Raw genomic sequence first — 57,671 nt, forward strand, 5'->3', positions numbered from 1 at the left:
CAATGACGCGCACTATAAACATCCCGTTTGGCGATGTAAAGCATCGATCAATTCATTCGCCTGAAAAACAGTCAAATTGTGATTTTTCGATGTCAAAATCGCCACTCTGCTCAAACAATTAGCGGAATGACGCGTAAAGAAGGGTAAAACGGCTTTTCCCTCATTATTGCCCTGCGTATTCTCAGCGCATATCTGGTGTTCTGCTAAAAGGAGCGCAACATGGAAAGAATTGTCACTTCATCGCAGTCGTCACTGCTGACGACACACAAAGTTCTGCGTAATACCTATTTTCTGCTCGGCCTGACGCTCGCCTTCTCGGCGGTGACCGCTACCGCCAGCACGCTGCTGGCTTTGCCTGCGCCGGGACTGATCCTGATGCTGGTCGGCTTCTACGGTCTGATGTTCCTGACCTACCGACTGGCCAATAGCCCAATGGGTATTCTGGCCGCTTTCGCCTTTACCGGCTTCCTGGGCTATTGCCTTGGGCCGATCCTCAGTTCGTTCCTGACTGCTGGCATGGGCGATGTCATCGCGCTGGCGCTGGGCGGGACTGCACTGGTGTTCTTCTGCTGTTCGGCCTATGTGCTGACCACCCGCCGTGATATGTCGTTCCTCGGCGGGATGATGATGGCAGGCTTTGTGGTGCTGCTGGTAGCGGTCATCGCTAACCTGTTCCTGCAACTGCCTGCGCTGCATCTGGCGATCAGTGCCCTGTTTATCCTGTTCTCAGCCGGGGCGATTTTGTGGGAAACCAGCAATATCATTCACGGCGGCGAAACCAACTATATCCGGGCAACGGTCAGCCTCTATGTTTCGCTGTATAACATCTTCATCAGCCTGCTGAGCATCCTCGGCTTCTCACGCAGCAACTAACCGACTGTCACCGCTGATACCCAGACAAACCCCGCTTCGGCGGGGTTTTTGCTTTTCCTGCCGGACGAATTTGGTAAACTGCGCCGACATTGTTCAGGAGAACCCAACGTGAATTTTAACGGTAACGAAATCGCCGTCGATGCCGAAGGCTATCTGAAGCATCTCGACGACTGGAGTGAGGCGCTGGCCACCCTAATCGCTGAGCAGGAAGGTATCCACATGACTGATGCGCACTGGGAAGTGGTGCATTTCGTGCGCGCGTTTTATCTCGAATACAACACCTCACCAGCGGTGCGGATGCTGGTCAGGGCAATGGCACAAAAATATGGCGAAGAGAAAGGCAACAGCCGATATCTGTTTCGTCTGTTTCCTGAAGGCCCGGCCAAACAGGCGACTAAAATCGCCGGTCTGCCCAAACCGGCCAAATGTTTGTAGCCTGGGTTTTTCATCAGCCGGTGGTGAAACCGCGCGGCGGCTGAGCAGGATGATGCGGTTCCACCAGCACCTTATCGACCCGGGCGCTGCGCGGTCCACCCGCCTTGAGCCAGTGGATTAATGCGTCAACCTGTTCAGGTTCGCCCCAGGCGAGCACCTCAACGCTGCCATCCTCCAGATTACGCGCATACCCCTGCACGCCGAGCGTTTTTGCTTCGGCCTGGGTGCTATAGCGGAAACCGACGCCCTGTACGTGGCCATGCACCCACGCTTTGACACAGGTTGCTGTCATAACTTACTCCTGCTGCTGTTCGTTGCATTTTCCCGTTATCCACCGGACAATGGCGCCTCATTTTTTCAGGTAAGCATAGCAAACTATGACAGTCAGATTGATTCTCGCAAAGGGACGTGAAAAGTCCCTGCTCCGTCGCCATCCCTGGGTCTTTTCCGGAGCGGTTGCCCGCATGGAAGGCAAAGCACAGTTGGGCGAAACCATTGATGTTTGCGACAGTAACGGAAAATGGCTGGCCCGCGCCGCCTGGTCACCCCAGTCGCAGATCCGCGCCCGCGTCTGGAGCTGGCAAGCTGATGAATCCATCGACATCGCCTTTTTTGTCCGCCGTTTTGAACAGGCGCAGCAGTGGCGTGAATGGCTGGCGGTTCGCGATGGCCTGGACAGCTATCGATTGATTGCGGGTGAATCAGATGGTTTACCTGGCGTCACCATCGATCGTTTTGGCAACTTTCTGGTGATGCAGCTATTGTCTGCCGGCGCCGAATATCAGCGTCCGGCAATTATCTCGGCGTTACAGCACTGCTTCCCTGGCTGCGCCATTTATGACCGATCTGACGTTGCGGTGCGCAAGAAAGAGGGACTGGAGCTGGCGCAGGGCACCGTTACCGGTGAAATCCCGCCACCGCTGCTGCCGATTACGGAACATGGCATGAAGCTGCTGGTGGATATCCAGGGCGGCCATAAAACCGGCTATTACCTCGATCAGCGCGACAGCCGTCTGGCGACGCGCCGCTACGCACAAGATGCCCGCGTGCTCAACTGCTTCTCCTATACCGGCGGATTCGCGGTCTCTGCGTTGATGGGTGGCTGTAAAGAGGTGATCAGCGTCGATACCTCACAGGATGCGCTGGATGTGGCACGTCAGAACGTCGAGCTTAACCAGCTGGATGTGTCGCGCGCCCGGTTTGAACGCGATGATGTATTTAAGCTGCTGCGTCGTTATCGTGACGCCGGTGAAAAATTTGATCTGATCATCATGGATCCGCCAAAGTTCGTTGAGAACAAAAATCAGCTGATGGGCGCCTGCCGCGGTTACAAAGATATTAATATGCTGGCGATCCAGTTGCTCAATCCAGGCGGCATCCTGATGACGTTCTCCTGTTCCGGACTGATGGCGACCGACCTGTTCCAGAAGATCATTGCCGATGCAGCGCTGGATGCCGGGCACGAGGTACAGTTCATTGAGCAGTTCCGTCAGGCTGCCGATCACCCGGTGATCGCCAGCTATCCGGAAGGGCTCTATCTGAAAGGCTTTGCCTGCCGGATCATGTGACTTGAAAAATCTGCTCCCGCCCCCATATTGGATAGAGAGCATTCTTTTCGGAGGTCACAATGATTGCCAGTAAATTTGGTATTGGTCAGCAGGTTCGTCATCGTTTGTCCGGTGTGCTGGGTGTTATCGTCGATGTCGATCCCGAATACTCGTTAGATGAGCCTAAAATTGAAGAGGTTGGCGCAGAAGAGAAGTTGCGCAGCGCGCCCTGGTATCATGTGGTGATGGAAGATGAGGAAGGCGATCAGGTGCATACCTATGTTGCTGAAATTCAGCTTGCCGGTGAAACCAGCGTTGAGCATCCGGAACAGCCGTCAATGGATGAACTGGCTGCGTCAGTACGTCAGCAATTACAGTCTCCTCATCTGCGACATTAATCTGTGGCGGCACGGTTGGCCGCCACGCCTGTTTTGCTACCGCGTTAACCCCAGACGCGGGATTTCAATCTTCGGGCAGCGATCCATTATCACCGTCATGCCCGCATCCTGTGCCAGCACGGCTGCCTGCTCGTTGATAACCCCCACCTGTAACCATAGCGTCTTTGCTCCGGCGGCGATCGCTTCCTGAGCAACGCCCCATGCCGCTTCGGAGTTGCGAAACACATCCACCATATCAATTTCCCCGGGTACCTCGGCCAGGCTGGCATAGGCCTGCTGACCCAGTAGCGTTTTGCCTGCCAGTTTCGGGCTGACCGGAATCACCTCATAACCCTGATCAAGTAGAAACTTCATCACTCCATAACTCGGGCGTTCCGGGCGATCGCTTGCGCCAACTAAGGCGATGCGCCGGGTGCGTGTCAGCACCTCGCGAATTGTCTGATCGTTCATGCTTTTCTCCTTTCAGGCCAGCGTTGAGTGTAGATTGGCAGAACGGTTTACGGGTATCCAGCCAGCGAAATTAATTGAACCTGCGCACGAATAAATATGTTTAAATGTAAATTAACTGCCATAATGTAAGAATTTGCTACACACCTTCCCTTGCGCCCTATGGTTCTGGAGTTGAAATGAAGCTGTCGCTGGCTGTCACGGGGTTATTAGCACTCCTCGTCTCGGCGTCCTGTTCTGCCATCACCTTAAAGCTCGATCCGCAGATTGACCTGTTAGTGCTGGATGGCCGAAAAATTTCGGGCTCACTCCTCAAAGGTGCTGACAGCTTAGAGCTTGATCGCGGTCAGCATCAGTTCCTGTTTCAGGTCGAAAAACTCCGCAATGACCGATCGGATACGGTTCAACGCTATCAGTCAGTGCCGATGATCGTCACGTTTACCGCCGCCGCTAAAACTATCACCATCAAGCTGCCGTCGCTGGATACCAAACGTGAGCGGGTCCATTTTGATCGCAGCCTGAATTTCAAGCTGGTGGATGAGCGCGGCAAAGAGATTATCAGTATGCGCGACCATCTGCCGGCCAGCTCTACCGCGGATATGGAAAAAGCGATGCTAAATTATAATCGCACCGGGCAGATCGCTTCCGTGCCGCAGTTTGCCCGTTCGGTAAATGTTGCCCCCTCTTCCAGCCGGTTAACCGCCGATCTTGCCTGGACGACCCAGGCGGAGACGCCCTCGCTGCATCGCTGGTTTCAGCGCTTTGATGAAGCGACCCGTCAGCAATTTATGACGCTGGTCAAAATGTTACGGACGAGTTGATAGAAAGGAAAGGCCAGGGGTAAACTCATGCCACCGATTCTGGCGCATGCGCTTATCAGGAAGCCCTTATGGAACAGACCGTTCGTACCCTCGGCATAAAAAAACATATTGCACTGGTTGCTCACGACCATTGCAAAGCTGCTTTACTCGACTGGGTTAAACAAAACCAGCCAGCACTTGAACCGCACACGCTATACGCCACCGGCACCACCGGTACACTGATCAATCGCCATACCGGATTAACCGTAAATGCCATGCTGAGCGGCCCGATGGGCGGCGATCAGCAGGTCGGCGCAATGATTTCCGAAGGAAAAATTGATGCGCTGATGTTCTTCTGGGATCCGCTGAATGCGGTGCCACACGATCCGGACGTGAAAGCGCTGCTGCGTCTGGCCACCGTGTGGAACATCCCGGTCGCCACCAACCGTTCAACCGCCGACTTTATTATCCAGTCTCCGCTGTTTGCCCGTGAGATCGATATTTTGATCCCTGACTACGCGCGCTATATGGCGGAACGGCTGAAATAACTCAGGCTTTGCGCAGCATCGGAACACCAAGTTCGCGGAACTGCCCGACGAATACCGACGGCTGCGCTTTATCGAACATCAGCCATACCTGCTGACGCGCTCGCGTCAGCGCCACATAGGCAAGACGTCGCTCTTCCGCGTCGGGAAACGCTTCTGGCTGCGGTAACAGACCCTGTTCAATGATCGATTCGCGCGCTTCGGCGGGAAAACCCTCTTTACCCTGCTGTAAGCCGAGCAAGATGACATAATCCGCCTGTTGCCCTTTGCTGGCATGAATCGTCATGAAATCCAGATTGAGCTTTGGCCAGCGGGTCTTTGCTTTCTCCATCAGTTCAGGACGCAGATAGTGGTAACGCGCCAGCAGCAATATGCGCTCCTCCGGTTTCGCATAGCCGCTAAGCTTGTTGAGTAGCCCCTCAAGCTGATCCTGCGGCAGCAGCGAAATCGATTTTTATTGCCTTTGGTCAGGCTGTTAAGCGGTTTACGTAATTGCTGCGGATTCTGCTGCACAAAGCGGTTAGCAATATCACCAATGCGATCGTTAAAGCGGTAGGTAGTATCCAGTACGCAGCGATCCCCTTCGCCAAAATAGTGATGAAACGCCGTGGTCAGCGTCATCTCTGCACCGCTAAAGCGATAGATCGCCTGCCAGTCATCCCCGACCGCAAACAGTGAGGTGCGCTTATTCTGCTGGCGTAACGCAGTAAGCAGTGCTGCCCGCTGCGGCGAGATATCCTGAAATTCATCAACCAGAATATGTTTCCACGGGCTGATGAACCGGCCCTTATCCAGAATCGCAATCGCCTGGTGAATCAGGCCAGAGAAATCGACCGCCCCCTCCTCTTTCAGCGCACTCTTCCAGGCTTTCAGTAGCGGTGCCATCAGTTTGATACGCTTACTGAACAGCTCACGGTTCTCGTCAGGCACGTCACCGATCATCGCTGCCTGTGCACCGCCGTGCATCCGCATCAGACTCAGCCAGCGCTCCAGTCGGGTGACCAGTCGGTTAGCCAGTTTGTCATCCTGCCAGAAGGCACCTTCAGGTAGATCCCATTCCAGCTCCTCTCGCAGCCACTGCCGCCAGCCGTTCGCCTGGGCTTTTTTTTCGCTGCACTGCTGACGCCAGTGGTGAATCAGTAAATCGCGGCGGGCTTGCGGGTCACTCTCCAGCTTGCTGATCGCCGGCTGCTTATTACTGCCTTCACGAATAATGTGCAGGGCCAGCGAGTGAAAGGTTCGCGCCTGAATATCACTGGCGCCCAGCCGCGACTGGATGCGGTGGTTCATCTCCTCAGCCGCCTGACGGCCAAACGCCAGCAGCAGGATTTGATCGGCGCTGGCCAGTTTACGCTGCATCAGCCAGCCTGCCCGCGCCACCAGTACCGAGGTTTTACCACTTCCGGCACCTGCCAGTACCAGCAGCGAGGCTTCGCCATTCACAGCGGCTTCGCATTGCGAGGTGTTGAGTGGTGTGCTTTCTACGCGGGCAAAGAAGTCGTGATAGCGCGTCAGGATGTCGGCGGTCCAGTCACGATTGCGCTGATGCAGCACCGTTTCGCCCTGCTCCAGCCAGCGCTGACAAAATTCCCAGTCATCGCGACACTGTGCAAACTCGCCGAGTCGGGTGAGCGGCAGGGGTAAGGCATCAAACTGTTTCACAATCTGCGTTTTCAGCGTCTGCAGTTCGCTGCGGTTCAGCCAGCGATCCTGGGTGCTGAACGCCTCAATGTCGCTGCGCAGCGCCTGTAACACCTCGCCACACACGGCACTCATTTCCAGGCTCCATTGCTGCCAGGATTGCAACAGATAGTGGTGAAAACGCTGCGTTTCCTGCCATTCGGTCCCATGCAGCCGGACCACTTTTTCGTCTGCCAGTAAGAATTCCAGCTCTCCCCACACCAGCCCGCGCTTACAGGTAATAGCCAGCAATTGATTGAAGGGGATCAGATACTCATGCTTGTCGCCACTGACTTCCACGCCAGCCGCCATCAGACGGACCCGATTATAAGGATGCTGGGCAAGCCGTTTGCCCATGGAGGTTGCTTTCAGTTCCACGCCGACACCAACGCCAGAGAATAGGATTAGGGGGAGTTTACCTGTCAGACTCTTGGCGCTCCAGCCTTAAAACAGGCTAAACTTGGCGTCACATCTTGCGGAATGCAAAAGGAAAAAATGTCATGCGCACCGTATTAAACGTCCTTAATTTTGTTCTGGGTGGTTTTTTCACCACCCTGAGCTGGCTGTTTGCCACCTTAATCAGCATCGTACTGGTCTTTACCCTGCCGCTGACCCGCTCCTGCTGGGAAATTACCCGGTTATCGCTGCTCCCCTTTGGCAATGAGGCGGTACACGTTGATCTCCTGCGGCCGGAGAGTAAAAGCCACATCATGAACACCGGCGGAACCCTGTTGAATATCTTCTGGCTGATCTTCTTCGGCTGGTGGCTCTGCCTGTCACATATTTCGATCGGTATTGTGCAGTGCATCAGCATCATCGGCATTCCGGTGGGTATCGCCAACTTCAAAATTGCCGCCATTGCGCTGTGGCCAGTGGGACGCCGCGTGGTTTCCGTAGAAGAGGCGCGTGCCGCGCGCGAAGCCAATGCCCGTCGCTATTAGTATGATGTCGAAGAGCCTGCCCGGCTGGCGGCAGTATCTGTTCAATAGTACCTGGCGCTACCTGCTACGCATTCTGTTTGCGCTCGGCGGGTGTGCGGCCATTCCCTGGTGGCTGCAGCAGATTGAGTGGACCATCCCTCTGACACTGGGCGTGGTGGCTGCCGCGCTGGCTGACCTTGACGACCGGCTGACCGGACGCCTGAAGAATCTGCTGATCACCCTGCTCTGTTTCTGTATCGCCTCGGTGTCGGTGGAACTGCTCTTTCCCTATCCGCTGGCCTTTATGGCCGGGCTGGCGATATCGAGCTGGGGTTTCATCCTGCTCGGCGCACTCGGACAGCGTTACGCCACCATCGCTTTTGGCGCGCTGCTGATTGCGGTCTATACCATGCTCGGCATTGGACTGTTCAGCCAGTGGTACATGCAGCCGATGCTGTTGCTGGTAGGCGCACTCTGGTACAACCTGCTGACCCTGCTCGGTCATCTGATGTTTCCGGTCCGGCCGGTGCAGGAACAACTGGCGGGCAGTTTTTCCCAGCTGGCGCGTTATCTGGATGCCAAGGCGAATCTGTTCGATCCGGATGCGGGTGAACAGGACGATGCCACCTTTATCGATGCCGCCATGGTCAACAGCCAGTTGGTGGCGCAGCTCAACCGGACCAAGACCACGTTACAGAGCCGGCTGCGAGGCGATCGCGGTTCACGCGGCACCCGTCGCAGCCTGCACTACTACTTTGTGGCGCAGGACATCCACGAACGCGCCAGCTCCTCCCACCTGCAATATCATCTGCTGCGGGGCGACTGGCGCTACAACGAAATCCTGTTCCGGTTTCAGCGCCTGCTGAATATGCAGGCCCAGGCCTGTCGCCAGCTGGCACATTCGATCCTGATGCGGGAAAGATGGGTTCACGACAGCCGGTTTGAGCGGGCTTTTGAACGGCTGCAAAAGGCGATAGAACGGCTGGAACAACGTGAGCCGGACGCGACCCATACCCGGGCGCTTTACTGGCTACTGCGCAACCTGCGGGCCATTGACGCGCAGCTCGCCTCCGTTGAATCAGAGCAGACGCTGGCGGGTGAAGACCCTCAGCACAGCGACAATCTGCTGTCGCGCGAAGGATTGAATGGCTGGAGCGATATCAGGCTGCGTTTCAGCCGCCACCTTTCCCCCGCCTCGGCGTTGTTCCGCCATGCGGTGCGGATGTCAGTGGTGCTCTGTATCGGTTACGGTTTTATTCAGGTCACCGGCCTGGAAAGGGGTTACTGGATTCTTCTCACCAGCCTGTTTGTCTGTCAGCCCAACTATAATGCGACACAACGGCGGCTGGCGTTACGTATTGGCGGCACGCTGGCGGGGATAGCAATTGGACTGCCGGTGCTCTGGCTGGTGCCCTCTGTCGAGGGACAGCTGATTCTGATTGTCATCAGCGGCGTGCTGTTTTTCGCCTTCAGACAGGTACAGTATGCCCAGGCAACGCTGTTCATCACCCTGCTGGTGCTGCTCTGTTTCAACCTCCTTGGCGAAGGCTTTGAGGTAGCTTTACCGCGCGTGGTCGATACGCTGCTGGGCTGCGGCCTGGCCTGGCTGGCAGTCGCCTTCATCTGGCCTGACTGGCGCTTCCGCCAGTTACCGGCGGTGGCGGAACGGACCTTACAAGCCAACTGCCGTTATCTGGATGCCATCATGGAGCAGTATCATCAGGGCAAAGATAACCGCCTTGCTTATCGTATCGCCCGGCGGGATGCGCATAATGCCGATGCCGAACTGGCCTCGGTGGTGTCGAACATGAGCAGCGAAAGCCGCACAAGTCAGACGATGCGTGACTCCGCTTTCCAGTTGCTCTGCTCTAATCACTCTTTCCTGAGCTATATCTCTGCGCTGGGTGCGCATCGCGATAAAATTGATGAGCCGCAACTGCTTGCCTTACTGGATGACACCGTCTGTTATGTTGAGGATGTGCTGCAAACGGATGTCGTCAGCGATCAGCAGGCTGAAGAGATGCGTCAACACCTTACCCAGCGAATCGGCCAGCTGGCCGCCGATGCTGATACGCGCGCGCCACTGGTATTACAGCAACTCGGCTTGCTGGTCGCGCTGATGCCGGACGTTGCACGCCTGCGCCGCACGCTAAATACTCACTAACTTCTGCCGCTCTTCGGGTTCAGGGTCATCAGTACGGTGCGCTGAAACCAGGCATTCAGTTCCGCCCTGACCGACGACGGCAGGGCAGCATAATGATGGCCTGATATTGCCCCCTGTAGCGCCAGCAATGTTTGTAATCCCACATGCTGGTTGACGGCCTTCAGCCTCAGCCAGCACTGCTTAGCACCAATATCATATAAATGCTGTACGTTAAGGATGCCCGCTTCATGCAACATCACCTCCATGCGTACGCTGAGATTAGGGAGATCTTTTAACCGGATGGATGACTGCTTGTGACGCAGATCGTACTGAGCGGTCTCCAGCGATGCGGCTGATAATCTCAGCAGATGCGCCGGTTCCTGCCAGAGCGCGTCATCAACCCGATAGTAATTAAGGCTGACCAGCACGCCACGCTTACGAAATACCAGGGGCTCCAGTGGACATTGCGTAATGTATTCCCGCAGGGGTTCGCTGGCTCGCAAATAGAGAGCATCATTGTTAACTAAAGCAAAAACCACCCGTTCCACGGCCAGCGCATAGCCGCCAAACTGGGTGCGTGACTCAATGGTTCCCAGCGGGGCCAGACGTTCCCGGGAGCGTTCGACAATCGGATTTACCTTTTTCATCACACCACCTCCATGTTATAGAAATATCTGAAATCACCTTTGCTTTCAGGCAATTAGAAGATAGGAAAAAGCCTTTGCGGGTTCAATGAATAATTACCGGTTCAGCTAACCTTGTAGCGTTTTTGCGAGGCGTTTTCAGAAATTTGGGTTGATCTTTATGCGGAACGACAGTACTGTATATTCATACAGTCCACTGCTGAGTGATTAACTTATGCGAACCCAACATCCGAATAATGCACGCTATGCTCATCATTACGCGTCCTCTTCTGTCCCCGCTTCTCATCGTGGCTGGATTACCGAGTTACGCTATAGTGAGCAGCCTGGAATGATGCAGATGTTACTGTTGCCGCTGCTGCAGCAGTTGAGTCAGCAATCGCGCTGGCAGTTGTGGTTAACCCCGGCACATAAACTCAATCGTGCCTGGCTACAGCAGTCCGGTTTGCCACTGGATAAAAGCATGCACATCGCTGATTCTGATCGTCTGAATGCGGTTGAGGCGATGATTAAAGCGCTGCGTACCGGAAATTACAGTGTCGTTTTGGCATGGATTCCGTATGAACTTGATGAAGATGAGCGTCGTCAACTGGAAAATGCCGCAGCGGAAGGCGATGCGTTAGGATTGATTTTGCGGTCGAGTGGATCACCAGAAGCGCCTCTCGGACCACAAAACGCGCTAAAAATTCAGTCGGATTTGTTTCATTAAGTAAAAATCAGAAGTTTCTCAAGCTATATTTCTTATCTGTCGTCGCTAAACCACTGATTCTGTTAGTTCGAGCGTTGACAATGGTTTAGCAGGTTTTTTGGGCATTGAGCCACGGCAATAATACCAGGCTAATTGTTAGAATTTGTGTATAAATCTCTGTTTTTTTACAGAAGCGCCTCACATCATACTTGTAAGTTTCCAATCTCGTTGTAGACTTTATCTCGCCAGGGTGCTCAATAACCTCCGTTTTTTGCGGTAGAGTCATAAGCGAGCGTTTTGACCCGGCGAAGGATTAAACCAAGAGCAACCTTTTTGCTCATTGCCTATTTGGATGATAACGAGGCGCAAAATGAAAAAGACAGCTATCGCAATTGCAGTGGCACTGGCTGGCTTCGCTACCGTAGCGCAGGCCGCTCCGAAAGATGACACCTGGTACACCGGTGCTAAACTGGGCTGGTCTCAGTACCATGACACGGGTTACTACGGTAACGGTTACCAAAACAATGACGGTCCAACTCACGAAAGCCAGCTGGGTGCAGGTGCATTCGTTGGTTACCAGGCAAATCCATACCTGGGCTTCGAGCTGGGCTATGACTGGCTGGGTCGCATGCCTAACAAAGGCAACGTGACTAACGGCGCATTCAAAGCACAGGGCGTTCAGCTGGCAGCTAAACTGAGCTACCCAATCTATGACGATCTGGACGTGTACACTCGTCTGGGCGGCATGGTATGGCGTGCAGACGCAACGCAGACTAACCCAACTACTGGCCGCATCAGCGACCACGATACCGGCGTTTCTCCGCTGGCTGCCGTAGGTGTTGAGTATGCGCTGACCAAAAACTGGGCAACCCGTCTGGATTACCAGTGGGTTAACAACATCGGTGATGCACAGACCGTTGGTACCCGTCCAGACAACGGCATGCTGAGCGTAGGCGTTTCTTACCGCTTCGGTCAGGATGAAGCTGCTCCAGCACCGGCTCCGGCTCCAGCGCCAGCGCCAGTTGTTGAAACCAAGCGTTTCACTCTGAAGTCTGACGTTCTGTTCACCTTCAACAAAGCGACCCTGAAGCCAGAAGGCCAGCAGGCTCTGGATCAGCTGTACAGCCAGCTGAGCTCAATGGATCCTAAAGATGGTTCCGTTGTCGTACTGGGCTTCACCGATCGCATCGGTTCAGAGCAGTACAACCAGAAACTGTCTGAGAAACGTGCTCAGTCAGTCGTAGATTACCTGGTATCTAAAGGTATCCCTTCTAACAAGATCTCTGCACGTGGCATGGGTGAATCTAACCCAGTTACCGGCAACACCTGTGACAGCGTGAAAGGCCGTAATGCCCTGATCGACTGCCTGGCGCCGGACCGTCGTGTAGAAATCGACGTTAAAGGCATCAAAGACGTTGTAACTCAGCCACAGGCTTAAGTTTACACGTGATAAAAAAAACCCCGCTAAGGCGGGGTTTTTTTATGTCATCATCACGGTCAACAGGCACAAGTCAGATGCCCTTGCCTGCTAATATAACCATCTGATTATTAACGACTTACTCTTTTTCTGAACCCGAATTGCCAAGAATCGCCTGGAGATCTTCCCGGAGACTCGACATCTGGGTAGCGTACTTCTCTTTGCGTTCGGCATCTTCAATTAACTGGACCACCGTCTCAGATAACGTACTGTTTCGCCGCTGCGCCAGTCCAGCCAGTCGTTGCCAGACCAGATACTCCAGATCGATCGACTTTTTACGCGTGTGCTGATGTTCAGCATTAAAGTGTCGTTTGCGACGCGCACGAATGGTCTGTTTTAGCCGGTTATCCAGATCCGGATGAATGTGCTCTGCAATCCATTCGTTAACCGTCACCGGATTATTTTCCATTGCCAGCAGTTTATCGACTGCCGCCTGCGCCGCACTTAATTCAAGGTGACGCGTGATCAGTTCACCTTCCCGATGTTTTTTCACCAGGTATTTCCATTTCCATCCACATTCAAGATTTTCGAGTTGCTGGTATTTCATCGGAATCTCATCGTGATCACGTAACGAGCTAAGAATAACAGCTTTTTTCCCGGATGCAGCAACGAAAAACATGCTGTCAATGTCACATCTTCAGCAGGAAGTCTGCAGTGCTTAACAAGGGTGAATCCTGTATAATCTCGCTTTTCTTAAATCAGACAAATGCGATTATTTTGACCGACACCCAACTTACGTGGCAAACCTTACAGCCGGATAGCGCGCAATACCAATCCGTTTTTTCCCGAATTGCTGATGAAGAAACCGATGCTCTGGCAACGGTGCAGCCCCGATTGCTGAATGCACTGGCGCATTTACATCACCAGTCGCAGGGATTCCCGTTACTGCTGGTGCGTAGCCAGGAAAATCGCGACTACCTGGCACTGATTGCCCAGGCCGCGCAGCACGTCATGGAGGAGTCCGCCACGCTGTATGGTGGTGACTACCATATCATGGCCGATAACGTCACGCTGCAGCCCCCTTCAGACCCTCAACGCCCTTTCACCAGTCAGGGCGGTATTCATTTCGCCGACTGGATTGAAACCGAACAGCTGTTTGGCTGTGTGCGTCAGTATAAAGATCGTATTCAGCTTGAGCCGGGACTGATCCATCGTGCCAACGGTGGCACGCTGGTGCTTACGCTGCGCAGTTTCATGACCCAGCCAATTCTCTGGTTACGTCTGAAAAAATGTATTGAGCAGGGCTACGTCGACTGGACCTCGCAGGATGAACGACGTCCCTTGCCGGTCGCGATACCGCCACTGCCGCTCCAGTTAAAACTGGTACTGTGCGGTGATCGCGAAGCGCTGGCTGATTTTCAGGAATTCGATCCTGAAGCCCATGAAATGGCAATCTATACCGAATTTGAAGAGAACATTCAGATTCTGGATGAGGATGACATGCTTGCCTGGTGTCGCTGGACCGTCGATCTGGCCCAGCAGGCTGAGCTGCCGTTGCCGGAAACAGACTTCTGGCCTGAACTGATTAAAGAAGGCGTACGCTACAGTGGCGATCAGGAGACATTACCGCTCTGCCCGCGCTGGTTACAGCGTCAGATGCGTGAGTCCGCGCTAATGGGCGAGACACTCAATGCGGAAGCACTGCGTGATGCGCTGGAAGCCCGCCTGTGGCGTGAAAATTATCTCAACGAACGGATGCGCGATGAGATCCTGCAGAAACAGATCCTGATTGAGACGGAAGGTGAAGTGGTCGGTCAGATCAACGGCCTGTCGGTGGTGGAATATCCTGGCCATCCTCGCGCCTGGGGTGATCCATCGCGGATTACCTGTGTCGTGCATCCTGGCGACGGCGAGTTTACCGATGTTGAACGCAAAGCCGAGCTGGGCGGTAACATTCATGCAAAAGGCATGATGATTATGCAGGCCTATCTGATTGCCGAGCTCGGGTTGGATCAGCAACTCCCCTTCTCTGCTTCACTGGTATTTGAACAGTCTTATTCTGAAGTGGACGGTGACAGTGCCTCGCTGGCTGAGCTCTGTGCGCTGATCAGTGCGCTGGCTAACCAGCCGGTCAATCAGCAAATTGCCGTCACTGGCTCAGTCGATCAGTTTGGTAACGTCCAGCCGGTTGGCGGTCTGAACGAGAAAATTGAAGGCTTCTTTGATATCTGCCATCAGCGTGAACTGACCGGCCAGCAGGGCGTGATTATCCCGGCCTGCAATGTGCGACACCTGAGTCTGAATCAGGCCGTGGTCAGTGCGGTTGAGCAAGGTCGCTTTCATATCTGGGCGATTGACCGTGCGGATGAAGCCCTGCCGCTGCTGACGGGTAAGGTCTGGGATACTGAGGATGGTGAAGGCGATACCCTGCTGCGCACCATTCAGGAACGCATTAGCCAACTGAACCAGCCGGACGCGTCGCACCGTCCCTGGGGACTGCGCTGGCTTAACTGGTTTAACCACCGTTAATCCGATTTGCTCAGCATACAACTGTTCGCTAATATTCGTGATTCACTAAAAAAAGGCTTATTGTAAACATGGTAGATAAACGCGAATCCTATACCAAAGAAGACCTGATTCTGTCAGGTCGTGGTGAACTGTTTGGCGAAAATGGTCCACCGCTTCCGTCAGGCAACATGTTGATGATGGACCGCGTGGTCAAGATGACCGAAGACGGCGGCAAATATGATAAAGGCTTTGTTGAAGCTGAGCTGGATATCAATCCCGATCTCTGGTTCTTCGGCTGCCACTTCATTGGCGACCCGGTCATGCCAGGCTGCTTAGGCCTGGATGCCATGTGGCAACTGGTCGGCTTCTATCTCGGATGGCTGGGCGGCGAAGGTAAAGGTCGTGCGCTGGGCGTGGGTGAAGTGAAATTTACGGGTCAGGTACTGCCTGAAGCGAAGAAAGTCACTTACCGTATCCATTTCAAACGCGTTATCAACCGCAAACTGGTGATGGGCGTTGCCGATGGCGAGGTGCTGGTCGACGGCAACCTGATCTATACGGCCAGCGATCTGAAAGTAGGCCTGTTCAAAGACACGGCGGCTTTCTAAACGTTTCCCCGGAAACGAAAACCTCCGCGCGCAGCGGAGGTTATATTCCCTTTTCAGTGACATCCGGCTAAGCAGCGACCGACCTGTCCTCCATGGCTTGTCGCCAACCTCCCAACCAGTGAGACTTAGCGTCAATCATCTGATACGGACACATCTCTTTTGAGCGTCCAGTAATGCCTGCCTGATAACCACGTGAATGGGCGCGTTCGAGGCGGTCTCGTTTCTGTCTCTTCATACTCCGTGTCCCTCATGTAAGGTCTGTGGAATCTGGTGGAAAGAAAAAGGTGGTGAATTAATGTTCAACCACTCTAATGTTCTACCCGCTACGCACCCAAAGATCAATGCGCAATCTTCACGCCAGTGTCATAAATGTGACCTCAGTTCGACAAAATGATGCTTTTTTGTGATGCGGATGGCAACACTATCTCGCTGATTAAGCTAACAATAAAGCCCCCGTTTTTCGTCAATAGCGCTTAACGAAAAATCGGGGGCTTAGCTTATTTATTCATACTCTTCTTAATTTAACGCAACCGTACTGTTGGCAATCTGCTGCGCGGTTTGCTGCCAGCCCGCTGCCAGCGTTCTGACCAGTGCATCGTAGCCATCTTCATTCTGAGGCAGCGCCAGATTAAACGCCTGCTTGATCAGACGGCCCTGATGTTCCAGCGTCCACTCGCCACTAATGACTGCCTTGCCGTCATAGCGACCCTGGAAGCCGGTGACGGTCACGTTGAGCGTGTCATGCTGCACGCCCATCGGCGTGCCTGCGACCAGTCGCCCCGGCAGGGCCTTGCTGAGGTTGGTAATCAGCGTCTGATGCAACTGCTGATCGAGCGGGCTGGCCCACAGATTATTGGCGGCGATAACATATTTCACGTCACTGGTCTGATAAACCAGTCCGTTGCCCGCCAGATAATCTGGCACTGTCACCTGCTGCACCCACAGCATCGGTTGAGCCTCAGTCGTGCTGCTACTGCTGACCTTCATCGGCGCCGCCCCGGAGGGCAGCTGATACCAGGTATTATCGATGGTGCTGCTGCACGCGCTCAGCAGCAGCGCGGCAGAGAGTATCATTCCTTTTTTCACTGTTTCGCCCTCTTAGGCTGGGGATCCTGTCCCGGTTTCGCCTCAAACACCAGCGCGTTGCTCTTGGTATTGAGCGTTTTTAATACCGGCTGCAGTTCGCGCAGCACCTGATCGAGTCGCTGCATATCCCCGACCAGCTTGCTGTAAGCCGGCGAGCCCGGCTGCAGTCCTTTCATGCTACGGTTCAGCTCACGCAATGTCTGCTGCATATCTTCCGGCAGCGTTTTCATTGCCGGGCTGGCCGTGACTTTATTGACGTTATCGATGGTGCGTTGTAGATCACGCATCGTTTTCTGACTCTCTTTCAGCGTGCCGGTGGCTTCGTTAATCATGCCGTTAAGTGGCAGTCCATTGATCTTATCCAGCGCCGCCATCAGCTTCTGCTGAATCTGGCTCAGGCCACCGCTGACGGTCGGAATCACTTCATAACCCGATACTTTCTGCGGCCCTTTAAAAGCCGGTGCATTTTCGTAGAAGTCCAGATCAACATATAACGCGCCTGACAGCAGGTTGCCGGTTTTCAACGTGGCACGCAGCCCGCGTTTCTTACCATCCTGCAGATGCTGTTGCAGATCGAAGTTCTCACCCAGTCGGCTGATAAACCGATCCGGTTCGATTCGAATTAATACCGGCACGCGGTAATCATTGTTCAGCGCCTGATCCAGACCCGCTTTCATCAACGGCGCTTCCGACACCGTACCGAGGCGGATGCCGCGGAATTCAACCGGCGCACCGGCCTGCAGGCCACGAATCGAATCGGTAAAGAACAGCAGATAATCAATATGGTTGGTATAGAGCGAGTCCTGAATGCTGCGCTGATCATCAAACAGATGATAATCAGACTGGTTCTGCGCCGCCTGGCCCAGATCCCAGCCATCCGGTACATCAAAGCTGACGCCGCCGCTGAACAGCGTAGTCAGTGAACCCATTTCTACCCGCATACCGGAAGCAGACATATCAACGGCAATGCCGCTGTCCTTCCAGAAGCGGACATTGGTGGTCACCAGTCGATCATACGGCGCCGCGATAAATAGCTGATAGGTCATCATGCGCTTATCGGTATCGAAGGTGCTGGTCTCCACCGTACCGACGCGATAGCCACGGAACAACACCGGATCGCCCGGATTAAGCTGACCGGCTTTTTTGCTGTCGAGGATAATGCGAATACCTTTGGCATCCGGCGGCGCTAACGGTGGCGCATCCAACAGGTTAAACTGTTCTGGCGCTTCACTTTTAGTGCCCGGCTGTAATTCAATGTAGGCACCCGACAGCAGTGTTCCCAACCCGCTGATACCTTCGCGACCAATCTGCGGCTTAACCACCCAGAAAACACTGTCCTTGTGCAACAGTTTTCCCATCCCGGCATTGAGGCGGGCCTTGATTTCAACGTGATGCAAATCGTCACTCAGCACTGCGCTCTCAACCACGCCGACATCCACGCTGCGGCTTTTAATGGTGGTTTTGCCGGCTTCGATACCCTCGGCATTTTCGGTAATCAGGGTCACTTCAGGCCCCTGATGACTGAAGTGATAAAACAGAATCCATCCGCCGATTAACAGCGTGACGATGGGGACAATCCAGACCGGCGACCAGCGCTTGATCTGCTCCACCTTTGCGTGGCCGTGGTTAATTTCCGTCAAGGCGCGACTCCTTTACATTGTTTTCGCGTACACGATCCCAGGTTAATCGCGGGTCAAAGGTCATTGCAGCAATCATGGTCAGAATGACCACCAGCGCAAATAACACCGCGCCCCACGCGGGATAAACACTCATCAGTTGCCCCATACGCACCAGCGCAGAGAGCACAGCAATTACAAATACGTCGATCATCGACCAGCGGCCAACAAACTCGACCACTTCATAAATCAGGTGCATTTTGTGGCTATCATGCCGCCCACGCCCGCCGGCATCCCAGCAGAGCCAGCCAATCGCCAGCATTTTCAGCGTCGGCACCATGATACTGGCGATAAAGATCACCAGCGCCACCGGATAGGAACCGTCACCCCACAGTAAGATGACGCCCGCCATGATATTAGAGGGATACGCGCTCCCCAGCGTTTCCGTCACCATGATCGGCATCAGATTCGCGGGAATATAGAGGATGATCGAGGTCAGCAGCAGTGCCATTGTCCATTGCAGGCTGTGCTTACGCCGTGCGGAAGCGACCACCCCGCAGCGAGTACAATGACGCTGAGTGGCCGGCAGGATGGCGGTGCAGCAGGGACAGGAGCGCAAATCCTGCTGCAGACCAGTGACACCGACCCGGGGAGGATGCGGCAGCGCGGGCATCGGCGCAATGTTCTGCCATAGCTGACGCCGGTCAACGCACTGAAAGGCCCGTAACTGCAGCAGACAGAACAGACACCATGGCCAGAAGCTGGTTTCCAGCCCGATATCACCGTAGGCCATTAGCTTAACGAAACTGACCAGCACCCCCGCCATAAAAATTTCAGCCATGCCCCAGTTGCGTAGCTGAAACAGAATGCGCGCCAGCCCCCGTTTCAGCCGGGTCGGTAGCGGGACCGGATTCACCAGCAGCAGGATAGTGACCATACAGAACGCCGGGATAGCCTGTACAAACAGCAGGAACAATGTCGCCAGACTGCTGTAGTCTTCTGACACCATTACCTGCGGTATCTCTGCCAGGCTGATCTGACTACTGAGCCCGGCCACTTTCATGGTGATAAACGGAAACAGATTGGCCAGCAGCAGCATAAATAAGGCTGCCAGCGCATAACCGGTTGGCCGCCTGCGTGGCTCGTGCCAGTTTGCCGTAAGAGAAGTCTGGCAGCGCGGGCATGAGGCACGGCTGCCAACGGGAATGTCCGGCAGCTTAATCATTAAATCGCATTGTGGACAAAGCATCCACGCGTCACTTTTATCTGCTGAACACATCCGTTATCCCTTGATCTACGCGCCGTTTTTCATTGACTCAAGTTCTTCCCAGCGCGCAAAAGCGGTTTCCAGTTCCTGCTCAGCCTGCGCCAGATTGTCCAGTACCGGTTGGGTCTGGTCATGCGCCTGGCTAAAGAAATCCGGATGACTCATTTTCGCCTGCAATTCACCAATGCGCGCTTCCAGCTGTTCCAGCTTTTGCGGCAACTGTTCCAGCTCACGCGCCAGGTTATAGCTTAGTTTGTTGGCGCTACGTTTGGCAGTATCACTTTTCTCTGCCGCCGGTTTTGCGACACTGCCGCCGGTTTTCGCCGGCGCGGACGCTTTCTGCTGCTTGTAAGCCGCACGCTGTTGCTGGGCATCGTGATAGCCACCGACGAAGGTGCCAATCTCACCGTTGCCTTCAAAGATCCAGCACTCGGTTACCGTATTGTCGACAAACTGACGATCGTGACTCACCAGCAGCACGGTGCCCTGATAGCCATCAATCAACTCTTCCAGCAGCTCCAGCGTTTCCACGTCGAGGTCATTGGTCGGTTCATCAAGAATCATCAGGTTACTGGGACGCAGGAACAGACGTGCCAGCAACAGACGGTTACGCTCACCACCGGACAAGGCGCGTACCGGCGTCATGGCGCGTTTCGGATGGAACAGGAAGTCCTGCAGGTAACCCAGCACATGGCGTGGCTTGCCGTTGACCAGTACTTCCTGTTTACCTTCCGCCAGGTTATCCATGACGGTGCGATCCGGATCGAGTTCGGCGCGGTGCTGGTCGAAGTAAGCCACCTCCAGCCTGGTGCCGGAATGCACGCGGCCATGATCGGCTTGCAACTGCTGCAGCATCAGGCGCAGCAACGTGGTTTTACCGCAGCCGTTCGGGCCAATCAGGGCAATTTTATCGCCACGCATCACCTGGGAAGAGAAGTCTTTCACCAGCACTTTGCCGTCAACCGCATAGTCGACGTTTTCCAGCTCAAACACGATTTTGCCGGAACGGGAGGCTTCGCCCACCTGCATATTGGCTTTGCCCATCACTTCGCGACGTTCGGAACGTTCACGACGCAGCGCTTTCAGCGCACGCACACGGCCTTCGTTACGGGTACGACGCGCTTTGATACCCTGGCGGATCCAGACCTCTTCCTGCGCCAGCTTGCGGTCAAATTCCGCGTTCTGCATCTCTTCAACCCGCAGTGCTTCCTCTTTCCCTTCCAGATACTGATCATAATTGCCTGGCCAGGAAACCAGCTTGCCGCGGTCGAGATCGACAATTCGCGTCGCCATGTTGCGAATAAATGAACGGTCATGCGAGATAAACACAATGCTGCCGCTGAAGTTCTTCAGAAACGTTTCCAGCCAGTCGATGGTTTCGATATCGAGGTGGTTGGTTGGCTCATCCAGCATCAATACGCGCGGATTGCTGACCAGCGCACGGCCCAGCGCCGCTTTACGCAGCCAGCCGCCCGACAGCGAAGAGAGTTCGGTATCAGGCTGCAGACCAATCTGTTCCAGCACATCATTGATGCGGCTTTCCAGCTGCCACAAATTCTGGTGGTCGAGAATGCTTTGCAGACGCGCCATCTCATTGAGGTTTTTATCGCTGGGGTCCTCCATCACCACATGGGAAATGGCGTGATAAGCCTTGAGGTGCTCGGCCTGTTCTTCCACACCTTCGGCGACAAAGTCATAAACGGAACCGGTAATATTGCGTGGCGGGTCCTGCTGCAGACGCGCAACAACTAAATCGGTTTCATAGACGATGCGACCATCATCCAGCGGTTGTTCGCCATTAATGATCTTCATCAGGGTCGATTTACCGGCACCGTTACGGCCTACCAGACAGACGCGTTCGTTCTCTTCGATGTGCAGTTCGGTATTGTCTAACAGCGGCGCATCGCTGAAGGAGAGATAGGCGCCGTGGATACTGATTAATGACATGTAAACTTATTCCTTACCGACGTGAGTGATCAGCCAGCAGTTGTGAATTTGACGGTTACGCGCGAAGTCCTGCGACTGCGTTTTCTGGGTAATGTCCTGCGCCTGCAGACCCAACGCCTTCAGACCCTCCATATCCATTTTGAAACCCCGTTTGTTGTTGGAGAACATAATGGTGCCCCCGCGGCGCAGCAGGCGCTTCAGGTTGCGCATCAGCATCATGTGATCGCGCTGGACGTCGAAGCTCTCTTCCATTCTTTTTGAGTTTGAGAAGGTTGGCGGATCGATAAAGATCAGATCAAAATTCTCATCACTTTCATTCAGCCAGCTCAGGCAATCTGCCTGCATCAGGCGGTGCTGCCGTCCGGTCAGGCCATTTAGCCGTAAATTGCGTTCCGCCCACTCCAGATAGGTCCGCGACATATCCACCGTGGTGGTGGAGCGCGCGCCGCCAAGACCGGCATGGACGCTGGCGGTGCCGGTGTAAGCAAACAGGTTGAGGAAATCTTTCCCCTGACTCATCTGACCCAGCATTTTGCGCGCAATACGGTGATCAAGGAACAGACCGGTGTCGAGATAATCGGTCAGATTGACCCAGAAGCGCGCATTAAACTCTTTCACTTCAAAATAGTCGCCCTTCTCGCCCAGCTTCTGATACTGCGCTTTACCTTTCTGGCGTTCACGCGTTTTCAGAATCAGACGGTCGGCGGGCAGTTCGAGCACGGTCAGCGTGGCGCTGATCACATCGAACAGGCGCTGACGCGCTTTATTTGGATCGATGGTTTTCGGCGGTGCATATTCCTGAATAATCACCCAGTCGGCGTAGCGATCGACTGCGACGTTATAATCTGGCAGATCGGCATCATAAATGCGGTAGCACTCAATGCCTTCCTGACGCGCCCACTTATCCAGCTTCTTCAGGTTTTTGCGCAGACGATTGGCATAATCTTCAGCGATCTGCCCGGCGCTTTCACCGCTGTTGACCGACAGCTGATAATTTTTCTGTACGCAGTCCAGCGGGCCATTTTTCGCTTTAAACTGGCGATCGGCACGCAGTTGCAGACAGCTAAGCAGCTCAGGTGAAGCGCTGAACAGCGACAGATTCCAGCCGCCAAAGTGCAGCTTCATCAAACGTCCGAGCTGGCTGTGCAGCGCAATCAGCGCCGGCTCGCTCTCCAGACGTTCACCGTATGGCGGGTTGCTCAGTACCGTGCCGTGGATCAGTGGATCGACCGGGTTGGTCAGCTTCAGCAAATCCTGCTGAGCGAAGGTAAAGAGCTCGAACACGCCAGCACGACGGGCATTGGCCTGCGCCCACTCCAGCACCCGACCATTATTGTCATAGCCGAAGAAGCGCGCCTGGGTTGCCGCCGTGCCGTTACGGGCGCGGTTCTGCGCCTCGGTTTTCACTTCCTGCCACAGCGCAGCGTTGAACTGGCTCCACGCCGTGAAGCCCCAGTGCTTACGCAACAGGCCAGGCGCACGATCGCAGGCGATCAGTGCTGCTTCAATCAGCAGCGTGCCTGAACCACACATCGGATCGATCAGCGGTGTGGTCGGCTGCCAGCCAGAGCGCAGCACAATCGCCGCAGCCAGGTTCTCTTTCAGTGGCGCCTGACCGGTCTGCTGACGGTAGCCGCGCTGATGCAGCGCGCTGCCGCTGAGATCCAGCGCAATGCTGGCACGATCGTCATTCAGCCAGACGTTAATGCGGATGTCCGCCTGCTCGCGATCCACATTCGGACGCGCCAGATTCTGACGGGTGAAGCTATCGACAATGGCGTCTTTAACTTTCAGGGCGCCGAACTGGCTGTTGCGAATCGAATCATTGGTGCCGCTGAAGTGCACCACAAAGGTTTTGTCGCTGCCGAACATTGTCGGCCAGTCAACGCTTTGCACGCCGAGATAGAGATCCAGATCGCTGTAGACGCCAAACTCTCCCAGCGGCAGCAGGATACGTGAGGCTAAACGGCTCCACATCAGGCTTTGGTACATGACGCGCTCATCGGCCTGGTAGTGGACGCCGCCCTGCACCACTTGCAAATCCTGCGCGCCCAGCGCGTCCAGCTCACTTTTTAACAGCTCTTCGAGCCCACGCGCCGTGCTGGCAAACAGAGAATTCATATCGTCACTTTTTAACTCTTGAGAAAATTGTCGCGCATTATAGCGAATCGCAGACCTATGTCATAAAGTTAGCTACTTTTGTCGTGCGCGTCGGGTTCAAGGAGAACACCATGATTACGCTTTCCCGCTTATTTATTCATCCTGTGAAATCAATGCGGGGACTGCAACTGTCACATGCGCAGGTGTCCGACAGCGGACTGGCGTTTGATCGCCTGTTTATGGTGACGGAACCTGATGGAACCTTTATTACCGCGCGGCAGTATCCGGAGATGGTCCGTTTTACGCCGGTTCTGTTACCTGATGGCCTGCTGCTGCAGGCGCCGGACGGCACGCATATCCCCATCCGCTTCAGTGATTTCAGCCAGCAGGAACATCCGACCGAGGTCTGGGGCAATCATTTCACCGCGTGTATCGCCCCCGAGGCGATCAATCAGTGGCTAAGCCAGTTCTTTCCGCGCGAGGTACAACTGCGCTGGGTCGGCCCGCAACCTGGCCGACGGGTCAGACATTTTGAATCGGTCCCGCTCAGCTTTGCTGATGGTTATCCCTTTTTACTGGTGAACAGTGCATCGTTACAGGATTTGCAGCAGCGCTGCCCGGCCAGCGTGCGCATGGAACAGTTTCGCCCGAACCTGGTGATCAGCGGTCCCGCAGCCTGGGAAGAAGACAGCTGGGCAGAACTGCGGATTGGCGACGTGGTTTTTGAAGTTACCAAACCCTGCAGCCGCTGCGTGTTCACCACCGTCAGTCCGGAAACCGGGCATAAACATCCAGCAGGCCAGCCGCTGGCAACATTGCAGCGCTTTCGCAGCGCACAGGATGGCAGCGGCGATGTCGATTTTGGCCTGAATTTAATTGCCCGCAACCCGGGCGTGGTGCGGGCAGGCGATAACGTCACCGTCATTAAACGTCACACGCCGCGCGTCTACGGTACCGGCGCGGTGGTTGAAACGCTGAAGCCACAGCAACAGGCGCCCTCGGCGGTGAAGATTACGTTTCAGGGCCAGACCTTTACCGGCGATAATCAGCAGGTCTTGCTGGAGCAGCTGGAGATGCAGGGTTTTCGCATCCCCTACTCCTGTCGGGCGGGTTTATGCGGCAGTTGTAAACTCAGTCTGATAGCGGGCGAGGTTAAGGCGCTGAAGCAAAGCGCCATTCGTCAGGATGGCACCCTGTTAAGTTGCAGCTGTATCCCGGCTGGCGATGTGGAACTGAACTGAAGTCAGACTGCGCGAGCGTAGCGCGGAATAATATCCTGACAGTAAGGTTGCAGGCGGTCGTTCATCACTTTGATGGCATCGCCGAGCACCATCGCTTTTCCCGCCAGCGTCAGGCCGGGCTGTGCCAGCAGGCAAAGCGCGGCGTTATCACCGTTTTCAACCACCAGCAGACGCGCCTGCTCGCCATTTTCCGCCAGTGTCACCTGCACCATTTCACCTACGCCTGGCCGCATGGCGGGCGCATAAGAGGAAAAATGCCAGCTCTTCGGCATCAGCGGTTTCAGAAATCGCGACGCCACCAGTGCGTTTAACACCAGTTCTGCGCGGTGCTGGCTGCTCAACTTACACTGGCGACAGGTCTCTTCAAAGGTGAAAAAGAGCGCAGCGTCATCAACACAAAAGCCGGATTGATTAAACGCGTCCGGGGTAAGCATTTTGCGGGAATAACGGGAACGAAAAAGCATACCGTCAGCCAGGTCGAGCATCATTCGGTCGTGGCTGGCGTCAAAATACCAACGCCAGTTATCATCAGGTTTGATTTTCATAGTGTGCCCTGTATTTACCGCTGCGCCAGAAATCACGCAGAATTCAGCGAAAAATGAAACGTAAGGAAAAGCTGAAAATTCGTGCAACAGGCCAAAATATAAACGAGCCGGAAGGATAAATAAACCCCCCGGCCTGTGATAGTAAGAAATGTCTTAGAGATAAGTGACGATATCTTTAATTAATCCGGGTCCCTGATAAATAAAGCCTGAATAAATCTGGACCAGCGTCGCACCCGCAGCGATCTTTTCACGTGCCGCTGTCAGTGAATCAATCCCGCCAACGCCAATGATCGGCAGCTGACCTTTCAGCTCCTGAGACAGGCGCTGAATCACCACGGTGCTGCGCGACTGGACCGGGCGGCCGCTCAGCCCCCCCGCTTCTTCCGCATATTTAAGGCCACTGACCAGGGAACGATCCAGGGTGGTATTGGTGGCAATCACGCCATCTATCTGGTGTCGGACTAAACTGTCCGCAACCTGAATTAACTCATCTTCAGAAAGATCGGGCGCAATTTTTACTGCCACCGGCACATATTTCAAGTGACGCTGTTCCAGCTCTTTTTGTTTTTGTTTGATTGAGGCCAGCAGATCGTCGAGTGCTTCGCCATATTGCAGTGAACGTAAACCTGGCGTGTTCGGTGAGGAGATATTGATGGCGATATAACCGGCATGGGCATAGACCTTCTCCATACAGATCAGATAATCCTCTTTGCCCTGCTCGACCGGCGTATCTTTATTTTTGCCAATATTGATCCCCAACACGCCGTTGAAACGCGCTTTTTTCACGTTTTCAACCAGGTGATCGACGCCGAGATTATTAAACCCCATGCGGTTAATAATGCCGCCCGCTTCGACTAAACGAAACATCCGCGGTTTGTCGTTGCCCGGCTGGGCGCGCGGCGTGACGGTGCCAACTTCTACAAAGCCGAACCCCATCGCGCCAAACGCATCAATGCATTCGCCATTTTTATCCAGACCTGCCGCCAGGCCGAGGGCATTTTTAAAGGTTAATCCCATGCAGGTTACCGGGCGTGACGGCAGATTCTGGCGGAATAACACTTCCAGCGGCGTGCCGCTCATAAAACGCAGTTGCTGAAAGGTGAGTTCGTGCGCACGTTCGGGGTCGAGTTTAAACAGCGCCGGTCGGACGATAGGATAAAACATGCACTCTCCTGAAGGACGGAAGCAATCGTGAAAGTCGGTGCACGGGAAAATGTGCGCCAGAATGGTAAAGTGCTCTGGCGCAAAAGTAAATCGAACGTCGGGGATGCGGGAAAGTATCTGAACCGGAGTTGATCTTACCCCGCGGAATCGTTTACGGGGCTGATTGGGGCGTGAGCTGGAAAAAGGTATTCGCGCAGAATACCGCGACGCAGCATGATGCCAAAAATGCCAATACAGACGAAGGCTTCCGCCAGTACCATCGACCAGGCTGCGCCAATCGCGCCATATTGCCAGGCCAGAAGACAGCAGAGCGGCACGTTAATCACCCCAGCCGCCATCATCACCATCATACGCTGGCGCGCCAGGCCGTGCGGGATCAGGATCTGTAAGCCCGCCGGATAAGAGATATTGCCGAACAGAAAGCAAATTACGAACACCCGCAGCACGTCAGCCGACGGCATAAAGGCTTTGCCCAGCAACAGCGACACGACCTGATCGGCAAACAGCCAGGTAAATATCACGATCGCCAGGCTGAGAGAGAAAGAGAGCAGCAAACTTTTGCGCGTCGCGGCAATCGCGGCACGCTTATCGCGCCCGAACAGATGGCTGACGCGCGGAAAAAAGGCGCTACCGATCTGTTCCGGCACCGAATTGGCCGCTTTACGCAGGCGATCCGCCCCGTTGTAAATCCCCACCATATAGTGCGAGGTAAATGACGCGAGGATCACCACATTGACGCTGTTAAACAGGTTGGCACCGGCAATGGCGATAAACACATCCATGCTGTCGGTGATGCGCTGTTTGATTTCGCGTGGCTCAAAGCGGTAGCGGCCAATGACCTTCATCTCCAGCACAAATTTCAGCGTGATGGCGGCGCTGATAATCGAAACCGCACCCGGGATCAGGGCAGCCAGCCAGGTATCATCAGGGGTTTTGACCAGCAGAAACGTCAGCGGGATCGCACAGAAGTTACCAAAGGTGGCGATCACCGCCGTTTTACCGAGCTTCTCAAATCCCTGCATCAGCCAGCCGAAGGAGAACAACGAGCCGATCAGCGTGGTGCAGTTGGCGAGGATAATAAAGAATAGCGGATGCCACGACGGGTTAAACCAGGTGGCCGTCAGCAGTGTGCCACTGGTGAGCACCAGCAGCATCAGTTTGGCATTAAAGGTTGACCAGAACAGCTGGCTGACCCGCGCTTTGTCATCACGATGGTGGGCAATATCTTTGGTAGTAAAGACATTGAATCCCCAGTCCGAGATGGTGCTGCAATAGAGCACACAAGCAATGGCCAGTGCCAGGGTCCCCATCTGCTCAACACCCAGAATACGGGCCAGATAGGGCAACGTTGCCAGCGGAAACAGAAACGAGGCGCCGCGGTACGCCAGCAGTGAGAAAATATTAACTATCAGACTTTTATCAAGTACTTTTGCCATGTCGCAACAACCTTATACACATTGCATGTCTCACCTTCTCATTTCGCTAAGGCATAAACAATATCGCTACACGCTTTTCAGAATCAGGCTGCGCGGTTAATTTCCTTTTTCACTTTGTATCGCTGTAATGCAATAAACAGATCCGGCTGATTAAATAGCAACCACTCTTTAAAATTCTGGGTTTTTACGCCACGCCCCATAAAACGAATCGCATTGCGCACATATTCTGGTACCGGCGTCTGGTTATACAGTGATAAATAGATCATCAGGCGGAAAGAATGGGTTAAATAGGCTTTTTCCAGTGTACTACGCCATTCTGATTTAGCCTGTGAACTGCTCAGCGTATTGTAGGCATGCATGAAGGCGTCATAACGCTGAAAGAAAAACTCATCACCTTTGGTACTGTTAGTGAGCGAACCGCTACGAATGCGCTGCTTATAATAAACCTGACGGCTGACCCACGCCTGCTGGCATTTCATAAATACCGACAGCGTAAAATTGTGGTCTTCATGAATCCGGCGAACGAAACGTAATTTATGCTGCTCTATAACGCTTTTTTTGATCGCATAGTTCCAGACTGCCGAGGTGTAGCTGCCGTTACGCAGCAGGCGCATAAAGACTTCCTGCGGAGACTGCAAACCAAACTGATCGTGTTTTACTTTGGGTGAGGTGATCTCGATATGCCCATCTTCATAGACGCAGGAATTAAAGCAGAACAGGTCGGTCTGAGGATGTTTTTCTGCTACGGTTGCCAGTTCTGCCACCAGCCCGTCAACCACCACATCATCCGGATCACAGAAGAAAAGGAACTCGCCCTGTGCCAGCGCGATACCGGTATCGCGGGCATTACCCAGCCCCCCATTTTCAATGGTGATCACTTTTACCTGAGAAAGGTGCGCATAATTCTGTTCAATCAGGGCCAGCGTGCCATCGGTTGATCCATCATTCACAATGATTATTTCATTGGGCGCTTTCACCTGGCGTAATAATGAATCAACGCACTCGACAATATATTTTTCAACATTGTAAGTCGGAATAATCACCGATAACAGGATGTCAGACATAGGCATTTCTCTGCTGTTAGAAAATGACAATACGATTCACCTGCCTGATGCAGGTCATGACCAGAGGCGAAGCGTCGAAAAAGAATAGTGTGTTATTAGGGCTGCTTACATTGAGCCTGATTATCTTAAACCGGTTAAGCCGATAAAGACCAGTCGGGAAAAACCGGTTGAAGTGTTCAGATGGCTATCACTGTTAAATAAGTTGCATCTATAGCGCGGTGCGATGTTAAAACGGTTGAGGTTTGATTTAAATTGCCGGCAAAAAGTCGCGGTAACCAGAATCGGGAAAGTGTAAGCGAATACCTGAAACCGTGAATATCTTCATCATTCCATTCTTTTCGTTTCACTAACGTTTCTGCAATTAATCCGAACATTTTCCCGTGTGACACCGACAGAGGGTTTGATTTTATATCGTTTTTTTCCCTTTCTTCTTTTCCCGCCCCGTTTAATCACTGCTTAACCATAATAAGAATGTTTAAGCAATCAGCCGCTGGATGATTTAACCGCGGCGGTTCGCTAATTTTGCAATCTCGCATCATCGCTTTTAATGAGTGATTGTCCGGATTAGGGGAAATTTAAGAATTATCGGAACCGGTTCAGACGCCGCTTATCACCCTGCCCGCCTATTTGCAGTTTTCACCCTTAGTTTGCCAGATAAATCATTTAAGCCCCTCTCGCGGCTCTGACAGTATGAAGGCATAAGTTCTCAACATTAGATAATCAATAACTTTTAGTTATAAGGAGTGACAATGCGAGTTATTACGCTGGCAGGTAGCCCACGGTTTCCCTCACGCTCAACCTCATTACTGACGCTGTGTCAGCACAAACTGGAAGCACGGGGTATCGAAGTCATTCCGTGGAATATTCATAACTTCCAGCCTGACGATCTGATCAATGCACGCTTCGATGCACCAGCGCTGCTGGCCTTACAGGACGATCTGGCCGCCGCCGATGGCCTGATCGTGGCGACGCCGATTTATAAAGCCTCTTTTTCCGGCGCGCTGAAAACCCTGCTCGACCTGCTGCCGGAGCGCGCGCTGGAGCATAAAGTCGTGCTGCCCCTGGCCAGCGGCGGCAGCGCCGGTCATATGCTGGCGCTCGACTACGCCTTAAAGCCGGTACTTAACGCGCTGAAAGCACAGGAAGTTCTGCACGGTGTCTATGCCGAAGATCACCAGATTCAGCACTACGACCGTCAGCCGCAACTGCAGGATTCACTGGCGCAGCGCCTTGATGATGCAGTAGCCGCGTTCTGGCTGGCACTGACCCGTCACCACCATCCCGTTGCACACGCCGTATAAAGGAGCAGATGTATGAAACTGACATTAACAAAATGGCTGACGGCAGGCTTATTACTGGCTGGCCTGCAGGTGCAGGCCGCGCAGCCCGATCCGGCACAGATTCGCATCGGGTATCAAAAGGGTTCAGTCAGTATGGTGCTGGCGAAATCGCATCAGCTGTTAGAGAAGCGTTTTCCACACACCAAAATTCAGTGGATAGAGTTTCCGGCGGGTCCACAGATGCTGGAAGCGCTGAATGTGAACAGTATTGATCTCGGCAGCACCGGCGATCTTCCGCCGCTGTTCGCCCAGGCGGCTGGCGCGGACCTGCTCTATGTCGGTGCTGAACCGCCAAAGCCGCAGGCGGAAGTGATTCTGGTCCCGAAAACCAGCGCGCTGAAACAGGTCGCGGATCTGAAAGGCAAGAAAGTCGCCTTTCAGAAAGGCTCCAGCTCGCACAATTTGTTGCTACGCGCCCTGCAACAGGCAGGACTGAGTTTCAAAGACATCACCCCCGTTTATCTGACACCGGCTGATGCGCGTGCCGCATTCCAGCAGGGAAATGTCGATGCCTGGGCGATCTGGGATCCCTACTACTCGTCGGTGCTGTTACAGGGCAACTCCCGGGTGCTGGTGGATGGCAGCAAACTCAATCTGACCGGGTCGTTCTATTTGGCCACCCGCAGCTATGCCGAGGCACACGGTGCTTTTATTCAGCAGGTGCTGGATACCTTTAGCGCCGCCGATGCGCTGACCCGCAGCCAGCGCCCGCAGAGTATTACGCTGTTAGCGCAGGCGATAGGTTTACCCGAGCCGGTGATTGCCAGCTATCTCAGCCATCGACCGCCCACCACCATTACGCCGGTTAGCGACAAAACCGCGGATGCACAACAGCATACCGCTGACCTGTTCTATGCCAATCATCTGCTGCCAGTGAAACTATCGATTCGCGATCGCATCTGGCAATCCCCTACCGTGACGCAATAAGGAGCAAAAAAATGGTATCCATATTCTGGTTTCTGCCGACGCATGGCGACGGTCACTATCTTGGCACTGCAGAAGGTGCACGCCCGGTGGATCACGCGTATCTGCAACAGGTCGCACAGGCGGCTGACCGTCTTGGTTTTGGCGGCGTGCTGATCCCGACCGGCCGCTCCTGCGAGGATGCCTGGCTGGTTGCCGCCTCACTGATTCCGGTCACCCAGCGGCTGCGTTTTCTGGTCGCGCTGCGTCCGGGCGTGATTTCACCGACCCAGGCGGCGCGTCAGGCGGCGACGCTGGATCGCTTATCCAACGGTCGCGCGCTGTTTAATCTGGTCACCGGCGGCGATCCGGAAGAGCTGGCGGGCGACGGGGTGTTCCTCGATCACCGTGAGCGCTACGCCGAGTCAGCTGAATTTACCCGCGTATGGCGTCGGGTGCTGGAGGGCGAAACGGTCGATTACGAAGGCAAGCACGTTAAGGTGCGCGGTGCCCGCCTGATGTTTAAACCGGTACAGCAACCGCGTCCGCCGTTGTGGTTTGGTGGCTCATCTGAACCGGCTCAGGATCTGGCAGCTGAACAGGTCGATGTCTATCTTACCTGGGGTGAACCACCGGCTCTGGTGAAAGAGAAAATCGACCAGGTCCGTGCGAAAGCGGCGGCCCAGGGCCGGTCGGTACGTTTCGGTATTCGTCTGCACGTGATCGTACGTGAAACCAATGAAGAAGCCTGGCAGGCGGCCGACAAACTGATCGCCAACGTGGACGATGCCACCATCGCTAAAGCGCAGGCTGCCTTTCAGCGGGCCGATTCTGTCGGTCAGCGCCGGATGGCGGCGCTACACGGCGGACGGCGCGACAAGCTGGAGATCAGCCCGAACCTGTGGGCCGGTGTCGGTCTGGTGCGCAGTGGCGCAGGAACCGCACTGGTGGGTGACGGACCCACGGTAGCGGCGCGCATCAAAGAGTATGAAGCGCTGGGGATTGAAACCTTCATTTTGTCGGGCTATCCGCATCTGGAAGAGGCCTATCGCGTCGGTGAACTGCTGTTCCCGCATCTCGATCTGCAGGTTCCGCTGGTGCCACAGCCGCGCGTCGTTCAGGCGCACGGTGAAGCGGTTGCCAACGATTTTACCCCTGAGAAAAAAGTCGCCCGGGGCTGAGGAGAGCATCATGGCCAGAACAGGTAAACGTCTCGCCGATACGCTGGTGCCGTGGGTGCTGCCAGCTCTACTGGTGGTGGCGTGGCAGATCGCCTCACAAACCGGCTGGTTATCGACGCGCATTCTGCCGGCGCCGGAAAAAATCGTGACCACGTTCTGGCAGCTGGCCGCCAGTGGTGAACTGTGGCAACACCTGGCGATCAGTAGCTGGCGTGCGCTGATTGGTTTCACTATCGGGGGTTCCATTGGGCTGCTGCTCGGGCTGATTACCGGCACCTCCCGCACCGGCGAACGACTGCTGGATACCTCGGTGCAGATGCTGCGTAACGTGCCCCATCTGGCGCTGATCCCGCTGGTGATTCTGTGGTTCGGTATCGATGAGTCGGCGAAAATCTTCCTGGTGGCGCTCGGTACGCTGTTTCCGATCTATCTCAATACTTATCACGGCATTCGCAATATCGATCGTGGGCTGGTGGAGATGGCGCGCAGTTATGGTCTCTCCGGCTGGAGCCTGTTTATTCAGGTGATCCTGCCTGGTGCGCTGCCAAATATCATGGTCGGCGTCCGTTTTGCGCTCGGCCTGATGTGGCTGACGCTGATCGTGGCGGAAACCATTTCGGCCAACTCCGGCATCGGTTATCTGGCGATGAATGCGCGGGAATTTCTGCAGACCGATGTGGTGGTGGTCGCCATCATTCTGTATGCCCTGCTCGGTAAACTGGCTGATGTCGCCGCGTTGTTGCTGGAACGCGTCTGGCTGCGCTGGCATCCGGCTTATCAACTGAAGGAGGAGAACGCATGAGTCAGACACTTTCCCCGGCGCGCCTGAATACCGGCACCCCGGTCGGCGTTAACCGCGTCAGCAAGCAGTATGGCAGCCGCACTATCCTGAACAATATCGATCTGCATATTCCGTCGGGCCAGTTTGTGGCGGTCGTCGGCCGCAGCGGCTGCGGTAAAAGTACCCTGCTGCGTCTGCTGGCCGGGCTGGAGCAGACTTCCAGTGGTCAGTTACTGACGGGCAATGCGCCGTTACAGTCGGCGCGCGACGATACCCGTCTGATGTTTCAGGACGCGCGGCTGCTGCCGTGGAAAAAGGTGATTGATAATGTCGGCCTCGGGCTGAAAGGCAATGCCTGGCGTAGTGCGGCGCAGGATGCGCTGGCAGCAGTCGGGCTTGCCGATCGGGCTAATGAGTGGCCCGCGACCCTCTCCGGCGGACAGAAACAGCGGGTGGCGCTGGCCCGGGCATTGATTCATCGACCGGGTTTGCTGCTGCTGGATGAGCCACTGGGGGCGCTGGATGCCCTGACCCGCATCGAAATGCAGGAGCTGATTGAATCCCTGTGGCAGCAGCATCATTTTACCGTTCTGCTGGTGACCCATGATGTGAGTGAAGCAGTGGCGATGGCGGATCGGGTGCTGCTGATTGAGGAGGGCGAGATTGGTCTGGATTTGCTGGTTGATCTGCCACGTCCCAGACGGCGTGGTTCGCCACGGCTGGCAGAGCTGGAGGCGGAGGTGCTGGATCGCGTGATGCGCCGTACCCCACCGTCGCAGCCGGTTCGTCTGGCCCGACAGCGGTAAAAAACGTCGGAGCCACACGCCTCCGCCGTTCTGTTATCAGGCGTTTAACGCCCGGGTGATCTTCTCATAGAGGTCGCCCGACAGCTTTTCCAGCCCTTTCAGCTGTTCAAGCGCATCGCGCATCATCGCCTGACGATCCTCGTCATAGCGTTTCAGTCGAATTAACGGCTCCACCATCCGCGCCGCGACCTGCGGGTTGCGGGTGTTGAGATCGATCAGCATCTCCAGCAGGAATTTATAACCGCTGCCATCTTTGGCGTGGAACGCAGACGGGTTGGCGGAGGCAAAGGCCCCTACCAGCGAACGCACGCGGTTCGGGTTACTCATGCTGAAGGAGCGGTGAGTCAGTAACTGACGCACGTTACGCAGCACGTTAGAGGCCGGACTGGTGGCCTGCAACACAAACCACTTATCCATCACCAGACCATCCTGGTGCCAGCGTTCATCGTAAGCCGCCAGCAACGCATCACGACAGGGCAGCTGCGCTGACACCGCAGCGGACAACGCCGCCAGCGCATCAGTCATGTTGGTGGCCTGATGATACTGCGTTTGCACCAGCTTATCTGCCAGTTGTGCATCGCCAAATGCCAGATAGGTCAGGCAGATATTTCTCAGGCTACGCTGACCAATTGCGGCATGCTCAACCCGGTATTCACTCTGCTGACTGGCGTTATAAATTGCAAAGAACTCGTCAGCCAGTTCACGTGCCAGCGTGCGCTGCAGCGCGTCACGTACCAGCGCAATCGCCTGTGGATCGATGACATCAAACAGCTCGGCGATCTCATTTTCAGTCGGCAACGTCAGAATCAGTGCGGTCAGTGCCGGATCGCAGTCGGTATCAAGCAGCACTGCCCGGAACGCATCCGCCACATGCAGCGGCAGTGACAGGTGTTGTCCCTGCTGATAGCGTGCCACGTTGAGACGGATGTAGGTCGCCAGCAGGCTCTGTGCCGCATCCCAGCGTGAGAAATCGTTACGCGCATGACGCATCAGGAAGGTGAGCTGCGCATCGCTCCATTTGTAATCGAGCTTCACCGGCGCAGAGAATTCCCGCAACAGCGACGGCACCGGCTGGAAGTAGACATTATCGAAAATAAAGGACTGAAACTCCTCGGTGACATTCAGCACGTGATGCACCGGATGACCGTTGTGCTGCAACGGGATCACCTTACCTTCATTATCATAAAGTTCGATATCGAGCGGGATGTGCAGCGGCAACTTCTCTTTCTGATCGGCAGTCGCCGGCGTGTGCTGGGTAACGTGCAGCGTATACTGCTCCAGTTCCGGATTATAGTCATCGCGCACCGTCAGCACCGGGGTACCAGACTGGCTGTACCAGCGGCGGAACTGTGACAGATCGACGTTAGAAGCATCTTCCATTGCCTGCACAAAATCGTCACAGGTGGCCGCACTGCCATCATGGCGATCAAAGTAAAGCTGCATCCCTTTCTGGAAACTGGCTTCGCCCAGCAGGGTGTGCAGCATACGGATCACTTCCGATCCTTTTTCATACACCGTCAGGGTGTAGAAGTTATTCATTTCGATGACCTGATCCGGACGGATCGGGTGAGCCATCGGGCTGGCATCCTCAGCAAACTGCGCACCACGCACGATACGCACGTTGTCGATGCGGTTAACCGCGCGTGAGCCGAGGTCTGAACTGAACTCCTGATCGCGGAATACCGTCAGCCCCTCTTTCAGGCTGAGCTGGAACCAGTCGCGGCAGGTGACGCGGTTACCGGTCCAGTTATGGAAATATTCGTGGCCGATCACCGCTTCAATGCCGAGATAATCTTTATCAGTGGCGGTTTCCGCTTTCGCCAGCACATATTTGGCGTTGAAAACGTTCAGACCTTTGTTTTCCATCGCGCCCATGTTGAAGAAGTCGACCGCCACGATCATAAAGATGTCGAGGTCATATTCGAGCCCGAAACGCTCCTCATCCCACTTCATGCTGTTTTTCAGCGAGGTCATCGCCCAGTCGGCGCGATCAAGATTGCCGCGATCGACAAAAATTTCCAGCGCTACGTCGCGTCCCGAACGGGTGGTGAAACTGTCGCGCAGCACGTCGAAATCGCCCGCTACCAGTGCAAACAGGTAGCACGGCTTCGGGAATGGGTCCTGCCATTTGACCCAGCTGCGGCCCTGCTCGTCCCGTCCGCTATCGATGCGGTTACCGTTCGAGAGCAGGAACGGATAACGTTCGCCGTCGGCAAACAGGGTGGTGGTGAAACGCGCCAGCACATCCGGGCGATCCAGATACCAGGTAATATGACGGAAGCCTTCAGCTTCACATTGGGTACAGAGCGCCTCACCCGATTTATACAGTCCTTCCAGCGCCGTGTTCTGATCAGGATGGATATCATTGATGATTTTCAGGGTGAAATTGTCCGGCAGCTGGCTTAATACCAGCGCGCCCTCTTCTTCGCGATAATCAGTCCAGGGCTGTCCGTTTACTTCAATCGCGATCAGCGTTAAATCTTCGCCGTCCAGACGCAATTCAGCCTGGCTGTCACCGAGGCGTTTAACCTGACTGATCGCCGTTACGCGGGTGGTCGACGCATCCAGTTCGAAGGTTAAATCGATGTCGGTGATGGTGTAATCTGGCGCACGATAATCGTGGCGATACTTAATTTGGGGCTGTTGCGTCATATTCCGTCTCGCGTTGTTATAAGTTTACCTGGCAAAGTCTAAGCTTGTTAATACAAGCTTGCCACGCACAATGCACGTAATGGGTGAAATGGCTACAATCTGTTAACAATGGCACAGATTGGCCTCGACCCACTACAGTGAAATATGCTGTGATTGGCGTTAATGACTGAATTATACTTCCGCGTCTTTAAGACTGTGTACAACACCGGGCTCTGCGCCACCGAACAGGATGCTGAAACGCGCCATGACAGGACATGCTTCCCCGATACTGACCTCGCTGCTCGATACGGACGCTTATAAGCTCCACATGCAGCAAGCCGTGTTCCACCGCTATCATGATGTCACGGTGGCGGCGGAGTTCCGCTGCCGTGGCGACGAACTGCTGGGTCTCTACGCTGATGAGATTCGTGATGCGATTCGCGCAATGCAAACGCTGGCGCTGACCGATGATGAATATCAGTGGTTATCCCGCCTGCCCTTCTTTCAGCAGGATTATCTGAACTGGCTGCGCAATTTTCGTTATAACCCCGATCAGGTTGAGGTGCGCAATCACCACGGCCAGCTGGAACTGCGCATTCAGGGGCCGTGGCGTGAAGTGATTTTGTGGGAAGTGCCGCTGCTGGCGCTGATCAGTGAAGTCGTGCATCGTCATCGCACACCTCAGGTCACCACTCAGCAGGCCGTCGATCATCTGCAGCAGAAACTCGCCACCTTTAAGACTGAGGTCGCCGATCTGGATATGTCCCGCTTTCAGCTGATGGATTTTGGTACCCGCCGTCGCTATTCGCAGGAGGTACAGCAGGCGATTGTGGCGACGCTGAAACAGGATTTCCCGTGGCTGATTGGCACCAGCAATTACGATCTGGCGCGACGTCTGACGCTGACACCGGTCGGCACCCAGGCGCATGAGTGGTTCCAGGCGTTCCAGCAAATCAGTCCGGTTCTGGCCAACAGTCAGCGTGCCGCGCTGCAGGCGTGGCTGGATGAATATGATGGTCAGCTTGGTATCGCCCTGACTGACTGCATCGCTATGGATGCCTTCCTGCGCGACTTTGGCCCGGTGTTTGCCCGACGTTATCAGGGGCTGCGCCACGACTCAGGTGATCCGGTTGAATGGGGTGAGAAAGCGCTGGCGCACTATCAGAAGCTGGGCATCGATCCGCAAAGCAAAACGCTGGTTTTCTCTGACAACCTGAATCTCGACAAAGCGCTGGCGCTTTACCGTCACTTTGGTCAGCGCACCAGTGTCGTTTTTGGTATCGGAACCCGTCTTACCTGTGACATTCCTGGCGTCACGCCGCTGAACATTGTGATTAAACTGGTGCAGTGCAACGGCAAGCCGGTAGCAAAACTCTCTGACAGCCCAGGCAAAACCATCTGCCAGGATAAGGCCTTTGTCAGAGCCCTGCGCAAAGCCTTTGATTTGCCGCTGGTGAAAAAAGCGAGTTAAACCCTTTCTCATCGGGGCGTTGATCCGCCCCGCCTCTGCTGTAATAAATCTTCCATTCCGCCGGAATTTTGCTTGTTTCCTGAAGACTCGCAAGTAACATAGCAAAACCCCGGTCTGGGGAACTTTTTACTCACTTCTTCTATATAGAGAGATATTTATGAGCGTAGTGCCTGTAGCGGACGTACTGCACGGTCGCGTCGCGGTTGACAGTGAAGTCACCGTACGTGGTTGGGTGCGTACCCGAAGAGATTCAAAAGCCGGTCTTTCCTTCATCGCCGTTTACGACGGCTCCTGCTTTAATCCCGTTCAGGCAGTCGTCAATAATTCTCTGAATAATTATCAGGATGAAGTGCTGCGTCTGACCACTGGTTGTTCGGTGATTGTCACCGGCACCGTGGTGGCCTCACCCGGTCAGGGCCAGGCTTTTGAGATTCAGGCGACCCGTGTTGAAGTCGTCGGCTGGGTGGAAGATCCTGACAGCTACCCGATGGCGGCGAAACGTCACAGCATTGAGTATCTGCGTGAAGTGGCTCACCTCCGTCCACGCACCAACCTGATCGGCGCGGTTGCCCGCGTCCGTCATACCCTGGCGCAGGCGCTGCATCGTTTCTTCCACGAAAATGGCTATTTCTGGGTTTCGACGCCGCTGATTACCGCCTCGGATACCGAAGGGGCCGGTGAAATGTTCCGCGTCTCCACGCTGGATCTTGAGAACCTGCCGCGCAACGATCAGGGCAACGTTGACTTCAGCGAAGATTTCTTTGGTAAGGAAGCGTTTCTGACCGTGTCTGGGCAGCTGAATGGCGAAACCTATGCCAGCGCCCTGTCAAAGATTTATACCTTTGGCCCGACCTTCCGCGCAGAAAACTCTAACACCAGCCGCCATCTGGCGGAGTTCTGGATGCTCGAGCCGGAAATCGCCTTTGCCTCACTGGATGATGCGGCTGCGCTGGCAGAAGCAATGCTGAAATATGTCTTCAACGCGGTGCTGGAAGAGCGTGCCGATGACATGGCATTCTTTGCTGAGCGTGTAGATAAAGAGGCGGTTGAGCGTCTGCAGCGTTTCATCACTACCGATTTCGCCCAGGTCGATTACACCGAGGCGGTTGAGATCCTGATGAACTGCGGTCAGACCTTCGAAAACCCGGTTTCCTGGGGAATCGACCTCTCCTCTGAGCATGAACGTTATCTGGCTGAGAAACATTTTAAAGCGCCGGTGGTGGTGAAAAACTATCCGAAAGATATTAAGGCGTTCTATATGCGCCTGAATGACGACGGCAAAACCGTCGCGGCGATGGATGTGCTGGCACCCGGCATCGGTGAAATTATCGGGGGTTCCCAGCGTGAAGAACGTCTCGATGTGCTGGATGCACGCCTTGAAGAAATGGGTCTGAATAAAGAAGATTACTGGTGGTATCGTGACCTTCGTCGCTACGGTACCGTGCCACATTCTGGCTTCGGATTAGGCTTTGAACGTTTAATCGCCTATGTGACCGGCGTACAGAATGTCAGGGATGTCATTCCGTTCCCACGCACTCCGCGCAATGCAAGTTTCTAAGTTTCAGCATTAATTATAAGAAATTCATATATATAAAGAGGTCGGCGCTGCCGGCCTTTTTTTATTTTTGTAAATTTTGAGTTCTCTCACAAAGTTCCGTGTTTTTTACATTTTGTAATACATATTTTCCTTTTGAAACCAGATTACGAGTTTAGTAGCATTTTCGAGGTAGAATTAAGGCGGGGGGATGGAAAGATGCGTGCAGACACAGGAAGACACCAAACTTCTTTCAAGGTTCCCGTAAAGGTTTCTTGACGGCAGTGGCAGGTGTACAAATAACTCCAACGAGGGTAATGAATAATGATGAAGCGCAATATTCTTGCAGTGGTTATCCCTGCTCTGTTAGCCGCAGGCGCAGCAAACGCAGCCGAAATTTATAATAAAGACGGCAACAAACTGGACCTGTACGGTAAAGCCGTTGGCCTGCATTACTTCTCTGATAACGACGGCAGCGATGGCGACAATACTTACGTTCGCTTCGGCTTCAAGGGTGAAACTCAGATTAACGACCAGCTGACCGGTTATGGCCAGTGGGAATATAACGTTCAGGCCAACAACTCTGAAGGTTCTGACGCGCAGGACGGCAACAGAACCCGTCTGGGCTTTGCCGGTCTGAAATTCGGCGATGCTGGCTCAATCGACTACGGCCGTAACTACGGTGTGGTTTACGATGCAATCGGCTGGACCGATATGCTGCCAGAGTTCGGTGGCGACTCAGGATACTCAGATAACTTCATGAACGGTCGTAGCACCGGCCTGCTGACTTACCGCAACACTAACTTCTTTGGTCTGGTAGATGGCTGGGATTTCGCCGTTCAGTATCAGGGCAAAAACGAGCGTGATGAAATTCGTCGTTCGAACGGCGACGGCTGGGGTCTGTCAACGTCTTACGTCTCACCAATCGGTTTAGGTGTTGTGGGTGCCTATAGCAGCAGCGACCGTACCGATGCACAGGCCGCTGGTGTTGCAGCTAACGGTACCGTTGTAGGTCAGGGTAAACGTGCTGAAAACTGGGCAACCGGTCTGAAGTATGATGCAAACAATGTCTACCTGGCCGCTTATTACGGTGAAACCCGTAACTCAACGCCGTTCACGCTGACAACTGGAGCGGGCACCGATACCACTGCATTCGCAAACAAAGCGCAGAACATTGAGCTGGTTGCACAGTATCAGTTCGACTTCGGCCTGCGTCCATCTATCGCCTACGTTCAGTCTAAAGGCAAAGATATCGAAGGCGTGGGCGATGCTGACCTGGTTAAATACATCGACGTGGGCGCAACCTACTACTTCAACAAAAACATGTCTACCTATGTGGACTACCAGATCAACCAGCTGGATGACAACAACCGTCTGGGTCTGAATACAGACGACGTAGTTGCACTGGGTCTGGTTTACCAGTTCTAATCTCGCTGTCAGAACTGTTTGAAGACGGGGCCATCGGCCCCGTTTTTTTATGTCTGTTATCCAGCCAGACGCCCTTTTTCTCCCGACGCTTACCCACGCTCCCCTTTTTTATTTCCTCTCGCTGAAGTAAGCCCGCAAAAAGTATCAATAACGCTCGCAAACGGTTGGCATTTGCCTGGCGTGACGCTAACCTGAGAGCTCATTTTGCTAACGTTCCCGCTACTGGACCTGACTCATGTTTGAATCGATCTCTGCTGCACCCGCCGATCCCATTCTTGGGCTGGCCGATCTGTTTCGCGCTGACGACCGCCCCAATAAAATTAACCTCGGTATCGGCGTCTACAAAGATGAAACCGGCAAGACACCGGTGCTGACCAGCGTTAAGAAAGCCGAACAGTACCTGCTGGAAAACGAAACCACTAAAAACTATCTCAGCATTGATGGTCTGGCGGATTTCGCCCGCTGTACCCAGGCGTTACTGTTTGGCAGTCAGAGCCACTGATTACCGCTGGCCGCGCACGCACGGCACAGACCCCAGGCGGTACCGGTGCGCTGCGCGTAGCGGCCGATTTTCTTGCCACTCAGACATCCGTTAAGCGGGTATGGGTCAGCAATCCCAGCTGGCCGAACCACAAAAATGTGTTTAATGCTGCCGGCCTTGAGGTATGTGAATACCAGTATTACGATGCTGAAAATCATACGCTCGATTTTGACGGTCTGGTTGCATCACTGAAACAGGTGCAGCCGGGTGATGTGGTGCTGTTCCACGGCTGCTGTCATAACCCAACCGGCATCGATCCCACGGCTGAACAGTGGCAGCAGCTGGCGCAGCTGTCACAGGCAGGCGGCTGGTTACCCCTGTTTGACTTCGCCTATCAGGGCTTCGCCCGTGGTCTGGATGAGGATGCCGAAGGACTGCGTATTTTCGCCGCGTCCCATCAGGAACTGATTGTTGCCAGCTCCTATTCGAAGAACTTTGGCTTGTACAACGAACGCGTAGGCGCAATTACCCTGGTGGCCGCCGAGGCAAGCGTGGCGGATACCGCCTTCAGCCAGGTGAAATATACCATCCGCGCCAACTACTCCAATCCGCCGGCACACGGTGCGGCTGTCGTCGCCACCATCCTCGGCAACGACGCACTGCGTACCATCTGGGAGCAGGAGCTGTCAGACATGCGTCAGCGCATCCAGCGTATGCGCCAGCTGTTCGTCAATACCCTGGCGGAGAAAGGCGCGCAGCGTGACTTCAGCTTCATCATCAAGCAGAACGGAATGTTCTCGTTCAGCGGCCTGACCAAAGGTCAGGTGATTCGTCTGCGCGAAGAGTTTGCGGTCTATGCGGTTAACTCAGGACGGGTCAATGTTGCGGGCATGACGCCAGATAATATGTCGGCGCTGTGTGAGGCGATTGTCGCGGTGCTGTAATTGCGTATAACGACTAAAAAAATGGGCCGGCTGGCCCATTTTTTATTGCAGGAAAGGATTACTGATTCGCTCACGGCCCAGCGTAGAGATCGGGCCATGCCCTGGCAGAAAAGTCACATCATCGCCGAGCGGCAATAATTTGCTCCGGATGGCATCGATCAGCTGCTGATGATCGCCCTGCGGGAAATCGGTGCGCCCGACGCCACCGTTAAAAATTACGTCACCGGAGATCAGTAAACGCCCCGGACGATCAAAGAACACCACATGACCCGGCGAATGCCCCGGGCAGTGCAGGACTTCCAGCGTCACTAGCCCTACCTGCACGCTCTCCCCCTCTTCCAGCCAGCGGTCCGGCGTAAAAGGCGCGCACTCTTCCAGTCCAAACATCCGGCTCTGAGTCGGTAAGGCTTCCAGCCAGAAGGCATCGCGTTTCTGCGGTCCGACGATCGGGATCTGATAAAACGCCGCAAGTTCCACCGCCGCGCCGACATGATCAAGATGACCATGAGTCAGCAGGATCTGCGCAGGCTTCAGCCTGTGTTGGTCCAGCGTTTGTTTGATACGTTCAGCATCACCGCCCGGATCGACCAGGGCAGACTCACCGGTGGTATCGCACCAGATCACCGAACAGTTCTGGGCAAAGGCAGTAACAGGAATAATGTGGTAGTTCATAACGCTCCATGACCGGCTCACGCAGCGTTGCCGGCGTCATTACCAGTGCCTGATCGGCCCGGTATCAATATGTACAAAGTTGCTGCGAGGATAATATCCTACACCACCCGCGCGCAGAGATAACGCCGCTTTGCGAACGTTGGCTAAGGTAATGCCCTCAATGTGGAAATCCATCGCCTGACCTTTGGTGTGATAGCTGTGTTTCGCTACCCCAGGTCCGCTTTCGCGCAACATATTATTGGTCGCCAGCGAGCGGTAACCGGAAATCAGCTGCACCGGTTTACGCGTTTCCAGCAGCGCCTGCAGACGAAAGATCTGATCAAACAGATGGGGATCGATGCTCTTCACTTTATTAGCGCGATAGTCACGGAAAAAGTGATTTAATCGTGACAACTCATCCTTGTCGTAACTCTTACCATTAAAAAACTCAGTTTTAAGGGTTTCACCGGTGTGAAGGTTGTTCAGCGTTAAGACACGCGGGCGAGAAGTTGAAAGCGAGGCCCTTGCAGAAGCGGGCAATAATGCCAGTCCGGCGGCCGCACTTCCGCAAAGCAGCAGTTTGCGACGAAAAGAATCAATAGTAGACATTAACCGTATTACCTGAGAGTGAAGCCATAGAAATGTGCAAAAAGCGCACAGGCCGAACCATAACTTTCTCTCAGGGAGGCGTCAACCCATGTGGGACCAGATTGTGCGGCGATCCCCCACAGGATCGCCATTTAAGCATCATTTTCGTTAACGATAGCCGACGGCTAACGATTGAAAATCAATCACTAGAGCAGCAACTGCTCAGCCCTTTTTAACGCCTGGCTGCCGGAGCGTGCTGTGTCATCATAATTGTAAATATCTGTTCGGAACTGCGGTTTGCCATCATCCGCTACCCATGCAGTCAGGTAATAGAGATTAACCGGAATGCGATGGCGAATCGGTACGTAGCGCGTGTCGCCCTCTTTGAGGGTGCTGGAGATACGTGAATCATTCCAGCCGGCATCCTGCAACAGCAGGCCCGCCAGTTCAGAGGCTTTATTTACCCGTACACAGCCTGAGCTCAGCGCCCGGATATCGCGCTGGAACAGGTTGTGATTCGGCGTGTCGTGCAGATAGATAGCATCTGAACTCGGCATGTTGAATTTGTAGCGTCCCAGCGCGTTCATCTGGCCTGGTGCCTGGCGCAGGCGATAGGGGAACGATGATGCGGACACCATGCTCCAGTCAATCATGCTCGGGTCGATCACCTCGGCATCCTCACTCCAGCCCGACAGCAGGGTATAGCCATGCTTATAAAGATAGGCTGGGTCCTGCTTCACCTTGGGAATAATGTCTTTACGCACCAGCGTGGTCGGCACGTTCCACGGTGGATTCAGCACCACGTTGTTGAGTGCGCTGCGCATCAGTGGCGTTTTGCGATCGGGACGACCGACGATCACCCGAGACGACAAAATTTTATTACCGTTGTTGTAGTAAATCAGCGAGTAGTTGGCGATGTTGACCATGATGCCGTTGTGCATATCATCTGGCAGCAGGCGCAGCCGCTGGATATTCAACGCCAGCAGTGAAGCACGCATCTGCGGTGACACATTCAGCCACTGACGCGTTCTGGCACCGATAGCCCCATCGCCATCCAGTCCCTGCCACTGCTGAAAACGCTTCACCGCTGCAACCAGCGTATTGTCGTAAACATTCGCGCTATTATTGTCATCCAGCGTCAGACTCTGCACATTACCCGGTGACTGCGGCGAAGTGACCGGCAGATCAGAAACCGGAGTAGCCGACGGACTGACCACCACCGGCTGGTCACTGTGGCTCACCGGGACAGAAGTCACCGGCACGGCATCCTCATTCGGCGCGGGCGCATCAACCTGTGGATCGAGCATCCCGCTGCGCTGCAGGATTTCACGTAGCGCTGGCACATCATCACTCACCTGTCCCGGACGCAGGGTTTGCCCATTCTTCAGCTGCGGCCATGGCCGTTTATCGGTGAGCAAGTTTTTTAGCGCGGCGTGCATCGGACGGTATTGCGGATGCTGCGGTTCCAGTGAAGTGATAAAAATGCTGTCAGAGCCGGCATTGACCGCATTCTGCCACTGATTCACCACCGCCACTGACGGCTGGGCCAGCTTGTACGGCACGTTACTGTAGAGCCAGGTTTCACCCTGCGTCGGCACGCTGGAGACGAACTGCAGATAGCCGAGCATCGCGTCAGAGAGCGCCACATCGCGGGCAAAGCCGGTAATGGCCGGATCCGTCAGGCGTTCGACCCAGCGGGTAAACTGTGGCTGCACGCCGGACAGCGCAACCTCTGCCAGCTGTTGCTGAAATTTTTGCACCGCCTGACGATCCTGCCACAGCGGCTGCATATGACGGGACGCATACAGCGCCGCCAGTGGCCCCAGATAAAAAGGCTGATCGGCACTGGAAAAGGCTTGCCGGATACGTTGCTGACTTTCGGTGACTGACATCGCACTCTGTGTGGTGCCCGGCATAGCGGCGATCACAGCGGCCTGCGGCTGTGTAAATGGAACCATGATTAGCGCCAGCGCTAACCATGAAACAACACGATGATGTTTAAACCTATTTGCCAGCAACATCCCTGCCCCCTTCTCTGTTCAACTGCGCAGCGTTCCCTGAAACTACTGCGACCGGGCTGCTTACTCATAATGTTGAGTATACAAACAAAAACGGCATTTGCCTCACGCGACAAATGCCGTTACCAGATTAACCAATGGATCAGTTTTTGACTATGTTTCCGCCTGCGATTTTTCACCGACTAAATCGGGCAGAGAATCGTTCTCCTGCTGACGTCGGGTCGGCGAAGGATCGGCCGCAAACCCACGCAGGCCAACCACATGTACATGCTCGGTATTGTTGAATACCTTACGTACCAGCTTATAGGTTGTGCCTTTCTCCGGGCTGATATTTTCCGGTGCCGCGATAACCAGCTGCATTTCCAGCCGTTCACACAGCTCGAATAGCGTGGCGATCGAACGCGCATCAAGACGGGCCGCTTCATCAAGGAACAGCAACCGGCATGGCGAGATGTCTTTACCGCGCAGACGGCGAGACTCCTCTTCCCAGCTCTGGACCACCATCACCAGAATTGACATCCCGGTACCGATCGCTTCACCGGTTGACAGCGCCCCGCTTTCTGCGCGCAGCCAGCCATCAGAACCCCGGTTAACTTCAACCTCCATCTCAAGATAGTTGCGATAGTCCAGCAACTCTTCACCAATGGTCTGCGGCGTCCGCTGCCCCATATCGATGTGCGGATTAAGACGCTGATAAAGTTTCGCCAGCGCCTCTGAGAAGGTCAGACGATTGCTGTTAAACAGATCCTGATGCTGTTCATGCTCTTGCGATAACGTATCCAGCAGCATCGCATGGGTTTCACGCACGTTAACGTTGAGCCGGACACTGTGCACCTGACCAAAGCTCACGGTCTGCAGACCCTGGTTCAGCTGGCGGATACGGTTCTGCTCACGCTGAATGGTTTTGCGGATGATGTTGGCGGCGCTGCGCGAGCTGATAGCCAGCGTCTGTTCACGCGCCGTCAGCTCTTCCGTCAGGCGATTCAGCTCAATTTCCATCTGCTCAATCGCTTCGACCGGATCGTCGGTGCGAATAATATCCTGACGAATACGCTCGCGCAGATGCTGATAAACCGCGATAAAGAACTGGATCTTGCGTTCCGGCCGTTTCGGATCTTCCGACAGACGCAGCACGTCACGCAGGTGTTCATTATCCGCCACCGCCAGACGCAGCGCACCCAGTGCTTTATCTGACATAGAACGCAGCTCGTCACCGCTCAGATAGGCCAGTTCACGACGATGCAGGCGACGTTCAACGCCATTCTCTTTCACCAGCCGCAGCACCGTACACCAGCCCGCTTTGGCGCTGACCACCTGTTCACGCACCTGATGATAGTTGCGTTCCAGCTGGCGCAGTCGCTTCTGCAGGTTGTCCATTTCCGCTTCACAGAAGGTCAGCTGTTTTTCCAGCTGATTACGCCGCGCACGGTTATGGCTCAGCGCCGTATAAAGCTCATCACGACGGACGCGTGCACGCGCTTCAGCGCTGGCATCGGCATGAACGCCAATATCCTGCATCTCCTGCTGCAACTCTTTCAGCATGTCGCGCTTGGCATCATAGGCACTTTTCAGCGAGGCCAGTACCTGAGCATACTGCGTCAGCTGCGCCTGATGTTCGCGCAGACGCTCACGGCTGCGGCTACGTTCAGCCTCAGCCTGCTCCAGGCGCTGCCGCAGCTTGTCACTGAGATCGCTGTTGCCGTTAAGCATGCCGGACGAATCATCGTAGCCAAAGTGCGCACGACGCTGCACTACTTCCGTCAGAGCGAACGCCTGCTGGCGGGCGTTGCGCTGCTGCTGCTGCGCCTGCTGATAATCGGCCTGCAGCTGCTCATGCTGTTCAGGATCGCTTTGTAACACGGCGATAATCGGCTCGAGTTTTGCCAGTTTCGCGCCGTGCTGATGCAGGAAGCGCGCCGCCTCCTGCGCTTCCTCAACCTGTTCCCGGATCTCTTCACAGCGATCGGCCAGCGTCTCATCCAGCAGCAAATTAACGCGCGGCAGCAGCCGGTTTAGCTGCGCTACGCCCTCTTTAGCCAGCTCAAACTGCTGACGCTGCTGCTGATTGTTACTTTCATGCTGATTAAGTGCCCGCTCCAGCTCACCGCGACGTGCGCCCAGCTGGCGAATCTGTGCTTCCGGGTCGGCATCAAACGCCACCGCGAGATGACTGCCAATAAAGCGGCTGAATGACTGATGCAGACGCTGAGTTTTCTGAACGTCGAACGACAGCGTGGCATAGCGTTCGGCCAGCTTGTCGCGCTCAAGGTGCAGCAGCTCCAGCTGATTCTCACGCGCCGCGCGGCCAAATAGCGGTATTTTCGGGAAGCGAGAATAGCGCCACTGCCGCTCTGCAACCTTCACCACCACCGCATTCTGCAGCTCATCAACGCTGAATACACTGTCATCAAACGACTGTGGATCACCCTCGATCAGATAGAGATCTTCCGGGCACTCTTCCAGACCGTCGAGCTGCTCACGCACCAGCGACAGATCCGGCACCACAATCGCGTGACGTGATGGACCGTACAACGCTGAGAAGTAAGGTGCGTCACCCAGCGTAACGTCATCATAAATTTCTGACAGCAGTACGCCGCCGAAGCGTTCGGCCAGCTGGTTCAGGCGCGCATCTTCGGCACCGCCAGGCTGACTGAGACGTTCAATCTGCTGCTCGATATCACGTTTACGTGCCGCCACTTCGTCACGTTCAACGGTGGTTTCACGTTCCCGCTCCAGCAGCTGCTGCATATATTCGGTCACGTCCTGACTGCTGACGAGCGCCTGGCCGGTCTGCTCACTCAGCTGCGTCAGAATTTCCTGCGCAGCCAGCCAGTGCGGCGCGCGGGCGGTCAGCGTGGCGATACGCTCGCGCAGCTGCTCCAGCTCCTGACGCATCATCATGCGCTGCTCACCGGCATCCGCCACGCTGCTGTTCAGCTGCTCAATCTGCGCTTCCAGCTCGCGTTGCAAACCGTCCAGTGCATCAGCTTCGTAATGCTGCCCCTGGCGTTTACAGAACTCCGCCAGCAAGCGTTCAGCCTCATGCTGCTCGCGCAGACGCTGCTCCAGCTCGCTGAGGCGCAGACGCAGTGAAGAGAGCTGCTCGGCGTGATGGCGCTGATTGCTGGCATCGCGCAGCAGCGTCCGGCCGGTCTGCCATGCGTCCTGACGGGTCACGTCGCCGGCAATGCTGTTCACCAGCGCCAGCGCCTGCTCAAACTGACTGTGCGCCGCTTCCGCCACACTCAGCTTCTGCTCAAGGTTGAGTAACCGTTCGGTGGCCTCTTCCTCCCTGGCCTGGAAGCTGGCCTGCCATTCCGCCGCGTTGTCGATGGTTAAATCGGGCAACTGACAGAGTGAACGGGCGCGTTCCAGCGCCTGCAGTGCCTGCTGATACTGAATGGCGCGAGTTTGCTGCACGTCAAGCGCCTGCTGGAAGTCCGCCAGCTGGCTTTTCAGTTCATCGACTTCCAGTTCAGCCGCTTCGGCTCGCGCTTCATTCTCTTCCTGAATCTCACGCGCTTCCGCCACCACTTCGCTCTGCTCTTCCAGCCGCAGCGTCAGGTCTTCGATATCAGCGTCATAGCGCTCAATCTTTTCCTGCTGGCGCATCGCGGTCTGAACCAGATTCAGGTGATCGCTGGCCGCCTGATAATCCACTTCGAGATCGTTTTCCGCCCCGCTGTGCTCGGCCAGTTCGCGCGCCATTTCAACATGGCGATACTGTTCAGACGCCAGCTGACCGCGACTACTGAACAGCTCATTACGCAGCTGCAACGCGTTGTCGAGATGGATCCGTCGCTCGTTAGCGTGGCGCATGTAGTCGGCGGAGACGTAGCTGGTCGCTTCCGAAATCAGATGCTTAAACAGATCGCGATCTGACTGGGTGACGCGAATCGCTTCCAGCGTCATGCGGTTTTCCCGCAACGCGGCTTCCATATCCTGGAAGGCTTTACGCACGCCGCTGTTTTCCGGCAGCAGGTAATCACGCAGTGAGCGGGTAATGGCGCTGGAGATACCGCCGTAAAGCGAGGCTTCAATCAGGCGATAAAACTTGCTGCGATCGCTGGCGGAGCGCAGACGACGCGGCACCACACCGAGATCAAACAGCATGGCGTGATAATCGGTAATCGAGCTGTAGGCGCGGAACTGCACCCCTTCCTGCGCCTCGACGCGTTCTTTAACTTCGTTAAGCGGCAGTACGCGCGCCTGGCGGCTGTTAAGAATCTCCGTCAGCATATCGGTCGGATTGGTGTCGGTCGGCAGGCCATGAATACTGAACGGCTTGATGTCGACCTTTTTATCGCGCCCCGCGATTTGCTGCAAACGGACGCCGACCACCACACGCTGGTGACGCGAGTTAACCACGTCGAGCATCGAATAGCAGACGCCAGCCCGCAGCTTACCGTGCAGGCCCTTATCTCGTGAGCCCGAGGTCGCGCCCGCTTCGGTAGTGTTACGGAAGTGCAGCAGCGTCAAATCAGGGATCAGCGCGGTGACAAACGCTGCCATCGTGGTGGATTTACCCGCACCGTTGCCGCCTGACAGGGTGGTGACCAGTTCATCGAGATCAAAGGTGCGGGCAAAGAAGCCGTTCCAGTTGATCAGCGTAAGCGAACGAAATTTTCCGCGTTCAATCATGCCTGTTGTTCCTCTGCGTTCTCACTCGCATCGCTTTCCTGTTCGTCGCCTTCCCCGGCGTCAGCTGTTGCGATGGCGTTCTCCAGCAGCATCGCTTCGCCATCGCGGATCAGGCGCAGCTGCGCTTCACGGGCATCGTCACCGCTACGCACGTCAGCGCCGAAGCGGAATACCGATTCGGTGATACGGAATTTGCTGCTGTCGTTACCGAAGAACCACACCATACCGAGTCGGCGCAGGCGGCTCAGCGAGGCGCGCACTTTCTCCTGCAGTTTGGTGCGGTCGAGATCCGAGCCGGTCGAACGCTGGTTGACCAGCTTCAGCAGCCTGCTTTCGTCAGCCAGTGACAGCAGTTCGTCATACAGCTCCTGCTGGGTGAAGATTCCTTCATTGGCCAGGCGTTCAGGGCTGAGGTAGAGATAGCAGAGGATTTTTCCCACCATCATGTCTAACTCAGAGAGCACCGAACGCGGGATCAGCGTGGTAGAACGCGGGCGCAGATAGAAAAAGCCCTCCGGCGCACGAATTAACTCAACGTTATAGCGGCTGTAAAACTCTTCGAGAAACGCCTGGTAATCCATCAGAAAAGCGTGATTATCCAGCTCTTCAATACCGATGTGTCGTCCGGCGCGCAACTGACTGTCGAGCGCGGGAAAGATCGGATTTGCCAGTGCCTGTGCCAGTTTAACCGGCATCACTTGTTCAATATTTGTCGATGACATGTGCCTGCACCTTGGCTCCGTAATCATTGATGGCTTGCCATTCCACAGGCAAGCCGGCTAAATCAGCTTCCGCAACGCCAAGACGCACGGCCTGGTCGACCACAATCCGCGCCAGGTCGAAATGACGGGCGCGAGGATACTGGGCCAGGTAGTCACGCATCACTGACGCGAGGTTGAGCGGTTTTTGTTGCGTTTTGTAGATCTGCAGCGCCTCTTCAATCATCGCTGCCAGCTGTTCGCGAATTTCGTTGAACTCTTCGTACTCCATCTCGGCCGGCAGTTCACCCATCACCTCGTCATTACGCAGCGTCAGCTCTTCATCGCGCATGTCATACAGGCGATCGGCGTTAGCGTAAGTCAGCGCCCAGGGCGAATCGAAGTAGTTCTGCACCGAAACCCGCAGACGCTGGGCAAAAACGCGGTTTTTGTCCATGTCGATGGCGGTACGGATAAATTTATGGACGTGGCGGTCGTAACCGATCCACAGGTCGATCGCCTGCTGGCCCCAGCTGGTGATACGGTCGAGTTTACTTTGCAGATCAAAGACCAGTTTGTCGACGAAGCCCAGGTCCGGACTGTCGAGCGTCGCATCCTGAATCCGCAGCAGGTTTTCCTGCAGCTTATCGCCCGCCGCCTCCAGCGTATCCTGCAGTTCACGCAGCGTACCGGAGGTTTCCGACAGCAGCATTTCACAACTGGAGATCGCCGCGCGCCAGTCTTTATTCAGCAGTTCAGCGATATCATTTTTCACCGCCTGCTGCTGTTCATCCATCAGACGCTGCGTCATGTCGATGCTGTCGAATATCTCAGCTACCGAATATTTCAGCGGCGCGAAGACATTGCGGTGCCAGTGAAATTCATCACCGTTTTCCTGAGCCGCATCGGCAGCCCGCCTGAGTTCATTGGCGACGATAGAGAGCTGCATCGACAGACGTAAGGTTGAAAACTCGCGCTGACGGATGTAGTAATCGGTTATGCCGATCGCCAGCGGGGTCAGACGATAGATGGCATTGCCTTCGGTCAGTTCGCTGGTAAAGCGGTTGAGCAGGCGCTGGCGCACCATATCGTTGATGGCGTTGTTGGCGCGAACCAACACGGTTTCGTGGGTTTGTTCGAAAGCCTTACTGACGTGACGGAAAGCATCAATCAGATCGCCTTCACTCATTTCGCCATCCATCCGCTCACCGTTAAGGGTGGCGATAGCCAGCAAAAAGGCCAGACGTTCTACTGGCAGCGCAAGAGAGAAATCATTCTTGCGCGCCCAGGATACCAGTTCAGGTACCGTCTGGGAAAATTCACTCATAATTCGTCCTTCTGCCCGGGTTTGCGCGCAGTCACATGGATGTAGCGCCCTAAGCTCAAAAAGGGTTCCTGACGGCAGTAACGCCGCTCCATCTCAATAATTTCGTCGTCGCTTTTGGGCTCGCCTTTCGGCGGCTTCATGTAGTCGCTGAACACCCGGATGCCGGCGCGTTGTTCAATGACGAAGCCACACGCTTCAAGCCAGCGGTAGACCTGATCGGGATCGCGCGGGTAATCAGGTGACAGCGTGCGCTTTTTACGTTTGGTCAGATTGGTCCGCAGATAGCCAAAATTGCCCAGCGTTAAGGTGCGTAGCGTCAGGCCGTGCAGGTTATAAAACATCAGCGACATGACGCCGCCCGGACGCAACAGATCAAATAACGCCTGCAGCACCTTTTCCGGTTCGGCGACCCACTCAAGCACAGCGTGAAACAATACCAGATCCACCGGCTTATCCAAATGTTCACCCACCTGCTGGGCGCTAATTTGTTTGAATTGCATGTTGTGGCTCACACCCTGCGCTGCCGCATTTTCCTCTGCCCGGCGCAACATTTCGCCCGAGAGATCACACAGCAGAACCTGATGACCGCGCGCAGCCAGCCCGCTGGAGACCTGACCCACGCCCCCGCCCGCATCCAGTACCGTCAGCGGATGCGGTGACAGTCCGGGCAGGATGGTTTCCAGCTCATCCCACAGGATCGCCTGGCGCACCCGCCCTTTGGTGGTGCCGTATATATTTTGCGAAAATTTATCCGCGAGATCGTCAAAGTTACGATCCTGCATGGCATGTGCTCCGGTATGCTGCGGTGAGACTTGTGCTATTTTGTCACAGGCACCAGAAGAATGAACCTTTCATCCCCATCTTCCCTTCCGGCTGCTGTTTTTTCGGACAACAGGAGTCTTTTTAGATGCTTTTTACCCTGAAAAAAGTGATCGGCGGGCTGTTACTCCCCCTGCCGTTTCTGCTTTTGCTGATGGCGCTCGGCATTTTATTGCTTTGGTTCACTGACTGGCAGAAAAGCGGCAAAATTTTGATCTCTGCCAGCTGGTTATTCCTGCTGCTGCTGAGTCTGCAGCCGCTGGCCGATCGGCTGCTGCTGCCGCTCGATAGCCGTTATCCGACCTGGAACGGTACGCAGCCGGTCGATAACATCGTGGTATTGGGTGGCGGCTATACCTTTAACCCGGCCTGGGCGCCCAGCTCGAACCTGCTGAACAACAGTCTGCCGCGCGTGGCGGAAGGGGTACGTCAGTGGTATCGCTATCCGCAAGCTACCCTGATTTTTACCGGCGCCGCGGGTGGCACTAATCCAAAGAGCAGCGCCTGGGTCGCCGCGCAGGTCGCCGAAAGTCTCGGCGTGCCAGCCGATCGCATTCAGATTCTCGATCAACCGCGGGATACCGCTGATGAAGCACAGGCGGTGAAGGAGAAGATAGGTCAGCGGCCGTTTCTGCTAATCAGCTCAGCCAATCATCTGCCCCGCGCAATGCGTTTTTTCCAGGCGGCAGGACTGAATCCGATTGCCGCGCCAGCCAACCAGCTGGCGATCACCTCGCCGCTGAATGGCTGGGAGCGCGCCATTCCGTCCTCTATCTGGCTGAGTCACAGCGAGCGTGCAGTGTATGAAACACTGGGTACGGTATTGCAGCGACTGAAGGGAGAGACAACGCGCTCATCCGAGCCAGGGGAGTAACTGCGTACGGGCATGATCAAAACGGAGTCGGTCAAACTCACCGGTCTGCACCAGCCGATCGATGCAGTCCCACAGCTGATAGAGCCACCGTCGCCAGACAAAGCCCTCTGCCACCGGTGCCCGCTGCAGGTACGCGTGCAGCAGCGCAGTTTCAGCCGGTGAATCATCGAGATGAATCAGATCATATTCACGCGGTGCCCACAGGATCGGGCCGGGCTGGGTCATCGCCAGCAGCTGATCGCTGCGTGGGTTTTTCAGCATACTTTGCAGCCTGACATTACCGTGCACCATGACACAGGGATCGTTAAAGTCGCGAAACAGGTGCGCTAACCGCGCCCGGCTGCGGAACAGAATCTGACGATCGTCCAGCGTAAAGCCTGGCGGGCGCAGATAGCTCAGGGTCGCCCACAGCACCTCAACCCGCTGTGCATACCAGGCGGGCCAGCGGTTTTCCTGCGTGCTGTCCACCGTACCGACCAGACCGTGGCTGTCGAGCCGGTGCCAGGCCAGCAGCCCTTCCACCACCTGTTCGCAAAACTGTTGCCAGCGTTGTGCATCACGCGCCGGTGCTTCAGCCGTCACGCCATTGAGTCGCGCCAGCAGCAGCATTTCATGCACTGGCGGCTGCTGGCTCATCACCAGGCCAAATACCACCGGCACCGCAATCAGCCCGGCGTGGCCAAGTAACGCCAGTTTTTTGGCTTCCAGCGCTGCACGGCCCTGATGACGAAAATATTTCGCCATGACCGGCATCGGCTCTCCTTTATCGTTGTACAGCGCATAAAGTCGGGCAGGCGGATGTTCGCTGATGATTTCGAGACGGCTGATGGGCTCGCCCAGCACCAGCGCCAGTTCGGTTTTGAGCTGTTCCATGCGGCATCCTCCTCAGATGAATAGCAGACTATCCTGAAGGGACTACAGATAAGAAGTTTAGCGGCGGATCAATAAAACTGCGCAGTAACGGGGAGTCTCTCCCCGTTTTATCAGGCCTGCATTGCCGCGCGAACGCGCTGCAGATCGTCCGGTGTATCTACGCCGACGCTGGGAATCGTTTTCGCCACCGCAACATGAATTTTCTCGCCGTACCACAGCACCCGCAGCTGCTCGAGCAGCTCGATCTGTTCCAGCGGGCAAGGTGCCCAGGCGACATAGCGGCGGATAAAGCCCGCGCGATAAGCATAAATACCAATGTGACGCAGCAGCGTGTCACCAATCTGCTCGCGAGAGTGGGCATAACGTTCACGATCCCAGGGGATAGTGGCGCGTGAAAAATAGAGCGCATGGCCGTGCACGTCCATCACCACTTTCACCGCATTAGGGTTAAACGCTTCCTCCGCATCGGTGATCGGTACCGCCAGGGTCGCCATTCCTGCCGTAGAACCGGCCAGATTGGTGGCCACCTGACGCACAATCTCCGCCGGGATCATTGGCTCATCGCCCTGCACATTCACGATGATCTCATCATCCGCAAACTGATATTTTTCGATCACCTCTGCCAGGCGCTCCGTGCCGGACTGATGATCGGCGCGCGTCATGCAAACTTCACCGCCAGCGGCTTGCACCGCCTGTGCCACATCCGGATGATCGGTGGCGACGATCACCCGGCTGGCACCCGATTCACGGGCACGCTCCATCACATGCACGACCATCGGTTTACCGTGAATATCCACTAACGGCTTGCCTGGCAGGCGGGTAGACGCATAACGCGCAGGAATGATGGCAGTAAAACTCATGGATGAATCTCTTCAACCGACAGCGTACGCGCTTCATTCTCCAGTAACACCGGAATACCGTCACGCACTGGAAACGCCAGTCCATCCGGTTTGCAGATCAGCTCCTGCTGCGCATTGTTATAGTAAAGTTTGCCATTGCACACCGGGCAGGCAACGATTTCGAGTAAACGGTGATCCATATGTCCTCCATCAGGGACCGAATGCGTAAGGGGTAAAGCATACCATAGCCCAGCCCGGGCGGCAGGGCGTAAAACGTATCACAGCATCACTGGTTGCCAGGCTCGCGTATCAGTGACCAGCAGGCCGGCCAGTACTGCCGCAGCGAGGCAGGTGCCTGCAGCAGAGAGACGGTTTCCGCCCCCTGCCACGCCGCAAAGCGCTCAATCGCCCGCCGGATATCCTGCACAAATCGCAACGTGACCCGTGTCTGCGGCTCAAGCCAGATATTCTTAATCTCCAGCTGTTTCGACTGGCGCAACATACGGGCATCCAGCCGGCCTTTGATCTCGCCACGATGCAGGATCGGCAACACGAAATAGCCATATTTACGCTTTGCCTCAGGCGTATAACACTCAATGCGGTAATCAAAGTTGAACAGCTCCAGCGCGCGCTTGCGATCCCAGATGACCGGATCGAACGGCGACAGCAGCGCGCTGTGAGTGGCCTGTAAAGGGGATTCAAGTAGCGGCAGCGAATCACGATGCAGCCACATTTCGCCCAGCCCTTCGGCCGTCACCGCAATCAGATCGCCCGCTTCCTGTGCTTCTGCCAGAAAGGTGCTGAGCGGCACCCGTTTCAGGCGGTAATAGTCTGCCAGCCAGCTGCCGCGAAAAATGCCGAGACTGCGGGCACTGTTGAGTAACATTAAGCGGGTCGCTTCGGCTTCGCTGATGCTGTGCAGAGCATCCTGCCAGTCGGGCATTACCCGGCAGCGCAGATCGTAAACCCGCTGAAAATTGCGGCGTTCGGTGACCATCAGCTCGCCAGCGCTGAACAGATTCTCCAGATGCCGCTTGTGCGGTTTCCACGCCCACCATCCCGGTTTATGGTTTTCGGTATGTGCAAAATCCGCAGCCCGCACCGGGCCATTTTCGCGGATCTGCTGCAGCAATTCGGCGATCTCCTGCTGATGGTCAGCAACCCACTGCGCGTTATATTTCCAGCCCAGCCGTTCCGGCGAAAGCATGCGGTGCCGCAGCAGTCTGTAGTCGGCGCGCGGAATAAAACAGGCTTCGTGTGCCCAGTATTCAAATACCTTTCCCTCCGCCAGAGCCTGTTCCAGCCACGCCTGGGGATAGTCACCAAGGCGACTGAACAGCACCAGATAGGGGCTGCGGGCAACAACATTAATGGTATCGATTTGCAGCAGTGACATGCGGGAGATGCAGTCAATAAGATCCTGGTAGCGGGCGCGTTTTGGTGGCGGGCGCAGCATGCCCTGCGCGGCGAGATGAAGGTGACGTGCCTGTCGTAACGAAAGTGAATGCTGCAGGTTCATTCTCTTCCTTATTGTTCGGGAAATTAATGTTCTGGCTGGCCGCTGCGGCACAGCTGTTCAATATCGGCCAGCAGCGGTGCTACGGCCTCTCCCTTCAGACTGGCATCGACCGGCAGATACCACCAGTTGGGCTGAGCAAAGTGGCGGCATTTCACCGCATCTTTTTCGGTCATCAACAGCTGCTGCCCGGCCTGAGTCAGCCGGGCCA

At 55.2% G+C, this 57,671-nt stretch carries 49 protein-coding genes and 2 pseudogenes (1 of these 51 running past the window's edge); 23 read left to right on the plus strand and 28 right to left on the minus strand.

Annotated features, from left to right (window positions below; genetic code table 11):
- Positions 1-219: 219 nt before the first annotated feature.
- The gene (yccA, locus tag HA41_RS06560) at positions 220-873 is read left to right on the plus strand and encodes an FtsH protease modulator YccA (RefSeq protein ID WP_031376104.1); all 654 of its coding nucleotides are present in this window, start codon (positions 220-222) and stop codon (positions 871-873) included.
- A 108-nt stretch (positions 874-981) separates the two neighbouring features.
- Entirely contained in the window at positions 982-1,308 is a 327-nt protein-coding gene (locus tag HA41_RS06565) for a TusE/DsrC/DsvC family sulfur relay protein (RefSeq protein ID WP_094120094.1), read from the plus strand.
- 13 nt (positions 1,309-1,321) lie between these two features.
- Here HA41_RS06565 and yccX read toward each other — a convergent pair whose 3' ends face one another.
- Complete coding sequence (yccX, locus tag HA41_RS06570) at positions 1,322-1,600, minus strand: acylphosphatase (protein WP_094120095.1); 279 nt, start codon at positions 1,598-1,600, stop codon at positions 1,322-1,324.
- Positions 1,601-1,685: 85 nt separating this feature from the next.
- On the opposite strand from yccX, the gene rlmI reads away from it, so the two are divergent.
- Complete coding sequence (gene rlmI / locus HA41_RS06575) at positions 1,686-2,876, plus strand: 23S rRNA (cytosine(1962)-C(5))-methyltransferase RlmI (RefSeq protein WP_094120096.1); 1,191 nt, start codon at positions 1,686-1,688, stop codon at positions 2,874-2,876.
- A 59-nt stretch (positions 2,877-2,935) separates the two neighbouring features.
- Positions 2,936-3,253, plus strand: a complete 318-nt coding sequence (gene hspQ / locus HA41_RS06580) for a heat shock protein HspQ (RefSeq protein WP_094120097.1) — start codon at positions 2,936-2,938, stop codon at positions 3,251-3,253.
- A gap of 36 nt (positions 3,254-3,289) precedes the next feature.
- Here hspQ and HA41_RS06585 read toward each other — a convergent pair whose 3' ends face one another.
- The gene (locus tag HA41_RS06585) at positions 3,290-3,703 is read right to left on the minus strand and encodes a CoA-binding protein (RefSeq protein ID WP_094120098.1); all 414 of its coding nucleotides are present in this window, start codon (positions 3,701-3,703) and stop codon (positions 3,290-3,292) included.
- Positions 3,704-3,879: 176 nt separating this feature from the next.
- Here HA41_RS06585 and HA41_RS06590 point away from each other — a divergent pair, with 176 nt between their 5' ends.
- Both HA41_RS06590 and mgsA read left to right on the plus strand, forming a co-directional pair.
- A complete protein-coding gene (locus tag HA41_RS06590; protein ID WP_094120099.1) occupies positions 3,880-4,521 on the plus strand; it encodes a YccT family protein in 642 nt (213 codons plus the stop codon).
- Positions 4,522-4,589: 68 nt separating this feature from the next.
- Positions 4,590-5,048: a methylglyoxal synthase gene (gene mgsA, locus HA41_RS06595; protein WP_094120100.1), complete on the plus strand. Its 459-nt coding sequence runs from the start codon at positions 4,590-4,592 to the stop codon at positions 5,046-5,048.
- Position 5,049: 1 nt separating this feature from the next.
- On the opposite strand, the pseudogene helD reads toward mgsA, so the two are convergent.
- Positions 5,050-7,103, minus strand: a pseudogene (gene helD / locus HA41_RS06600) (DNA helicase IV).
- Positions 7,104-7,225: 122 nt separating this feature from the next.
- On the opposite strand from helD, the gene HA41_RS06605 reads away from it, so the two are divergent.
- Positions 7,226-7,666: a YccF domain-containing protein gene (locus tag HA41_RS06605; RefSeq protein ID WP_094120101.1), complete on the plus strand. Its 441-nt coding sequence runs from the start codon at positions 7,226-7,228 to the stop codon at positions 7,664-7,666.
- Positions 7,650-9,809, plus strand: coding sequence for a YccS family putative transporter (gene yccS / locus HA41_RS06610; RefSeq protein ID WP_094120102.1), 2,160 nt, complete (start codon positions 7,650-7,652; stop codon positions 9,807-9,809). Before HA41_RS06605 ends, yccS begins: the two co-directional genes overlap by 17 nt.
- Here the strand turns inward: yccS and HA41_RS06615 are convergent.
- Positions 9,806-10,435: a TfoX/Sxy family DNA transformation protein gene (locus HA41_RS06615; protein ID WP_094120103.1), complete on the minus strand. Its 630-nt coding sequence runs from the start codon at positions 10,433-10,435 to the stop codon at positions 9,806-9,808. The genes yccS and HA41_RS06615 overlap by 4 nt on opposite strands.
- A gap of 211 nt (positions 10,436-10,646) precedes the next feature.
- On the opposite strand from HA41_RS06615, the gene sulA reads away from it, so the two are divergent.
- Together sulA and ompA are read left to right on the plus strand one after the other, a co-directional pair.
- A complete protein-coding gene (gene sulA / locus HA41_RS06620) occupies positions 10,647-11,138 on the plus strand; it encodes an SOS-induced cell division inhibitor SulA (RefSeq protein ID WP_094120104.1) in 492 nt (163 codons plus the stop codon).
- 349 nt (positions 11,139-11,487) lie between these two features.
- Complete coding sequence (ompA, locus tag HA41_RS06625; protein WP_094120105.1) at positions 11,488-12,555, plus strand: porin OmpA; 1,068 nt, start codon at positions 11,488-11,490, stop codon at positions 12,553-12,555.
- Between the two features lie 118 nt (positions 12,556-12,673).
- Here the strand turns inward: ompA and matP are convergent, their stop codons facing one another.
- The gene (gene matP, locus HA41_RS06630; RefSeq protein ID WP_143807274.1) at positions 12,674-13,141 is read right to left on the minus strand and encodes a macrodomain Ter protein MatP; all 468 of its coding nucleotides are present in this window, start codon (positions 13,139-13,141) and stop codon (positions 12,674-12,676) included.
- 53 nt (positions 13,142-13,194) lie between these two features.
- Here matP and HA41_RS06635 point away from each other — a divergent pair, with 53 nt between their 5' ends.
- The gene (locus tag HA41_RS06635; protein WP_094120107.1) at positions 13,195-15,063 is read left to right on the plus strand and encodes an AAA family ATPase; all 1,869 of its coding nucleotides are present in this window, start codon (positions 13,195-13,197) and stop codon (positions 15,061-15,063) included.
- A 68-nt stretch (positions 15,064-15,131) separates the two neighbouring features.
- Positions 15,132-15,650 carry a bifunctional 3-hydroxydecanoyl-ACP dehydratase/trans-2-decenoyl-ACP isomerase gene (gene fabA, locus HA41_RS06640; RefSeq protein WP_008925876.1) on the plus strand — a complete coding sequence of 173 codons (519 nt, stop codon included), beginning with the start codon at positions 15,132-15,134 and terminating at the stop codon, positions 15,648-15,650.
- A 67-nt stretch (positions 15,651-15,717) separates the two neighbouring features.
- On the opposite strand, the gene rmf is transcribed toward fabA, so the two are convergent.
- From rmf to rlmKL, 6 genes are all read right to left on the minus strand, one after another.
- Complete coding sequence (rmf, locus tag HA41_RS06645) at positions 15,718-15,885, minus strand: ribosome modulation factor (RefSeq protein ID WP_072050988.1); 168 nt, start codon at positions 15,883-15,885, stop codon at positions 15,718-15,720.
- Positions 15,886-16,166: 281 nt separating this feature from the next.
- Positions 16,167-16,736 carry a membrane integrity-associated transporter subunit PqiC gene (gene pqiC / locus HA41_RS06650; protein WP_094120108.1) on the minus strand — a complete coding sequence of 190 codons (570 nt, stop codon included), beginning with the start codon at positions 16,734-16,736 and terminating at the stop codon, positions 16,167-16,169.
- Positions 16,733-18,376: an intermembrane transport protein PqiB gene (gene pqiB, locus HA41_RS06655; RefSeq protein ID WP_094120109.1), complete on the minus strand. Its 1,644-nt coding sequence runs from the start codon at positions 18,374-18,376 to the stop codon at positions 16,733-16,735. The genes pqiC and pqiB overlap by 4 nt, the downstream gene beginning before the upstream one ends.
- Positions 18,363-19,631 (minus strand): membrane integrity-associated transporter subunit PqiA, encoded by a 1,269-nt coding sequence (gene pqiA, locus HA41_RS06660; protein ID WP_094120110.1) that lies wholly within the window; start codon positions 19,629-19,631, stop codon positions 18,363-18,365. The genes pqiB and pqiA overlap by 14 nt, the downstream gene beginning before the upstream one ends.
- Positions 19,632-19,646: 15 nt before the next feature.
- Positions 19,647-21,566, minus strand: a complete 1,920-nt coding sequence (locus HA41_RS06665) for an ABC transporter ATP-binding protein (protein ID WP_094120111.1) — start codon at positions 21,564-21,566, stop codon at positions 19,647-19,649.
- Between the two features lie 6 nt (positions 21,567-21,572).
- Positions 21,573-23,687, minus strand: coding sequence for a bifunctional 23S rRNA (guanine(2069)-N(7))-methyltransferase RlmK/23S rRNA (guanine(2445)-N(2))-methyltransferase RlmL (gene rlmKL / locus HA41_RS06670; RefSeq protein ID WP_094120112.1), 2,115 nt, complete (start codon positions 23,685-23,687; stop codon positions 21,573-21,575).
- A gap of 110 nt (positions 23,688-23,797) precedes the next feature.
- On the opposite strand from rlmKL, the gene HA41_RS06675 reads away from it, so the two are divergent.
- Positions 23,798-24,907, plus strand: a complete 1,110-nt coding sequence (locus tag HA41_RS06675) for a YcbX family protein (protein ID WP_094120113.1) — start codon at positions 23,798-23,800, stop codon at positions 24,905-24,907.
- A gap of 2 nt (positions 24,908-24,909) precedes the next feature.
- Here the strand turns inward: HA41_RS06675 and HA41_RS06680 are convergent, their stop codons facing one another.
- From HA41_RS06680 to HA41_RS06695, 4 genes are all read right to left on the minus strand, one after another.
- Positions 24,910-25,452: a cell division protein ZapC gene (locus tag HA41_RS06680; protein ID WP_094120114.1), complete on the minus strand. Its 543-nt coding sequence runs from the start codon at positions 25,450-25,452 to the stop codon at positions 24,910-24,912.
- Between the two features lie 153 nt (positions 25,453-25,605).
- A complete protein-coding gene (gene pyrD / locus HA41_RS06685; protein WP_094120115.1) occupies positions 25,606-26,616 on the minus strand; it encodes a quinone-dependent dihydroorotate dehydrogenase in 1,011 nt (336 codons plus the stop codon).
- A 134-nt stretch (positions 26,617-26,750) separates the two neighbouring features.
- Positions 26,751-28,052 carry a flippase gene (locus HA41_RS06690; RefSeq protein WP_094120116.1) on the minus strand — a complete coding sequence of 434 codons (1,302 nt, stop codon included), beginning with the start codon at positions 28,050-28,052 and terminating at the stop codon, positions 26,751-26,753.
- 83 nt (positions 28,053-28,135) lie between these two features.
- A complete protein-coding gene (locus tag HA41_RS06695; protein ID WP_094120117.1) occupies positions 28,136-29,116 on the minus strand; it encodes a glycosyltransferase family 2 protein in 981 nt (326 codons plus the stop codon).
- Between the two features lie 749 nt (positions 29,117-29,865).
- On the opposite strand from HA41_RS06695, the gene ssuE reads away from it, so the two are divergent.
- From ssuE to ssuB, 5 genes are read left to right on the plus strand one after another with little or no spacing between them, the layout of a single operon-like run.
- The gene (ssuE, locus tag HA41_RS06700; RefSeq protein WP_094120118.1) at positions 29,866-30,417 is read left to right on the plus strand and encodes an NADPH-dependent FMN reductase; all 552 of its coding nucleotides are present in this window, start codon (positions 29,866-29,868) and stop codon (positions 30,415-30,417) included.
- A gap of 12 nt (positions 30,418-30,429) precedes the next feature.
- On the plus strand, positions 30,430-31,383 hold the full coding sequence (locus HA41_RS06705; RefSeq protein ID WP_094120119.1) for a sulfonate ABC transporter substrate-binding protein: 954 nt from the start codon (positions 30,430-30,432) through the stop codon (positions 31,381-31,383).
- Positions 31,384-31,394: 11 nt separating this feature from the next.
- Positions 31,395-32,540, plus strand: a complete 1,146-nt coding sequence (gene ssuD, locus HA41_RS06710) for an FMNH2-dependent alkanesulfonate monooxygenase (protein ID WP_094120120.1) — start codon at positions 31,395-31,397, stop codon at positions 32,538-32,540.
- A gap of 10 nt (positions 32,541-32,550) precedes the next feature.
- On the plus strand, positions 32,551-33,342 hold the full coding sequence (gene ssuC, locus HA41_RS06715) for an aliphatic sulfonate ABC transporter permease SsuC (RefSeq protein WP_094120121.1): 792 nt from the start codon (positions 32,551-32,553) through the stop codon (positions 33,340-33,342).
- The gene (ssuB, locus tag HA41_RS06720; protein WP_094120122.1) at positions 33,339-34,127 is read left to right on the plus strand and encodes an aliphatic sulfonates ABC transporter ATP-binding protein; all 789 of its coding nucleotides are present in this window, start codon (positions 33,339-33,341) and stop codon (positions 34,125-34,127) included. Before ssuC ends, ssuB begins: the two co-directional genes overlap by 4 nt.
- 36 nt (positions 34,128-34,163) lie before the next feature.
- On the opposite strand, the gene pepN is transcribed toward ssuB, so the two are convergent.
- Complete coding sequence (gene pepN, locus HA41_RS06725) at positions 34,164-36,779, minus strand: aminopeptidase N (protein ID WP_094120123.1); 2,616 nt, start codon at positions 36,777-36,779, stop codon at positions 34,164-34,166.
- Positions 36,780-37,023: 244 nt separating this feature from the next.
- Between pepN and pncB the strand changes: the two genes are divergently transcribed.
- From pncB to HA41_RS06745, 4 genes and pseudogenes are all read left to right on the plus strand, one after another.
- The gene (gene pncB, locus HA41_RS06730; protein ID WP_094120124.1) at positions 37,024-38,229 is read left to right on the plus strand and encodes a nicotinate phosphoribosyltransferase; all 1,206 of its coding nucleotides are present in this window, start codon (positions 37,024-37,026) and stop codon (positions 38,227-38,229) included.
- A gap of 157 nt (positions 38,230-38,386) precedes the next feature.
- Positions 38,387-39,787: an asparagine--tRNA ligase gene (asnS, locus tag HA41_RS06735; protein ID WP_094120125.1), complete on the plus strand. Its 1,401-nt coding sequence runs from the start codon at positions 38,387-38,389 to the stop codon at positions 39,785-39,787.
- Between the two features lie 300 nt (positions 39,788-40,087).
- Positions 40,088-41,191, plus strand: coding sequence for a porin OmpF (gene ompF / locus HA41_RS06740; RefSeq protein WP_094120126.1), 1,104 nt, complete (start codon positions 40,088-40,090; stop codon positions 41,189-41,191).
- A gap of 235 nt (positions 41,192-41,426) precedes the next feature.
- Positions 41,427-42,616 (plus strand): annotated as a pseudogene (locus HA41_RS06745) (amino acid aminotransferase).
- Positions 42,617-42,658: 42 nt separating this feature from the next.
- Here HA41_RS06745 and HA41_RS06750 read toward each other — a convergent pair.
- The 7 genes from HA41_RS06750 to cmoM all read right to left on the minus strand — a co-directional run bounded on the left by HA41_RS06750 (position 42,659) and on the right by cmoM (position 53,321).
- Entirely contained in the window at positions 42,659-43,288 is a 630-nt protein-coding gene (locus tag HA41_RS06750; RefSeq protein WP_094120127.1) for an MBL fold metallo-hydrolase, read from the minus strand.
- Between the two features lie 39 nt (positions 43,289-43,327).
- A complete protein-coding gene (gene mepK, locus HA41_RS06755; RefSeq protein ID WP_094120128.1) occupies positions 43,328-43,876 on the minus strand; it encodes a peptidoglycan L,D-endopeptidase MepK in 549 nt (182 codons plus the stop codon).
- 185 nt (positions 43,877-44,061) lie between these two features.
- Positions 44,062-45,813 (minus strand): L,D-transpeptidase, encoded by a 1,752-nt coding sequence (ldtD, locus tag HA41_RS06760; RefSeq protein ID WP_482809936.1) that lies wholly within the window; start codon positions 45,811-45,813, stop codon positions 44,062-44,064.
- 213 nt (positions 45,814-46,026) lie between these two features.
- The gene (gene mukB / locus HA41_RS06765) at positions 46,027-50,514 is read right to left on the minus strand and encodes a chromosome partition protein MukB (RefSeq protein ID WP_094120130.1); all 4,488 of its coding nucleotides are present in this window, start codon (positions 50,512-50,514) and stop codon (positions 46,027-46,029) included.
- Complete coding sequence (gene mukE, locus HA41_RS06770) at positions 50,511-51,236, minus strand: chromosome partition protein MukE (protein WP_094120131.1); 726 nt, start codon at positions 51,234-51,236, stop codon at positions 50,511-50,513. The genes mukB and mukE overlap by 4 nt, the downstream gene beginning before the upstream one ends.
- On the minus strand, positions 51,217-52,539 hold the full coding sequence (gene mukF, locus HA41_RS06775; protein ID WP_094120132.1) for a chromosome partition protein MukF: 1,323 nt from the start codon (positions 52,537-52,539) through the stop codon (positions 51,217-51,219). The genes mukE and mukF overlap by 20 nt, the downstream gene beginning before the upstream one ends.
- Positions 52,536-53,321: a tRNA uridine 5-oxyacetic acid(34) methyltransferase CmoM gene (gene cmoM / locus HA41_RS06780; RefSeq protein WP_094120133.1), complete on the minus strand. Its 786-nt coding sequence runs from the start codon at positions 53,319-53,321 to the stop codon at positions 52,536-52,538. The genes mukF and cmoM overlap by 4 nt, the downstream gene beginning before the upstream one ends.
- 125 nt (positions 53,322-53,446) lie before the next feature.
- On the opposite strand from cmoM, the gene elyC reads away from it, so the two are divergent.
- Positions 53,447-54,232, plus strand: coding sequence for an envelope biogenesis factor ElyC (elyC, locus tag HA41_RS06785; protein WP_094120134.1), 786 nt, complete (start codon positions 53,447-53,449; stop codon positions 54,230-54,232).
- On the opposite strand, the gene HA41_RS06790 is transcribed toward elyC, so the two are convergent.
- From HA41_RS06790 to lpxK, 5 genes are all read right to left on the minus strand, one after another.
- Positions 54,212-55,105 (minus strand): YcbJ family phosphotransferase, encoded by an 894-nt coding sequence (locus HA41_RS06790; protein ID WP_094120135.1) that lies wholly within the window; start codon positions 55,103-55,105, stop codon positions 54,212-54,214. The genes elyC and HA41_RS06790 overlap by 21 nt on opposite strands.
- A 110-nt stretch (positions 55,106-55,215) precedes the next feature.
- Positions 55,216-55,965: a 3-deoxy-manno-octulosonate cytidylyltransferase gene (gene kdsB, locus HA41_RS06795; RefSeq protein ID WP_094120136.1), complete on the minus strand. Its 750-nt coding sequence runs from the start codon at positions 55,963-55,965 to the stop codon at positions 55,216-55,218.
- Positions 55,962-56,144, minus strand: a complete 183-nt coding sequence (locus HA41_RS06800; protein WP_031376635.1) for a Trm112 family protein — start codon at positions 56,142-56,144, stop codon at positions 55,962-55,964. Before HA41_RS06800 ends, kdsB begins: the two co-directional genes overlap by 4 nt.
- 86 nt (positions 56,145-56,230) lie before the next feature.
- Complete coding sequence (locus tag HA41_RS06805) at positions 56,231-57,463, minus strand: winged helix-turn-helix domain-containing protein (protein ID WP_094120137.1); 1,233 nt, start codon at positions 57,461-57,463, stop codon at positions 56,231-56,233.
- A gap of 23 nt (positions 57,464-57,486) precedes the next feature.
- A protein-coding gene (gene lpxK, locus HA41_RS06810) for a tetraacyldisaccharide 4'-kinase (RefSeq protein WP_094120138.1) crosses the window boundary here: on the minus strand, positions 57,487-57,671 show its 3' portion. The gene runs 811 nt beyond the window's last position; only the last 185 of its 996 coding nucleotides appear in the window; its start codon lies off the right edge, out of view — the gene reads right to left on this strand; the stop codon is at positions 57,487-57,489.

This window comes from Pantoea conspicua (assembly GCF_002095315.1).
GTDB classification, from domain to species: Bacteria; Pseudomonadota; Gammaproteobacteria; order Enterobacterales; family Enterobacteriaceae; genus Pantoea; species Pantoea conspicua.

Bases quoted from the DNA above. Each gene is read 5' to 3' on its own strand.
- yccA (WP_031376104.1), top strand. From the start codon at position 220: ATGGAAAGAATTGTCACTTCATCGCAGTCGTCACTGCTGACGACACAC.
- rlmKL (WP_094120112.1), bottom strand. From the start codon at position 23,687: ATGAATTCTCTGTTTGCCAGCACGGCGCGTGGGCTCGAAGAGCTGTTA.
- HA41_RS06635 (WP_094120107.1), top strand. From the start codon at position 13,195: ATGCAGCAACGAAAAACATGCTGTCAATGTCACATCTTCAGCAGGAAG.
- mukF (WP_094120132.1), bottom strand. From the start codon at position 52,539: ATGAGTGAATTTTCCCAGACGGTACCTGAACTGGTATCCTGGGCGCGC.
- rlmI (WP_094120096.1), top strand. From the start codon at position 1,686: ATGACAGTCAGATTGATTCTCGCAAAGGGACGTGAAAAGTCCCTGCTC.
- mukB (WP_094120130.1), bottom strand. From the start codon at position 50,514: ATGATTGAACGCGGAAAATTTCGTTCGCTTACGCTGATCAACTGGAAC.
- ssuD (WP_094120120.1), top strand. From the start codon at position 31,395: ATGGTATCCATATTCTGGTTTCTGCCGACGCATGGCGACGGTCACTAT.
- ssuC (WP_094120121.1), top strand. From the start codon at position 32,551: ATGGCCAGAACAGGTAAACGTCTCGCCGATACGCTGGTGCCGTGGGTG.
- HA41_RS06615 (WP_094120103.1), bottom strand. From the start codon at position 10,435: ATGAAAAAGGTAAATCCGATTGTCGAACGCTCCCGGGAACGTCTGGCC.
- yccX (WP_094120095.1), bottom strand. From the start codon at position 1,600: ATGACAGCAACCTGTGTCAAAGCGTGGGTGCATGGCCACGTACAGGGC.
- HA41_RS06800 (WP_031376635.1), bottom strand. From the start codon at position 56,144: ATGGATCACCGTTTACTCGAAATCGTTGCCTGCCCGGTGTGCAATGGC.
- ssuB (WP_094120122.1), top strand. From the start codon at position 33,339: ATGAGTCAGACACTTTCCCCGGCGCGCCTGAATACCGGCACCCCGGTC.
- mepK (WP_094120128.1), bottom strand. From the start codon at position 43,876: ATGTCTACTATTGATTCTTTTCGTCGCAAACTGCTGCTTTGCGGAAGT.
- cmoM (WP_094120133.1), bottom strand. From the start codon at position 53,321: ATGCAGGATCGTAACTTTGACGATCTCGCGGATAAATTTTCGCAAAAT.
- asnS (WP_094120125.1), top strand. From the start codon at position 38,387: ATGAGCGTAGTGCCTGTAGCGGACGTACTGCACGGTCGCGTCGCGGTT.
- mgsA (WP_094120100.1), top strand. From the start codon at position 4,590: ATGGAACAGACCGTTCGTACCCTCGGCATAAAAAAACATATTGCACTG.
- pyrD (WP_094120115.1), bottom strand. From the start codon at position 26,616: ATGTTTTATCCTATCGTCCGACCGGCGCTGTTTAAACTCGACCCCGAA.
- elyC (WP_094120134.1), top strand. From the start codon at position 53,447: ATGCTTTTTACCCTGAAAAAAGTGATCGGCGGGCTGTTACTCCCCCTG.
- HA41_RS06805 (WP_094120137.1), bottom strand. From the start codon at position 57,463: ATGAACCTGCAGCATTCACTTTCGTTACGACAGGCACGTCACCTTCAT.
- rmf (WP_072050988.1), bottom strand. From the start codon at position 15,885: ATGAAGAGACAGAAACGAGACCGCCTCGAACGCGCCCATTCACGTGGT.
- HA41_RS06750 (WP_094120127.1), bottom strand. From the start codon at position 43,288: ATGAACTACCACATTATTCCTGTTACTGCCTTTGCCCAGAACTGTTCG.
- HA41_RS06690 (WP_094120116.1), bottom strand. From the start codon at position 28,052: ATGGCAAAAGTACTTGATAAAAGTCTGATAGTTAATATTTTCTCACTG.
- kdsB (WP_094120136.1), bottom strand. From the start codon at position 55,965: ATGAGTTTTACTGCCATCATTCCTGCGCGTTATGCGTCTACCCGCCTG.
- hspQ (WP_094120097.1), top strand. From the start codon at position 2,936: ATGATTGCCAGTAAATTTGGTATTGGTCAGCAGGTTCGTCATCGTTTG.
- HA41_RS06705 (WP_094120119.1), top strand. From the start codon at position 30,430: ATGAAACTGACATTAACAAAATGGCTGACGGCAGGCTTATTACTGGCT.
- ldtD (WP_482809936.1), bottom strand. From the start codon at position 45,813: ATGGTTCCATTTACACAGCCGCAGGCCGCTGTGATCGCCGCTATGCCG.
- mukE (WP_094120131.1), bottom strand. From the start codon at position 51,236: ATGTCATCGACAAATATTGAACAAGTGATGCCGGTTAAACTGGCACAG.
- HA41_RS06675 (WP_094120113.1), top strand. From the start codon at position 23,798: ATGATTACGCTTTCCCGCTTATTTATTCATCCTGTGAAATCAATGCGG.
- HA41_RS06665 (WP_094120111.1), bottom strand. From the start codon at position 21,566: ATGTCATTAATCAGTATCCACGGCGCCTATCTCTCCTTCAGCGATGCG.
- matP (WP_143807274.1), bottom strand. From the start codon at position 13,141: ATGAAATACCAGCAACTCGAAAATCTTGAATGTGGATGGAAATGGAAA.
- HA41_RS06790 (WP_094120135.1), bottom strand. From the start codon at position 55,105: ATGGAACAGCTCAAAACCGAACTGGCGCTGGTGCTGGGCGAGCCCATC.
- fabA (WP_008925876.1), top strand. From the start codon at position 15,132: ATGGTAGATAAACGCGAATCCTATACCAAAGAAGACCTGATTCTGTCA.
- ompA (WP_094120105.1), top strand. From the start codon at position 11,488: ATGAAAAAGACAGCTATCGCAATTGCAGTGGCACTGGCTGGCTTCGCT.
- HA41_RS06605 (WP_094120101.1), top strand. From the start codon at position 7,226: ATGCGCACCGTATTAAACGTCCTTAATTTTGTTCTGGGTGGTTTTTTC.
- yccS (WP_094120102.1), top strand. From the start codon at position 7,650: ATGCCCGTCGCTATTAGTATGATGTCGAAGAGCCTGCCCGGCTGGCGG.
- sulA (WP_094120104.1), top strand. From the start codon at position 10,647: ATGCGAACCCAACATCCGAATAATGCACGCTATGCTCATCATTACGCG.
- pqiA (WP_094120110.1), bottom strand. From the start codon at position 19,631: ATGTGTTCAGCAGATAAAAGTGACGCGTGGATGCTTTGTCCACAATGC.
- ompF (WP_094120126.1), top strand. From the start codon at position 40,088: ATGATGAAGCGCAATATTCTTGCAGTGGTTATCCCTGCTCTGTTAGCC.
- pncB (WP_094120124.1), top strand. From the start codon at position 37,024: ATGACAGGACATGCTTCCCCGATACTGACCTCGCTGCTCGATACGGAC.
- HA41_RS06585 (WP_094120098.1), bottom strand. From the start codon at position 3,703: ATGAACGATCAGACAATTCGCGAGGTGCTGACACGCACCCGGCGCATC.
- pepN (WP_094120123.1), bottom strand. From the start codon at position 36,779: ATGACGCAACAGCCCCAAATTAAGTATCGCCACGATTATCGTGCGCCA.
- ssuE (WP_094120118.1), top strand. From the start codon at position 29,866: ATGCGAGTTATTACGCTGGCAGGTAGCCCACGGTTTCCCTCACGCTCA.
- HA41_RS06695 (WP_094120117.1), bottom strand. From the start codon at position 29,116: ATGTCTGACATCCTGTTATCGGTGATTATTCCGACTTACAATGTTGAA.
- HA41_RS06590 (WP_094120099.1), top strand. From the start codon at position 3,880: ATGAAGCTGTCGCTGGCTGTCACGGGGTTATTAGCACTCCTCGTCTCG.
- HA41_RS06680 (WP_094120114.1), bottom strand. From the start codon at position 25,452: ATGAAAATCAAACCTGATGATAACTGGCGTTGGTATTTTGACGCCAGC.